This is a genomic window from Mesorhizobium sp. CNPSo 4670, from assembly GCF_057784235.1.
This window is the reverse complement of sequence record NZ_JBWJFQ010000002.1, coordinates 57,672-113,465: the sequence shown is the minus strand read 5'-3', so window position 1 is coordinate 113,465 and position 55,794 is coordinate 57,672. Positions and strand designations below refer to the sequence as shown.

Below are 55,794 nucleotides of genomic sequence, written 5' to 3'. Positions count from 1 at the left end.
GTTGAGGGCATTGCCGAATGCAAACGCCAGATCATGCATCGGATTGTAGCCATCGACAGCGTCCGAGACGATTTGCACGTCCTGCATGTCAGGCAGATCTGCGCGGATTCTCCCCAGCACATCGGCAAAGACGCCACTATCCCTGGCCAACAGCGCTTTATACCAGGTGGCGTCCGGAATATCGCCGAACACCGCGCCTGCTGTTGCGCCGGCAGCTTCCACCAATTCGCGTGAATACCGGGTTCGGGAAGAGTGGCGTCCCCCGGAACCGTCCGTCAAAAGGTAGATTCGCGGTTTCTTGAGCTCAAGCCAGTGATGGATCCTGAGCTCATGCCCCGGATGGGCAAGGATCAGCACATGTTGCAACTTTTCAGGCAAAAAAACGGCTCCAATCCAGGTTTCGGCATACATCCGCCTTTTAGACCGCATCAAAGGCGACCAGGCATCAAAGGGTTTCACACATGAGTTGGCGCCGGCAATCTTTGTGCAACTTGTTTGGCCGATGCCTTCAAACTAAGAACGCTGCCTAGCATCTGTTATCCTCGCCGCCAATGCGGAGGTTGTGAAACAGCTAAGGAGGCGGCATTTGCGGGTTCTCATCACCAATCTGTTCGTGTCGTACAACAGCGGTACCGAAGCCGCTGTTGAATTGCTGGCCGATGGGCTTCGCCGCGGCGGTCATCAAACCATGTTGCTGGCTCCAACGCTTGGCGAGATGGCCGATCGAATGCGCCTGCGCGGACACCATGTGGTGGACCGAATTGCCGAGATCGTCGAAAAGCCCGACATAATTCACGCACAGCATTTGACGCCTTGCCTGACCGCGCTGGCGCGTTTTCCCGATGTACCAGCGGTGTTTTCCTGCCACAGCGCTTTCTTCGAGGTCGAAGCTCCCATGCTTCATCCGCAGATACGCCGCTGGATCGCAGTCGATGAAGCGTGCAAGGCCAAATGCCTGTCGCGCGGTGTGCCGGCGGACAGATTGGACGTCATCTACAATGCAATTGACCTTGAACGCTTCAAACAGCGTCCGCCCCTGCCATCGAAGCCTCTGAAGGGGCTTCTGCTGACCAAGAATTTCGAGCATCAGCAAGCGGTGCGCGAAGCCTGCGCCAGGAGCAATATGCAACTGGATGAGTTGGGACCCGCCACGGGCCGGTTTTCACATCAACTCGAAAAGGATCTGCTGCAATACGATATCGTGTTCGCAACCGCCCGGATGGCCATTGAAGCCGCAGCAGTGGGATGCTCGGTCGTGGTCTGCGACGCGCGTGGTTTCGCCGGTTTGCTCGACACGGCAAATATGGAGGCATGGCGGCGAATGAACCTCGGCGTCGGCCTTCTGACCAGGCCGACCACTGTCGACAACCTGATGGAGGCGTTGTCAAAATTCGACGCCGACGACGCCGCGGAGGTCTGTGCATACTTTCGAAAGGTGGCGGGTGCCGAGCATTTCATCAACGAGCACCTTCGCACCTACAGTCAGGCCATTGAGACGAATGTCCAAACGACGGACGATGAGCGATCGCTCGCCACCGCATCCTGGATCGAGGAGATAGGCGTTTCGCGCGAACGCCGCAGATGGTTCAGTGTCGCCAACGAAATTGGCGGTGCCTGGCGTGATTCTTCAGAACAGGCGACGCTTCTCGATCTGCTCAGGTCGAACACAAGAACCTTGGAGAGTGGTGCCGCAGCACTGACGGACCTTGGCGAACGGGTCAAATCCTTTGGCTCCGATGCGCTCCTCAACGTGGCCCATGATAGCCAGGCCCGACTATATCGGCTTGAAGGGCAGCTTTCCGGCCTTTCAAGCGCTGTCGTTGATAGCGCCGCTTCGCTCCACAACGTGGCCCATGATAGCCAAGCCCGATTGCATCGACTTGAAGGGCAGCTATCCAGCCTTTCAAGCTCTGTCGCTGATGGTTCTGCTTCCCTCAACAGCGCGACCCAGGACAGTCGGGCTGCATTGCATCGAATTGACGGAGAGCTGTCACGCCTTTCAAATTTCGTCAATGAGAGCAAACGGCTCTACAACGGCATGATACCGCTTTTTATAAGAAAAATGTTTCGTCGGGCTCGGGGGCGAGGTTGAAGGTGTCTGGAGGCGTTCGTGGCTATTCAATTTGCACATCGCCAAGGTCCGGCAGCAATTATCTGTGCCAGCATCTCAGCAGCACCGGAATGCTCGGGCATCCGCTCGAGTATTTCAATTGGAGGGGACGCCGATTTTTCGACGATCCAAATTTTCCCGAAGATGTAGCCGGGCAGGTCGAAAAAATTCTCACCATGGGCGCAACCGCCAATCGTATCTATGGTCTGAAAATTTTTGCCCACCAGCATGATTGGATTTCAAGCGAAATAGGCTGGTTCGACGCGCTTCCGAATCTTCGGCTCATCTTTCTATCAAGGCGGGACCTCCTCGGTCAGGCAATTTCCTGGGTCAGGGCCCTCCAAACCGGTCAATACCGCTCTACTCAACCGGTGAGCCAAGAAACGGTTTTCGATGCCGAGCTGATCCAGAGGCAACTCGATGCGCTGGTTCGGGAGAGGGCGCGTTGGGAGATGTTCTTTGCCCGGACCGGGATTGATCCTCTCAGGCTTGAATACGAGTCGATAGTCGCGGATCCCCTGAATGCCATCCGTCAAGTCGCGGACATGATGGGTGTGACGCTCCAACGCAGCCCGGATTTGACCAGCATCGTGATCCAGCAACAGCGAGACTCAATCAGCTTCGATTGGGCCGATCGTTTCAGGCGTGAGCGGGGCAATCGAAATACGCTGGACTTTGTGTAGGGCTGCCTGCATGCGGTGACGAACATCGAACCGGTCGGGGATCGACGCTGCCCTTCAGCGACCTTCGAACACCAGCGAAACATGTCCGCCGGCATGCCGCTCGAGCCGGCCGGCGAGGTCGAGCTCCAGGAGCACCATGAACACCTGGGCCGGATGCAGGCCGGTGTGGCGGATGATCTCGTCGACCGACACCGGCGTCGGGCCGAGTGCCTCGATGACGCGGGCGCGGTCGCTTTCGCCGGGCGGCGGCGTGACTGAGAAGTCGGGCGGGTCTTGAAACGGCGGCATATCCGGCGCCCGCAAACCGGTCAGTGGCGCGATTGCCCTGGAAATGTCCGATGCCTCGGTGACCAGGGTGGCGCCATCCTTGAGTAGTCCGTTGGCGCCGGCGGCGCGCGGATCCAGCGGCGAGCCCGGCACGGCGAAGACCAGCCGGCCCATTTCGCCGGCAAGCCTGGCGCTGATCAGTGATCCAGAGCGCTGCGCTGCCTCGACCACCACCAGCCCAAGGGCCGCGCCCGCGACAAGGCGGTTGCGGCGCGGAAAATCCTGGGCGCGCGGCTGCCAGCCGAACGGCATTTCTGAAATGACGGCGCCGCGCTCGGCAATTTCCTCGCACAAGCCGGCGTTTTCGGGCGGATAGGGCAGGTCGAGCCCTCCGGCCAGCACACCGATCGTGCCGGTCGACAGACTGCCCTGATGTGCTGCCGTGTCGATGCCGCGCGCCAGTCCCGAGACGATGCCGTAGCCGTCGCGGCCAAGCTCGGCGGCCAGCATGCGCGCCATCTTGATGCCGGCCAGCGATGCGTTGCGGGCACCGACGATGGCGACCCCCGGCAGCCGGAACACGGCGGCATTTCCCTTGACCGCCAACAGTGGCGGCGGATGGTCCATGCTGCGCAACAGCGGTGGATAGTCGGGCTCTCCGATGCCGACAAAGCGCGCGCCGGCCTTTCGGGCTGTCTCCAATTCGGCCTCGGCTTCGGCGATCGACGGGATGCGGGCGATGCGGTTGGCGCCGCCCGAAATCATCAATTCCGGAAGGATTTCCAGCGCAACCTCGGCCGAACCGAAGCGGTTGATCAGGTCGCGAAAGGAGGCGGGACCGACATTCTGGGTGCGGATCAGCCGCAGCCAACTCACCCGCTGCCGGTCGCTGAGGCGCGGCCCGGCGGCGGGTTCGCTCACGTCTTGGCTCCGATCTTGCCCTCGGTGCCGGCAAGCACGCGCGAAATGTTTTCCCTGTGTTTGATGAAGACGATGATGCTCATCACCACGAACAGGGCGGCAATCTGCGGCGTGCTCAGGAAATAGAGGGCGATCGGCACGGCGATGGCCGCCGTCAACGCTGCCAGTGAGGAGTATCGGAACAGGAAGGCCATCACCAGCCAGAGGACGGCGAAGATCAGCGCCACCTGCCAGGCAAGGCCGATGAGCACGCCGAGATAGGTCGCGACGCCCTTGCCGCCCCTGAAGCCCAGCCATGCCGGGAAGAGATGGCCGAGAAAGGCGCCGAGACCGGCCCAAATCGCCAATTCAGGGGCGAAATGGCCTGTTATCAACACGGCGACGGTGCCCTTCAGCGCGTCGAGCAGCAGAGTAGCGGCGGCAAGTCCCTTGTTGCCGGTGCGCAGCACATTGGTGGCGCCGATGTTGCCCGAGCCGATCTTGCGCACATCGCCAAGGCCGGCCGCGCGGGTGAGCAGAAGTCCGAAGGGAATCGAGCCCAGGAGATAGCCGAACACCAGCGCCGGGATGAGGCTGTAAGTCATTGTTTCCCCCGCATTTCCCCAAAATGGCCGGATCAGGCGCGGTGCGCGGTGGCCAGCTCAGATTGAGAACACTGTGCGGCCCGCCACCAGCGTTTGCAAGACCTTGCCCTGCAACCGCGCGCCTTCGAAACAGGTGTTTTTCGAACGCGAACGAATGCTGCTCTCGGCGACGATCCAGGGTTCGTCCAGATCGACCAGCGCAAGATCGGCAACCGCCCCCGGCTTCAGCGTGCCGCCGGGCAGGCCGAACAGCCTTGCCGGTGCCGTCGATAGCATCTCGATCAGCCTGAGCAACGGCACGTCACCATTGTGGTAGAGCCGCAATGCCGCGCCCAGCAGGGTTTCGAGGCCAACGGCGCCGGCCGCCGCATCCGCAAAGGGCAGGCGCTTGGTGTCGACATCCTGCGGATCGTGCGAGGAGACGATGATATCGATGGTCCCGTCCCTGACCGCCTCGATCATCGCCAGCCGGTCTTCCTCGGCGCGCAACGGCGGTGTCAGGCGGAAGAAGGTGCGGTATTCGCCGACATCGTTTTCGTTGAGCGACAGATTGTGGATCGCCACGCCCGATGTCACGGTCGCGCCGTCGGCTTTCGCGCGCGTCACAGCGTTTGCCGCCATCGCGGTCGAGATCTTCGCCGCATGATACGAACCGCGTGTCAACCGTGCCAGCGCAAGGTCGCGCTCCAGCGGGATGGATTCGGCTTCGCGCGGGATGCCGGAAAGGCCGAGCCAGCTGGCGTATAGGCCTTCGTTCATGACGCCGGACGTACCGAGGTCGGCGTCCTGCGTTTCATGCACGATGGTGGCGCCGAAGTCGCGCGCATAGGTCAGCGCGCGGCGCATCACCAGGGCGCTTGATATGGTGTGGCGGCCATCGGTGAACGCGACGGCGCCGGCTTCGCGCAGCAGGCCGAACTCGGTCATCTCGCGGCCGTCGAGGCCCTTGGTGATCGCCGCCGCCGGGAAGACGTTGACGCTTGCCGTGTCCTTGGCGGTGCGCAGCACGAACTCGACCAGCGCCACATTGTCGATCACCGGGTCGGTATCGGGCATCATCACGATGGAGGTGACGCCGCCGGCCGCCGCGGCGACACTGGCCGAAGCGATGGTTTCGCGATGCTCGCCGCCCGGCTCGCCGATGAAGACGCGGCCGTCGATCAGGCCTGGAATGATCGCCTTGCCGGCGCAGTCGACGACTGTCGCCCCCCCGGGCGCTCCCTGGTTCAGCGCTGCCTTGCCGGCACCGACGATCTTGCGGCCATCGACGATGACGGTGCCGACCTCGTCGACACCGCGCGATGGGTCGACAATGCGAGCGCGCTCAAAGACCGTTATGCTCATGCGCCGCGGCCCTCTTGATTTCGGCCCTCGTGATTGCGACGCGGGTCGAGCAGCGCTTCCATCACCGCCATGCGCACGGCAACGCCCATCTCGACCTGTTCCTGGATGACACTTTGCGGGCCGTCGGCGATTTCCGAGGCGATCTCGACGCCGCGGTTCATCGGGCCGGGATGCATCACCAGCGCGTCGTCCTTGGCGGCCTTCAGCTTTTCGGCATCGAGGCCGAAATAGCGGAAATATTCGCGCACCGAAGGCACGAAGGCGCCTTCCATGCGCTCGCGCTGCAGGCGCAGCATCATCACCACGTCGGCGCCCTTGAGGCCTTCGGCCATCGAGCGGGTGACGATGACGCCCATTTTCTCGATGCCGACAGGCAACAGGGTCGACGGTGCGACGACCCGCACCTGCGCGCCGAGCGCGTTGAGCAGCATGATGTTGGAGCGCGCCACGCGCGAGTGCAGGATGTCGCCGCAGATCGCCACGATCAGCTTCGACAGCGGACCCTTGGCGCGGCGGATGGTCAGCGCATCGAGCAGAGCCTGTGTCGGGTGTTCATGCGCGCCGTCACCGGCATTGACCACCGAACAGCCGACCTTCTGCGCCAAAAGGGCGGCAGCGCCCGCCGACTGGTGGCGGATGATCAAGATATCGGGCCGCATGGCATTCAGCGTCATCGCCGTATCGATTAGCGTCTCGCCCTTCTTCACCGATGAGCTCGCCACCGACATGTTCATGACATCGGCGCCGAGTCGCTTTCCGGCGAGCTCGAACGACGATTGCGTGCGCGTAGAAGCTTCATAGAAGAGGTTGATCTGGGTGCGGCCGCGCAGCGTCGAGGTCTTCTTCTCGGACTGCCGTGAAATCGCGACCGCCCGATCCGCCCGGTCGAGCAGAAGCTCGATGTCGGCGGGGGAAAGATCGCGGATGCCCAGAAGATGGCGGTGAGGGTAGAGTGGCAGGGACGAAGCGTCGGTCATCTCAAGGCGCTGCTATAGGGTGGAGATTTTGCGGCTGCAAGCGCCAGCTTTGCATTGGAGCCGTTCTCCCCGGTATTTTCATCGCGCGCGTTGTATGGCTTGGCTATATCTAGCCGATGGCCTCGGATTCGTGGTTTTCTGACGATAGGGACCTTTCTCCCGACAAAAGGATTGGGCGTGACCGACGACGTGACGAACCAGCCGCCGCCTCTGACGGGCGGCAACGCCTGGCGGGGCGATCCGTTGCTGATCCAGCTTGCGGAGCGCTTTTCCGATCCAGTGCGCAAGGACCTCGACGGGCTCGGCCGTTTCGTGCTGACGCAGGAGGCGCAGGAACTCGCCCGCCTCGCCAATGTCGAGACGCCGAAGCTCAGGACGCATGACCGCCAGGGACGGCGCATAGATGTGGTCGAGTTCCATCCCGCCTATCATGCCTTGATGCGCCGCTCGGTGGCCAATGGGCTGCATTCGTCGGTGTGGGAAAACGGCGACGCCGAGATTGGCCGCCGCCACCAGGTCCGCGCTGCCCGTTTCTATCTGACGGCGGAGCTCGAGACCGGGCATCTGTGTCCGATCACCATGACCAATGCTTCCCTGGCGGCATTGATGGCCAGCCCAAAACTGTTTCGCGAATGGGCGCCGCGGGTGACGACGCGCAAATACGACCAGGGCCAGAAGCCACCGGTCGAAAAGACCGGGCTGACGCTCGGCATGGGCATGACCGAGAAGCAGGGCGGCACGGATGTGCGCGCCAATGTGACAAGGGCGGAACGCGCCGGTAGCGGGTTCTATCGCCTGACCGGGCACAAATGGTTCATGTCGGCGCCGATGTCGGATGCGTTCCTGGTGCTCGCACAGGCGCCGGAGGGACTGTCCTGCTTCCTCGTGCCACGCGTTCTCGGCGACGGCTCGGGCAACGGTTTCCGCTTCCAGCGGCTGAAGGACAAGCTCGGCAACCGGTCCAATGCCTCTTCCGAGGTGGAATTCGTCAACGCCATCGGCGAGATGGTCGGCGAACCGGGTGCGGGCGTGAAGACGATCATGGACATGGTGACCTTGACCCGGCTCGACTGTGCGGTCGCATCTTCGGCGATCATGCGTGCAGGTCTTGCCGAAGCCGTTCATCATGCCCGCCATCGACAGGTGTTCGGCACCAATCTGATCGAGCAGCCGCTGATGCAGCGCGTGCTGGCCGACATGGCGCTCGATGTCGCCGCCGCAACCGCGCTGTCGTTCCGGCTGGCGCGGTCCTTCGACGAGGCGGCGAGCGATCGCGGCGAGGCGGCATTCGCCCGCGCCATGACGCCGGTCGTCAAATACTGGGTCTGCAAGATCGCGCCGCCTTTACTCTACGAGGCGATGGAATGCCTCGGCGGCAACGGCTATGTCGAGGAGGCGCCGCTCGCCCGCTACTATCGCGAGGCCCCGGTCAATGCGATCTGGGAAGGATCCGGCAATGTCATGGCGCTCGACGTGCTGCGCGTGCTAGGCCGCGCGCCGGGCCTGTTCGAGGATGTGCTGGCCGGTATCGACCGTGACCTTGGCGCCGGCGGGCGCGGCACGATCGGCGTGCTAAAGGCGGCGATGCAGGTCGCAGCAACCGACGACGGCTCGGCCCGGCTGCTTACCGAACAGCTGGCGCTATCGGCGGCGGCGGCGGAATTGCGCCGGCTGGGGGCAGGGCGAATCGCCGACGCGTTCGTCGAGACGCGGCTCGCCGGCCAGTGGCGCAACACCTATGGCATGCTCGATTCGCGTCATGACGCGCGCATGATCATCGACACGCTCTATCCGCCTGTGAATTGAGTTTGCAAGATCGCAAATAACCGGCGCCATCGATCATTTTGAGGCGCCGGCGAGCCTCCACACGCGCGTCACTAATCGCCGTTAACCTTAACAAATGGTTTCCGTTGCGGTGACGAGCGGCAAAGCCCAGTGTCGCGGCGAGAGCAAGGAATGGTTCAAATTGGCCAAATCCCTGCTTTGCGAACCAGGAATGCCGATGCGACATGTACTGACCTCTTTTCTGGCCTTGCACTGGGCGATCGTTTTCGCCCTGCTTGCGTTCATCTGCATCGACGGAAACCGTGGTGTGGCTGCGGCGCTGGGCGTGTTGGGTGCCACCATCGAGGGCACTCGCTTCATCGACCTCGACAACGCCATCGTCGTGGCCCCGCTCGCCACCGCCTTGCTGGTCGTCGCTGTGCTGTTCTTCTGGGCCTTTGTCGAAACCCTGATCAATGACGCGACCAGCCAGGGCGTCGACAGCGTCGCCCGCATCGCATTCATCTCCGCGTCCGGCGTGTTGTCGCTGATCGTCGTCGGCGGCGCCGCGCAAGGCATCAACGGGCTGTTCATGGTTGTGGCGGTGCAGCTGGCGGCACTTCTGGCATCTTATGTTGCCATGCTTGCCGAGCGACGGTCTGTTGCGGCGGTTGCTCAGGGCGATATCGAAATCAGCGTCGCCGCGCACGGCATGGCCGAGGCTGCGGCCCACAATTCGCTGCTTTCGCTCATATCGGGCCGGACAGGCCCGAATCCCAGGGGAGGCCGCTGATGCGTTACATCTTCGCATTGTGGGCGGCCCCGATGGCGTTGTTCTGGGGCTGGTTCTACCTGTCGCTCAACGACATGAACTTCGGTTATGTCATGCTGAGCCGGCGGCTGCACGACTTCGTCTTCCAGCTCTATGGCCAGATGCTCGGTATCGATCCGGCGACCATCCCCGGCATGGTGGCAAAGGCCTGTGTCTTCGATGGGTTTCTGCTGATGGCGCTGTGGGCGTTTCGCCGCCGCCGCGAAATCGCCGGCTGGATCAAGCGGCGTTGGGCGGGTCCGGTTCCGTTCGATCGGATGCGTGGAGCGACTGAAGCCGGTCCAAAACTCCCTGCAGAATAAACGCGGCTGCCGCCGAATCGATCTTGCTGGCGCGTTTGCGGCGCGAGAAATCCATCTCGATCAGCGTCCTTTCGGCCGCGACCGTCGATAGCCTTTCGTCCCAGAGCACGAAGGGCAGGTCGCTCACCTGCGCCATGTTGCGGACGAAGGCGCGCGATTTCTGCGCGCGCGGCCCTTCCGAACCGTCCATGTTGATCGGCAGTCCGATCACAACCGCGCCGGCATTCTCCTTCTGCAGCAAGGCTAACAGCACGACAGCGTCGAGCGAGAATTTCCTTCGCATGATGACCGGGCGCGGATGGGCAAAGGAGAACCTCTGGTCCGAGACGGCGACGCCGATCGTCTTGTCGCCGAGGTCAAGCCCTGCCAACGTTTTGCCGCCGGCAAGCCGCGCCGGCAATTCCTCGATCGTGATAATGCCCAATGGCCGTCCTTCGCCCTTCACCGCCATGTGTTCTCTCAGACACACAACGGACACAGTAACCCTTTGATCTCAGGGCTATCGGCGTTCTATCCTTTGGCAAGGCAAAAATCGAGGAAAGCATTCATGAAATTGACCTGGTACGGCCACTCGGCGTTTCGCATCGAAACCGCTGACGCCAAGATCCTCATCGACCCCTATCTGATCGGCAATCCGTCCTGGACAGGCGGCTGGGAAGGGCCGGCCGAGGGGATCACGCATGTGCTGCTGACGCACGGTCACAGCGACCACATCAGCGGCGCGCTGGAAGTGCTGGGCAAAAGCGGCGCCCAGTTGGTCGCCAATTTCGAAATCTGCATGTACCTGGTGGGCAAGGGCGCCAGCGACAAGAAGATCAACCCGGGCAACATCGGCGGCACCGTCGATTGCGGCGGCTTCACCACCACCTTTGTCCAGGCGCTGCACTCCTCCTCGTTCCCCGGCGATGGCGGCCAGAACACCTATCTCGGCAATCCGGGCGGCCTCGTCCTGCATTTCCCGGAAGACCGGACGCTCTATCACATGGGCGACACCGACATCTTTTCCGACATGGCACTGATCAACGAGTTGCATGAGCCGAAGATTGGCATCGTGCCGATTGGTGACCGCTTCACCATGGGCGGTGCGGTGGCCGCGCTCGCCTGCCGCCGCTTCTTCAAATTCGAAACTGTGGTTCCCTGTCACTTCGGCACGTTTCCGATGATCGATCCGACCGCCGATAAGTTCGAGGCGGGCCTGGAAGGATCCGGCCTGAAGTTGGCATTGCCGAAGGTCGGTGAGACGATTACGATTTAGAAGCAACTAATGCGGAATGAAACCATGGCCTTGAGGCAGTGTCTTTGCGTGTCCGTGTTGGTCGCGGCGTCGCCCGCGTTCGCCGCTGACGATTTCATCGAAGGCGTCTACCTCCAGTCCGAGGACCTCTGCACACAGGCCAGGAAGGCTACGCTGCAGACGCTGATCGACGCTGGCAACATCGTGCTTTCGGCGCACGGCCTGCAAGGTGTCGAATACAATTGCGAGTTCGTACAGATCAGCAAGGCGACAGCCTCGCCAAGCTGGGCGGTGACGGCCATCTGCCAGGAACCGGGTTATGTGTTTCCCGACGTCCTTTCAGTGACCCAAATGAGCTCGACGCAGATCGATCTCGTCTCGGTCCGGCCCGCCGATGACGAAAGCGAGGCGAACGGCAACAGCGGCAGCTACTATCTGTGCGAGGGCGTTGCCCTGCCATAGGCAGCATCTTGTCCGTGGCCCGACGACAGAAGAGCTAGGCCGACGCCTGGTTCTCTCGCACGATGCATGTTGCGCCGCGCGCGCGGCGCCGCTATAGCCCGAACTGGTTTTCCCCGAGGCAAAACATGTCCGTTGACGTCAAGACAGTGAAGCGCGTCGCGCGTCTCGCCCGCATTGCGGTGAGCGAAGAAGATGCCGAACGCATGACCGGCGAGTTGAACGCCATCCTCGGCTTCGTCGAGCAGTTGAACGAGGTCGACGTTTCCGGCGTCGAGCCAATGACCTCGGTGACGCCTATGGACATGAAGAAGCGCCAAGACGTCGTCACCGACGGCAACAAGGCCGCCGATATCGTAGCCAACGCACCGGCGACCGAAGAGAATTTCTTCCTCGTGCCGAAGGTCGTGGAGTAGCGCGCCGATGGCTATCGAGATCGCCGTTGAAACGCCGCTGCAGGACGACGTGCGCGGTCTGGTCAACGAGCTCAACCAAACGCTGCTCGAACTGACGCCGCCGGAGCACTGCTACCACCTGACGGTCGAGCAGATGGCTGGTGAGGATACGACCGTTTTCATCGCCCGCGACAACGGCCTGGCCATCGGTTGCGGTGCGCTGAAGCGTCATGACGGCGCCATCGGCGAGGTCAAGCGCATGTACACGCGGCCTTCGCATCGCGGACGCAAGATCGGCGCCAGCATTGTCGAGCGGGTCGAGGCGCTGGCGCGCAACGAGGGGCTGAAACGGCTGGTGCTGGAGACCGGCGATCGCCATCCAGCCGCGTGGACCGTCTACGAACGCGCCGGGTTTTCGCGCTGCGGCCCGGTGCTGGATTATCCCGATTCCGAGTGGTCGGTGTTTTACGAAAAGAGCCTCTGATGAGCGACCTGACCCAACTGACGATTTCGCAGGCCCGCGCCAAGCTGCGCGGCAAGGAAATCACCGCGACCGAGATCACCGAGGCTTATCTCGCGGCCATCGATCGCGCCAATCCGACGCTCAATGCCTATGTGGCGGTGACCGGCGACAAGGCGCGCGACATGGCGAAGGCGTCCGACGCCAAGCTGGTCAGGGGCGAGGGCGGTGCGCTGGAAGGCATCCCGCTCGGCATCAAGGACCTGTTCGGCACCGAAGGCGTCCATACCCAGGCCTGCAGCCATGTGCTCGACGGGTTCAAGCCGCGCTACGAATCGACCGTTACCACCAATCTGTGGTCCGACGGCGCGGTCATGCTGGGCAAGCTCAACATGGACGAGTTCGCCATGGGCTCGTCCAACGAGACGTCCTACTACGGCCCGGTCATTAACCCGTGGCGGCGCTCGCGCCTCGACACGGTGGTGATGCCGACCACGCATCAGGGCGACGGCGGCTTCGTCTCGGCTGGCGGCACCAGGACCGCGCGCAGCCTGGACAATGCACAACTGGTGCCGGGTGGTTCTTCCGGCGGTTCGGCCACGGCAGTCTCCGCCTTCCTGTGCGCCGGCGCGACGGCGACGGATACGGGCGGCTCGATCCGCCAGCCGGCCGCCTTCACCGGCACCGTCGGCATCAAGCCGACCTATGGACGCTGCTCGCGCTGGGGCATCGTCGCCTTTGCCTCGTCGCTCGACCAGGCCGGACCGATCGCCCGCGACGTGCGCGATGCGGCGATCCTTTTGAAATCGATGGCCTCCGTCGACCCGAAGGACACGACCTCGGTCGACCGGCCGGTGCCGGACTATGAGGCGGCGATCGGCAAGCCGATCAAGGGCATGAAGGTCGGCATCCCCAAGGAGTACCGCGTCGACGGCATGCCCGAAGAGATCGAGGCGTTGTGGCAGAAGGGCATTGCCTGGCTGAAGGACGCCGGCGCCGAGATCGTCGATATTTCCCTGCCGCACACCAAATACGCGCTGCCGGCGTATTACATCGTCGCGCCCGCCGAGGCGTCATCCAACCTCGCGCGCTACGACGGCGTCCGCTACGGGCTGCGCGTGCCGGGCAAGGACATCGTCGACATGTATGAGAAGACCCGCGCCGCCGGTTTCGGCCGCGAGGTCAAGCGCCGCATCATGATCGGCACCTATGTGCTGTCGGCCGGCTATTACGACGCCTACTATCTGCAGGCGCAGAAGGTGCGCAATCTGATCAAGCGCGACTTCGAGAATGTCTTCGCCGCCGGCGTCGATGTCATCCTGACCCCGGCGACACCATCCGCCGCCTTCGGCATCGCTGATGAGGACATGGCGGCCGATCCGGTCAAGATGTATCTGAACGACATCTTCACCGTCACGGTGAACATGGCCGGCCTGCCGGGCATCGCCGTGCCGGCGGGTCTGGACGCCAAGGGCCTGCCGCTTGGCCTGCAGCTGATCGGCCGGCCGTTCGATGAGGAAACCCTGTTCCAGACCGCCGCCGTGATCGAGCAGGCGGCCGGCACATTCCAGCCGGAGAAGTGGTGGTAAGGATGTCGCTCGTCCAACGGGGTTGAGCGATGTTCTTCTATCTTTCCAAAGTCTTCTGGTTCTTCATCCAGCCGCTCAACCTGACGATCTTCCTTCTGCTGGCGGGATTGGTCGCCGCGATGATCGGCCGCCGGCGGCTTGCCGTCACCGGCAGCGTGCTGGCGTTTCTAATCCTTGGGCTGTCGGCCTGGACGTCGCTTGGTGCGATGATGCTCAACCCGCTGGAGGAGCGTTTCGCGCGCCCCCCACTGCCGGAAAAGGTCGACGGCATCGTCGTGCTCGGCGGCGGCTTCGAAGGCGCCATCAACCTGGCGCGCGGCGGCTATGAGCTGAACAGCGGCGGCGACCGGATGGTCGAGACCGCGATTCTCGCCCGGCGCTTTCCAACCGCGAGGGTGGTCGTCTCCGGCGGTACCGGCGAACTGTTCCTCGAAGGCGAGGGCGACGCAGCCACGGCACCCCGATTGCTCACTGCGCTTGGTGTGACGGCCGATCGCCTGATCCTCGAGAACAAGTCCCGCAACACCTATGAGAATGCCGTCTTCACCAAGGAGCTGGTAACACCGAAGCCCGGCGAGACCTGGCTGCTGGTGACCTCGGCCTTCCATATGCCGCGCGCCAAGGCGCTGTTCGACAAGGCCGGTTTTGCAACCATTCCCTGGCCGGTCGACTACCGCACCACGGGGCGGGAAGGCATCGGCCTTTTCCGCGACAATCCGGCCGATTCGCTGCAGGTCACCACAATGGCCATCCGTGAATGGATCGGGCTCTTCGCCTACTGGATATCGGGCCGGATCGATCAGCCTTTTCCCGCGCCCGGCGGCTGACCGATCACCGCGTGTCTGGCTGCCGAGAAGAACTGGCGCCGCACCAGCACGGCCAGGAGCAACAGCGTCGACAGCACGAACACCGTGGGATCGACGAACCAGCCGAGATAGCCGATCGAGAAGAACACGCCGCGCAGGCCGGAATTGAAATGCTTTCCGGCCAGCATGTTCATTTGCGTCGCACGCCAGACCGCTGTTTCGGTGACCGGGTTGCGTGACGCTTCGCCATGATGGATCGGCACGGCACCGATCAGGATCGTGCAATAGTTGAACAGCCGGTAGGCCCAGCCGAATTTGAAGAACGAAAACGCCAGGATCAGCACCAGTCCGAACACCTTTATCTGAAAGGCCGCGCGTGACGGGGCACCGCCCAGGGGCAGGTCGCTCAGCACCTCAAGAACCCGGTCGGATGCGCCGAGCAAGGCAAAGCAACCGCCGATCGCGATCAAGGAGCTGGAGGCGAAGAAGGCGGTTCCCTGTTGCAACCCGCTCATGATGGCGGTGTCGACGATGCGGATCTCGCGCTCGGCCATGGTGCGCATCCAGGCTTGTCGCTGCGCATTCATCGCCGTCGTCAGCGATATGCGGCTGACCAGCTTGCCGTCGGAGGCGAGCGTGTGCAACAGCCACGCGACGAGGAAGAAAGCCAGCGCCGCGAGATCGGCTGTCGAAAGATCAAGGGAATCGCCCATAGTCCGAATTTATCACATTCAGTGCGATCGCTTCGATGTCCGGCAAAGAGCGATCGCACCAATGTCGCGGCCGGAGCAAACAAGGTCGGCAGGCGATGCGCCGCGATTTCCAAAAGAGCGGAAACATCGTGGGAATTCCTATATGTAGTCCTTGACGTGACTCCAGGAGACAACGCCGCGTGTTCCTTTCGGTTTTCGACCTGTTCAAGATCGGCATAGGACCCTCGAGTTCGCACACGATGGGTCCTATGACCGCCGCGGCGCGGTTTCTCGACGAGGTCGCGGGAACTGACTGGCCGCGTCCGGCGGGCGTCAAGGTCGACCGTCTCTCCGCCAGCCTGCATGGCTCGCTCGCCTATACCGGCATTGGTCATGGCTCGGATCGTGCTGTCATACTCGGCCTTGCCGGCCTGACGCCGCAGACTGTCGATCCCGATCAGGCTGATAGCATTGCCAGCCGTATCACCGCGGAGAAGCGCATTTCGCCGCCCGGCCATCCCTCCTATCGTTTCGACCCGGCCACCGATCTGGTGCTGGACCGCAAGACGCCGCTCACCGGCCACGCCAACGGCATGGCGTTCTATGCTTATGATGCCGGTGACCGTCTGCTGCTCAAGCGCATCTACTATTCGATCGGCGGCGGCTTCGTGGTTTCGGAAGAAGAGCTGCAGCGGATGAAGGCCAAGGGGTCGGTGACGACCGAAGGCAAGAAGGTGCCGTATCCCTTCAAGAATGCGGTCGAGATGCTGGCGATGGCCGGCAAAAGCGGCCTTTCCATCGCCGACATGAAGCGCGTCAACGAAGAGACGCAGATGTCGCGCGAGGAGCTCGACGCCGGCCTCGACGGCATCTGGAGCGCCATGAAGGGCTGCATCGACCGTGGCCTGTCGCAGGACGGCATCATGCCGGGCGGACTGAAGGTGCGCCGGCGCGCGCGCATGCTGCATGACAAGCTGCAGGAGCAGTGGCAGCAGAACAGACCCAATCCCTTGCTCGCCAACGACTGGCTGTCGATCTACGCCATGGCGGTCAACGAGGAGAATGCCGCCGGCGGCCGCGTCGTCACCGCGCCCACCAATGGTGCTGCCGGCACGCTGCCGGCGGTGCTGCGCTACTGGCTGCATTTCCATCCCGAGGCCGATCAGCCGAGCATCCGTGACTTCCTGCTGACGGCCGCCGCCGTTGGCGGCATCATCAAGACCAATGCCTCGATCTCCGGCGCCGAGGTCGGCTGCCAGGGCGAGGTCGGGTCGGCATCCGCGATGGCCGCGGCCGGGCTGTGCGCCGTGATGGGCGGCACGCCAGAACAGGTCGAGAATGCCGCCGAGATCGCGCTCGAACACCACCTCGGCATGACCTGCGATCCGGTCGGCGGGTTGGTCCAGGTGCCTTGCATCGAGCGCAATGCGCTGGGTGCGGTCAAGGCGGTGACGGCTGCGTCGCTGGCGATCAAGGGCGATGGCATCCATTTCGTGCCGCTCGACGCGGCGATCGAGACGATGCGCCAGACCGGCCTCGACATGAACGAGAAATACAAGGAAACCAGCCTTGGCGGGCTGGCCGTCAATGTCGTGGAGTGCTGAGAGGCCGTTTGGAAATCCTACTCCGGGGGCCATCTGGCGGCGTTTTCTGCGCTTCCGGTGCTTACGGACCCAAATGTCCGCTGCGCTCCGGTTCTCGAAGCCACCACCATATGACTCGCCGGAGCGAATTTCGAAACGGCCTCTAAGTGTGGATTGGCACTGTGGAGAAGTCGATCAGGCCGTTGACGCATCCGCGCGCCGGACTAAACCTTAGGCGATGTCTCTCAATCTCATAAAACTCTGTGTCGGCTGCGACAGCGTCGAGGATCTCGAAGAGTGGATCGCCTTTCGCCTCGACGAGCGGCGGCGCGCCGGTGAGCCGGTCGAGCAGTATCACACGACGCGCATGGTGCCGACGCGCGGCGCCGAGATCACCGACGGCGGTTCGCTCTACTGGGTGATCAAGGGCAATGTGCAGTGCCGGCAGCTGATCACCGAGATCCGGCCGTTCACCGACGGTGAAGGCATAGGCCGCTGTCATCTCATTCTCGATCCGCACGTCGTGCGCACTGACTGGCAGCCGCGCCGGGCCTTTCAGGGCTGGCGCTATCTGAAACCGTCGGACGCGCCGGCCGATCTCGGCAAGGGCAAGGCCGGGCTGATCGAGATGCCGCCGAAGCTCAGGCGCGAGCTTGCCGATCTCGGCCTGCTGTAGGCCGTTTGTCTGCTTCAATTGCGGCTGGTTTGCTGGCCCGCAAACTTGCCTCGCACTGGACTTGCAAGCGGCGCGACAACGCCACATCTTGTTCTGATGAGCGACAAAAAGCAGCCGGTGCCCGCAAGGGCCAATCCTGCCCCGGTCAAACCTCAATCCAATGCCGGCGAGATCGAAGCGTTTCTTCGCCAGGCAAGGACGCTGGCTGCGTCGGCGATGGGTTCGGGCAGGCTGATCCTTTCGCTCGACGCAACGATGAGCCGCCAGCCGACCTGGGATCTGGCTTGCGAGCTGCAGGGCCAGATGTTCGATGCCGTCGGCAAGGCCGGATCCCTCAGCGTCCAACTGGTCTATTTTCGCGGCTTGGGTGAGTGCCGTTCGTCCGCATTCGTAGCCGACACCAATGCCTTGAAGCAGTTGATGACGCGAATCGAATGCCGCAGCGGCAACACCCAGATCGGAAAGGTGCTGGCGCATGCGCTGAAACAGACAGCCACGGCCAAGGTCAATGCGCTGGTCTATATCGGCGATGCGATGGAAGAGAACATCGACGATCTGGCTGAAAAGGCCGGCAGCCTCGGCCTGCATGGCGTTCCTGTCTTCGTCTTCCAGGAAGGTCATGATTCCGGCGCAGAAAAGGCGTTTAAGGAAATCGCGCGGTTGTCCAAAGGGGCTTGGTTCCGATTTGATCGGCGAGCTGCCGCGACTCTGGCAGGACTGCTTTCGGCGGTTGCGGTGTTTGCAACCGGCGGGTTGAAAGCGCTCGAAGCCAGGGGCAGGCCGGAAGACCGGCTTATGATTGAGCATCTGCGGGGTGGCGGGAACTGATGGGCGCAATCATCGCATTGGTGGCATTGCTTTTGGTGCTTTTCGGCGTGGCCTCGATCTTCCTTCGCGCCGACCCAGCGAAATTGGCCAGCGGCATGAAGACACTCGGGCCGGTCCTTCTGGGGCTGGTCGGCGTCGCTTTGGTTGCGGTCGGGCGCGAAGGCATTGGAGGCATAATTCTGTCGGCGGCAATCGCTTGGTATGGTTCCATGCGGATGAAGCAGCCGACGACAAAGCTAGCGCCCGGAAAGCGTTCGACGGTGCGCACCGCAGCACTCGAAATGGAGCTTGATCACGATACTGGCGGCCTCGAAGGACTGGTCCTGGCCGGCCGCCACGAAGGCAAGATGCTTGGCGCGATGGGGCTGGCTGAGTTGCAGCATCTCTACCGCGAACTCTCCGGCGATCCGGAGAGCCGGCAACTGCTAGAGACGTATCTTGACGGCAGATTTCCCATCTGGCGCAAAAACGCTGAGACGAACGGTGGCGAAGGGCTGGGTGTTACGCCAGGTTCGGGCGCCATGACTAAGGAGGAGGCCTACAAGGTCCTTGGTCTTGAAGCGGGGGCCGCCGCGGCGGATGTCCGCAAGGCGCACCGCCGCCTGATGCAGCGCCTGCACCCCGATATCGGCGGCACGTCTTTCCTGGCGGCGCGGATCAATGAAGCCAAGGACGTCTTGCTCTCCAATCACAACTAGTTCTCCTTCGACGCAGAATTTTTCCGGGAGATTGCTTCCACGCCGTCCTACTGCTGGACGGCGTAGCACTCGATGTTCTTCTTCTTCAAAGCGGTGCATGCCTTCCAGGCAGCGGTCTTGGAACCAAAGCCACCGAAGCGGGCGCGGTAATAGGTGACGCCGTCCTTGGCGAAGGCGACGGTGAAGCCGGAAGCGTCGGCCAGCACCTTGGGTGCCTGCTTGGTGGTCTTGTCGAGGAAGGCCTGGGCTTCGGACTGCTTGGGCGACGAGGCAACCTGGATGGCCCAGCCCGACGGCACAGACGCGGTGTTGACCGGGTCGACAGTGGGCGTCGGCGCCGGTGTTGGTTCGGCATAGGCCGCCACGACCTGAGCCGTGGCCACCTGCGGCGCCGATACGATGACAGTCTTGACCTTTTTCGCCTTGACGACAGGGGCGGTCTCTTCGGTAGCCTCTTCGCTCTGCTCGTTCTGCGCGGTGCTGTCTTCTGCCACAGTGGCGTCCTCGGCGCCGGTCGCATCATCCTGGGTCGCGTCATCCTGCGCCACCACCGGCTTGTCGTCCGGCGTCGGCGCGTCGTGCTTGGGCAGCAACACCTTGGCAAGGGCGGTGATCGGGTTGCTGTCGCCGGCCTTGGCGACCAGATCGCCGCCACCGCGGGTCGATGCCCGCGGCATATAGGTGTTGATCAACGCAGCCATCTGGTTGTCGCGGCTGCCGCCCGACGTGCCACCCATGACGACGCCGACGATGCGGCGATTGCCGTCGGAAACCGACGAGACGAGATTGAAGCCGGAGGCACGGGTGTAGCCGGTCTTGATGCCGTCGACGCCCTTGATGCGCCCAAGCAGGCGGTTGTGACCATTGATGCGCTGACGCCCATAGAGAAAGGAACGCTGCGAGAAATAGCCGTAGTACTGGGGGAAATGCTCCCGCAGGGCGATGCCGAGTGTCGCCATGTCGCGCGCGGTGGTGAATTGGCCGGGATTGGGCAGGCCGTTGGCGTTGCGAAACACGGTGCCGTTCATGCCTAGCGCACGCGCCTTGGCGGTCATCATGCGGGCGAAATTGGTTTCATTGCCACCGAGCATTTCGCCGAGCGCGGTCGCCGAGTCGTTCGCCGATTTGGTGACCATCGACAGGATCGCGGTCTCGACCGTGACCGAGCCGCCCGGCTTCACGCCAAGCTTCGTCGGCGGCTCAGCGGCGGCGTTGGCCGAAAACACGACTTGCGAGTTCCTGCTGATCTTGCCCTTCGCCAGCGCCTCGAAGGTCAGATAGAGCGTCATCATCTTGGTGAGCGAGGCCGGATAGCGCCTGCCATCGGCATCCGCCGAATAGAGCACCTTGCCGGTCTTGGCGTCGATGACGATTGCCGCGGACCTCGCCGCCAGCGACGAGGCAACGTCGCCGCAGACGACTGTCATCGCCAGGGCGAAGATCATCATCGTTTTGAGAGGGGAGGTGGATTTGGAAACGATGCCCAACAACGCCTGACGCACTGGTATTTCCCTTGGATTCTTCGTTGCGCTGGAGGCGGCAAAGGGTCCTGCCTCACTTCCAGCCAAAGCTACTGGGGCAGCGTTACCAATCCGTTTATGGTAACCGCCGCGTTCACCATTTTCTTCGGGCTTGAAGCTCTCTTTATTCGATTTTTAGCCATTGACTGCGCAGGCGGCGTCGGGACGCCGGCGAAATGTTGACTTTTGTGCGGCGCACAATATATTAGTGTGCATTGCACAAGAGCGCCCCGAAGAAGGACGCTTCAACCCAAGGGAATGCGTGAAATGACCCAGACCTATGAGGACTTCAGCAAATACGGCAAAGAGTTTGCCGATACCGGATTGAAGAGCTTCGCTTCGCTCTCCAAGGGCGCCCAGGCGATCGCCACCGAAGCTGGCGAATACACCAAGAAGAGCTTCGAAGCAGGCAGCGCCGCCGTCGAGAAGATGTTTTCGGCCAAGTCGCTGGAAAAGGCGATCGAGATCCAGTCCGACTATGCCAAGCAATCGTATGAGGCGTTCGTAGCCGAGGCCACCAAGATTGGCGACCTCTATGCCGAACTCGCCAAGGAAGCCTACAAGCCGTTCGAATCGATCGTTGCCAAGGCGAAGTAATTTCGCCTGACGTGAGCAAGATCCGGCCCTTTGGGCGGGGGACAAAACCCGGTCGCGGAAGCGTGGCCGGGTTTTTTCATGTCAATTTCCGCTCCAAGGCCTCGCGCCCCTTCACGATTGCGAAAATCGGCCAAGTTTGGTCACCTAGCCATATTGTCAGCTAAACAGAAGGGCTTAAAATCGTCCATCGAACACCTACATGTCGAACTCGCATGGGGATTCGAAAGAGGCAGGAATACGTGACGATCGATTTGACTGCCACGAGACGCGTGGCGCGGATGCAAAACGGCGGCGGCGACGGCAATGAGGCCGGCCGCGGGACGGCCGTTATCACGCGCACCAAAACCAAGACCAAGAAGCCCAGCCTTTACCGGGTCCTCATCCTCAACGACGACTACACGCCCATGGAGTTCGTGGTTCACGTGCTGGAGCGTTTTTTCCAGAAGGACCGCGAAGCCGCCACACGCATCATGCTTCATGTTCACAATCATGGAGTGGGCGAGTGCGGGGTCTATACATTCGAGGTGGCCGAGACCAAAGTGTCTCAGGTCATGGATTTCGCCCGACAGAATCAGCATCCGCTGCAATGCGTGATGGAGAAGAAGTGAGGTAACATGCCGGCTTTCTCCCAAGGCCTGGAAAAGGCGCTTCACCAGGCGCTGACGCTCGCCAATGAGCGGCACCATGAATATGCAACCCTTGAACATTTGCTGCTCGCGCTCATCGACGACACCGAGGCGGCCGCCGTCATGCGCGCCTGCAATGTCGATCTCGACGAGCTGAAGCACACGGTTCTCACCTATATCGACACCGAGCTCGACAATCTGGTCACCGGCTACGACGAGGACTCCAAGCCGACAGCCGGGTTCCAGCGCGTCATCCAGCGCGCGGTGATCCACGTGCAGTCGTCGGGCCGCGAGGAAGTGTCGGGCGCCAACGTGCTCGTCGCCATCTTCGCCGAGCGCGAGAGCCATGCCGCTTATTTCCTGCAGGAACAGCAGATGACCCGCTACGACGCGGTCAACTACATCTCGCACGGCATAGCCAAGCGTCCGGGCGCGTCGGAAACGCGTTCGCCGCGCGGCGCCGATGACGAGCAGGGCGGCCAGAACGGTGCCGAGCCGCAGGAGGAAGGCGGCAAGAAGAAGCAGCAGCAGGACGCGCTGACCGCTTATTGCGTCAACCTCAACAACAAGGCCAAGGCCGGCAAGATCGACCCTCTGATCGGCCGCGAGTCGGAGATCAACCGCACCATCCAGGTGCTGTGCCGCCGCTCCAAGAACAATCCGCTCTATGTCGGTGATCCCGGCGTCGGCAAGACGGCGATCGCGGAAGGCCTCGCCAAGCGCATCGTCGAAGGCGACGTTCCCGAAGTGCTGCACAATGCCACCATCTTCGCGCTCGACATGGGCACGCTGCTCGCCGGCACGCGCTATCGCGGCGATTTCGAGGAGCGGCTGAAGCAGGTCGTCAAGGAACTCGAGGACTATCCAGGCGCGGTGCTGTTCATCGACGAGATCCACACGGTCATCGGGGCAGGGGCCACGTCAGGCGGCGCTATGGACGCGTCGAACCTGTTGAAGCCGGCCCTGTCGTCGGGTGCGATCCGCTGCATCGGCTCGACCACCTACAAGGAATTCCGCCAGTTCTTCGAGAAGGACCGAGCCTTGGTGCGGCGCTTCCAGAAGATCGACGTCAACGAGCCGACCATCGAGGACGCCATCGAGATCATGAAGGGCCTCAAGCCCTATTATGAGGAGTTCCACAAGGTGAAGTTCACCAACGAGGCGATCAAGGCCTCGGTGGAGCTGTCGGCGCGCTACATCAACGACCGCAAGCTGCCGGACAAGGCGATCGACGTGATCGACGAGACCGGCGCCTCGCAGATGCTGGTGCCGGAAGCCAAGCGCAAGAAGACGATCGGTATCAAGGAGATCGAAGCGACGATCGCCACCATGGCCCGCATCCCGCCGAAGACGGTTTCGGCCGACGACGAGAAGGTGCTGCAGGGTCTCGATATCGAGCTGAAGCGCGTCGTCTACGGCCAGGATACCGCGATCACCGCGCTGACCTCGGCGATCAAGCTGGCGCGTGCCGGCCTGCGCGAACCGGAGAAGCCGATCGGCTCTTACCTGTTCTCCGGCCCGACCGGTGTCGGCAAGACTGAAGTCGCCAAGCAATTGGCTGCATCGCTCGGCGTCGAGCTGATCCGCTTCGACATGTCGGAATATATGGAACGCCACACCGTATCGCGGCTGATCGGTGCGCCTCCCGGCTATGTCGGCTTTGATCAGGGCGGTCTGTTGACCGATGGCGTCGACCAGCATCCGCACTGCGTGCTGTTGCTGGACGAAGTCGAGAAGGCGCATCCGGACCTGTTCAACATCCTGTTGCAGGTGATGGACCACGGCAAGCTGACCGACCATAACGGCAAGCAGATCGACTTCCGCAATGTGATCCTGATCATGACCACCAATGCGGGCGCGTCGGATGCGCAGCGTGCGGCGATCGGCTTCGGTTCGACCAAGCGCGAAGGCGACGACGTCGAGGCGATCAACCGGCTGTTCACGCCGGAATTCCGCAACCGTCTCGATGCGATCATCCCGTTCGGCTCGCTGCCGGTGCCGGTGATCCATCAGGTGGTGCAGAAGTTCGTCATGCAGCTCGAGGCCCAGCTTTCCGAGCGCGGCGTCACCTTCGATCTGTCGCCCGATGCCATCGCCTGGCTCGCCGACAAGGGTTATGACGAGCGCATGGGTGCGCGGCCGCTCGGCCGTGTCATCCAGGAGCACATCAAGAAGCCGTTGGCCGACGAGGTGCTGTTCGGCAAGCTCAAGAAGGGCGGCACGGTGCGTGTCACCGTCGAGAAGAAGGAAACCGGCGAGACCGGCCTGAAGCTGGAATCGCTCGCCGACGAGGCGCCGGTGAAGCCTAAGAAGGAAGAGCCGGAAGAGACGCCGAAGGCCACAAAGGCCGTGGCGAAAAAGCCCGCGGCCAAGAAGCTGGTGGCGCAGAAGCCCGAAGCCAAGGGCAAGGACGGCGGCAAGCGCAGCCTGGTGCCGCAATTGCCCAGAAAGAACTGACCCTGACAAAAGTCGAAAAAGCCCCGGCGACGGGGCTTTTTTCATTGGAGCAATGAGGGACGCATGGCCGGGCAGATCGTCATCCTGAACGGTGCGCCGCGATCGGGAAAATCAGGCATCGTCCAGGCCGTCGCAAAGTGACGTGCTACGTCAGCTTCGCAGCGCCGCCCGTATCTTTTCGGCGTTCTGCGCCAGCACTTCTGGCTTCTCCATCCCGCCGCCCGTGTGCGGCTTCAGGGGAATGCCGTCAAAGCGTGGTATGACATGCACATGCAGATGATAGACGGTCTGCCCCGAGGCGGGCTCGTTGAACTGCATGACGGTGACGCCGTCGGCGCCAAACCCTTGTTTGACGGCCCGCGCCACCTTCTGGACGACCGCGAAAAGCGGGCCGAACGTTGACGGAGCGGCGTCGAGCAGGTTGCGTGACGGCGCCTTCGGCACCACCAGCGTATGGCCCGGCCCCTGTGGCATCACATCCATGAAGGCGACGATCGTTTCGTCCTCGTAGACGCGGTGCGAGGGAATTTCACCGCGCAGGATCTTTGCGAAGATGTTGTCGGTGTCATAGGCGGCCTCAGCCATGGCGAACGCTCCGGATTGTTCCTTTTCGTGTAGCGAAGCCGTCGAAAATCGGCAAGACGATCGGCTAAAGTCGCCCCGCCGATCGGGGCAGGCCCGTCGCTACTCCTCCAGATCCTTGCGGAATGGGGTGTGCCCTTCCAGATATTCGCTCATCCGCTCCACCTCGTGCCGTTCGCGCCTGAGATAGTCGGATACGGCGTTGCGGAGGCCGGGGTGGGCTATGTAGTGCGCGGAATGCATGGTCACCGGCCTGTAGCCGCGCGCCAGCTTGTGCTCTCCTTGCGCTCCTGCCTCGACAACCCTGAGCTTGCGCTCGATGGCGAAGTCGATCGCCTGATGGTAGCAGACCTCGAAATGCAGGAAGGGATGGTCCTCGATGCAGCCCCAGTTGCGGCCGTAGAGTGCGTCGGAGCCGATGAAATTGATGGCGCCGGCAATGTAGCGCCCGTTGCGCTTGGCCATTACCAGCAGGATGTCGTCGGCCATGCGTTCGCCGATCAGCGAGAAAAACTGGCGGCTGAGATAGGGCCGGCCCCATTTGCGGCTGCCGGTGTCCATGTAGAAGGCGAAGAAGTCGTCCCAGGCCTTTTCGGTGAGATCCTTGCCGGTCAGCCAGTCGATCGAGATGCCGTTGGCCAGCGCCTCGCGCCTCTCCTTCTTCATCGCCTTGCGCTTGCGCGAGGCAAGGGTGGCGAGGAAGTCGTCATAGGTTGAAAAGCCTTCGTTGAAGAAATGGAACTGCTGGTCGGTGCGATGCAGGAACCCTGCCGCTTCCAGCACCTCGACGTCGCTTTCCTGGGCGAAGGTCACATGCGCTGAAGAGACGCCGAGTTTTTGCGTGACCGCCTTCAGGCCCGCTGCCAGTCCGGCTTTGACGGCGCCGACATCCTCGCCCTTGGTGACCATTAGGCGAGGGCCGGTGACCGGTGTGAACGGCACCGCGCATTGCAGTTTTGGATAGTAGCGGCCGCCGGCGCGTTCGAAGGCATCCGACCAGCCATGATCGAACACATATTCGCCCTGGCTGTGCGATTTGAGATAGCACGGGACCGCCCCGAGCAGCTTGCCCTGCGCGGTCTCCAATCGCAAATGATGACCTTGCCACCCTGTGCGCCGCACGGCGCAGCCTGACTCTTCGAGCGCGCTCAGAAAAGCGAATGAAACGAGTGGGTTGTAGCCGTTTTCTACGTCGCCTCGCGTGGTTCCGCTGAGGCTGTTCCACTCATCTGGGGTGAAAGCGCCGATGCCAGCGGCGATGCGGATCAAATAGTCCGCATTCGCTGTCTGGTCATCGCCGTCGTCGCCTTGATCCATGGGGCTTATTTAAGCTCCGTCCGGCTGGGTACAAGTCACGTTTCAGACACCGACTTCAGGCGACTTTGACCAGGTCGGGGTCGAACCCCTCGAATGTCATCTGGTCGGCATATCTATAGGTCAGGTCGACCGCCGGCTGGTCCTGCACCGTCCAGGTGATGACCGGCATTTTCAGCTTTTCACGGACGAAGCTGACGAACCGGTTGGGCAGATCGCCGGCGGCATAGGAGGTGAAGTCGATCTCATGCGCCAGCATTGCGAAATGCGCCTCGATCAGCTTGACGTCCTTGCCGTACGCGGTCAGTCCGGCCGGAATGCCCGGTGCGTGTTTCGGAAAATCGCGGATCAGCCAGTGGTCGAACGACATGATCGCCGACTTGCCCTTGTAGCGCTTGAGCATCTTGCCGACGATCGCCACGAGACCCTCGTCGCGGCCCGGGATGCCTTTCAGCTCAACGACCATCGGCACGCGGCCATCGACCAGGTCGAGCGCTTCCTGCAGGGTCGGTACATGATCCGAGGTGCCGCCGACCTTGAGCGCCGTGAGTTCCGCCGCGGTGCGTTGCCAGACGAAACCGTCTTGACCGGTCAGCCTCTGCAGATCGTCGTCATGAATGATGACGGGAACGCCGTCCAGCGACAGGTGCACGTCGCATTCGATGGCGTAGCCGCGCTCGGCCGCGGCCGCGAAGGCGGAGAGCGTGTTTTCCCAGCGCGTCTTGTTCATGTCGTGGAAACCGCGATGGGCGACAGGCCGGGCTGTCAACCAGGATAGGTCGGTCATGGTCGTCTCCTGGCTCACTCGACTTCGAAGATCGCTTCGATTTCGACTGCGGCATTAAGTGGCAGCGAGGCGGTGCCGACAGCGGAGCGGGCATGCTTGCCGCGCTCGGCAAGTGCCGCAACCAGGAAATCGGAGGCACCGTTGGCAACCAGATGCTGTTCGACAAAATCCGGCGTCGAGGCGACGAAAACTGTGATCTTCACCAGGCGGTGGATTTTCTCGAGGTCGCCGAGTGCGGCCTTGGCCTGCGCCAGGATGTTGATCGCGCAGTACTTTGCCGCGTCCTTGCCGGCCGCGGTGTCGACGTCGCGACCGAGCAGGCCGCTCGCTTGCAGCTTGCCGTCCTTGAGCGGCAACTGCCCGGCGGTGAACAAGAGGTTGCCGGACCTGCAATAGGGCACATAGTTGGCAGCGGGCGCGGCGGCGACAGGAAGCGTCACGCCCAGATCGCTTAGCCGCTTTTCGATTGTTTCACTCATGGTATTTCCCTATTGCTTGGGTGACGCCGCGCTGGCCGGGCCGAAATTGCTATTTTTGCCTCGCTTCCGCCACGACTTTTTTTAAGCTGGACCATCTTTCCCTGCGGCCTGCCATCAGCCGCGACGATCGGAGTACCACATGCGCGCAACGCGCCTTGCATTCCATGCCGTCCTGTTGTCGGCGGTGTTCTCGATAGGCCCTGCTTTCGCCGTGCCGGCGCTGCAAGCCCACCGCGCTGTTTACGATCTCACCCTCAACAAGGCATCCGATCAATCCGGCATAACGGGCATATCCGGCCGCATGGTCTATGAGTTCAACGGCTCGGCCTGTGAAGGCTATACGGTGAAATTCCGTTTCGTCACCCAGATCGTCACCAACGAGAACACCAAGCTGACCGACCAGCAGACGACCACTTTCGAGGACGCCGAAGGCAAGACCTTTTCATTCGTGACGAAGTCCTTCGTCGACCAGAACCTCGACAAGGAGGTCAAGGGCATCGCCACGAAAGAGACCAAGGGGTTGAAGGTCGATATCGACAAACCCGAAAAGAACAGCCTCGAGCTGGCTATGACCCAATTTCCGACCCAGCATCTAGTCGAACTGATCGGCAAGGCAGAAAAGGGCGAGAATTTTTACGAAACCAACCTTTTCGACGGTTCCGAAGACGCCAACAAAGTGATGACCACCACTGTCGTCGTCGGCAAGAAGACCGATGCCGACAAGGCCGACCCGGAGGCTCCGGCATTGGCGAAGCTCGCCACCGACAAATACTGGCCGGTCGACATCGCCTACTTCGACGACACCGACAAGACAGGCGAAGAGGTGCCGGAATACCGGATCAGCTTCAAGCTGCACGACAACGGCATCACCCGCGACCTCGTCATGGACTACGGCGACTTCTCGATGACCGGCAAGCTGGTCAATCTTTCGCTGTTCGACCAGTCGAAAACCTGCCCGACCAAATAGTGCTTCAGCTGGCCAGTTGATTCACCACGACACGGCGTTGTCGTGGTGAACGACTTGAACGCGCCGCAATCGCCTCCCAACTTCCTCCCTAGCGTCGAGGCGCAAAGGGGGGAGCAGCTTGAGCAGGATCGATGTCTTCGTGGCGCCGAGGCCAAACCCGGCGCTGATCAGGGCCATGACATCAGTCAACCGGATCGTCATGCTGCGGGGGATACCGGGTTTTCGCGATATCTTGCCGTTCAACCGCCTGGCCGGGCTGCGTGGCGTCGCCAATGTCCGCAATATCGACTTTCCGCACGCCGACCTCGAGCGGCTGAAGGCCAGTTGCGGGGCGGGGAAGGCGACCTTCATCACGCCCAATCATCCGGAGTTCTTCACCGACTGGATGATCGACAAGGAGATCGTGTCGCAGGTCAGCCCGTTTGCCGCCTCCTGGGCGACGAACGGCGTCGTCAACGGCCTTGGCCGGCTGATGCAGAAATTCTGGCTGGCCAACAACCTGATCGCCCAGATTCCCGGCAACAGCGGGGCAGCCAAGGAACACTCCGTCGCCTGGGCATTGAAAGGTCATGGCGTGCTGCTGCATCCCGAAGGCGGCGTCGGCTGGCATGCCAACATCGTGGCGCCGTTGCTGCCGGGCGCCGTCGAGATGGGGCTTGAGGCACTCAAACGGGGGAGAGCCACGGATCCAGATTCCAAGGTCTGGATCGCGCCGGTCGTCTGGAAACTGGCCTTCACCAGGAATGTCGAAGCGGCGCTGGCGAAGGAATGCACCTATGTCGAGAAAAACCTGAAAATAGAACGTCAAGCGACCGACACGCTGCCGCAGCGCATCCACCATATCTATTCGACGCTGCTGGCCCGCGACGAAGCCGCGTGGAGCCTGTCATCCGAAGAGGGCGCGAGCTATGCCGAGCGCCAGGAGGCTTTGGTCGCCGAACTCAGCCGTCGGCTTGGCCGGGACATTTCTCCCGACACCGCCGTCCCCGACACCACCGAGCTTCTGAGGCTGGCGCGTCGTTGGCAGCGCGAAAATACCGGCGATGCGGGCGAGCAAAAGAAGGTCCGCGCGCTCGCCGACACGATTCAGAGGCTGCAACGCGTCGGGTCGTGGGCCTCGGCCAATCCGCGTATCACACAGGAGGAGATCGCCGAGCACCTGAAGAGGATCCGCAACGACTATTGCCGGAGCGGACTGCGCGACACGATCAACCGGCTCATTCCGCAACCGGCCGGGCCGCGGTGCGCCCACATCCGGGTGCCCGATCCACTCGGCCTGCATGAGCATGCCGGCTCGGTCGACGATGCGGTTGCCGAGTTGCACCGTCGCATGCAGGCCACAGTCGCCAGCACGGTGGCCGAGCTTGCGGCCAGCGGCAGCTTCATTTTCTATCCGAATCCATTCTATCGTCACTGACATCCAGACAGGCCATGTGGCTGATCGTCATTCAGTTGCGAAGGAATGGCAGCTGCGAAGAATGGAAGGCAGGCAGCAAGCTTCATGGCAGTCTATGTCGACGCGGCGATCTGGAACTGGGCTGGCCATCGCTGGTGCCATCTGATGGCTGACGACACCGATGAGTTGCATCGCTTCGCCGCGCAGCTCGGCGTTAAGCGCTCATCCTATCAGGGGCCGCCCAAGACATCGGCGCCGCACTATGACATAACCGGCTTCGAGCGCGACCGTGCGGTGCGGCTCGGCGCTTTCGAATGCAGCCGCGAGGAGATCGTCGCGATCTTCCGGCGGGTGCGGGTGCCCAATGGAAAGGCTCGGCGATGACACCAACGGCATTTCTGGCTTATTGCGCCGCAATCACGCTTGCGGCCGCAACGCCCGGGCCGGCGATGTTCGCAGTCATCACCAACGGTGTGTCGCGCGGGTTTCTTCGTGCGTTCGTGGCCGGGGTTGGCGTCGCCGCAGGCGATGCGGTGCTGGTCACCCTGGCGTTGCTCGGACTGGTGGCGTTGGCCCAGACTTTCGAATGGGTTTTCCTCCTGCTGAAATACGCGGGCGCTACCTACCTGGTTTTTCTCGGCATCAGGATGTGGCGAGCCGCGGGCACGCAATCGGATGAACCGCAGGCGTCGCAGGCGAGATTGTCACGGTCGTTTTTCCTCGGTGCATCCATTGCGCTGGGCAATCCGAAGGCGATCCTGTTCCATGCCTCGATCATGCCGCTGATCCTGAACCTCAACACCATGACCCTTGCGGACGGACTGCTGGTGGTCGCGGTCGTCATCAGCGTCAACATCCTCACCATGGGTATTTATGCTGCACTCGCCGGGCGGGCTTCGGGCTGGTTCAGGACGCCGAGACGCATGCGGCTGATGAACAGGTTTGCCGGCAGCGCAATGATCGGCACTGGAGCGCTGATTGCCGCACGCTGAGTGGTGAAACGCCACACGGCTTGCGTTTGTCGCGCATCCCCTCTATATGCGCGCTCATTCCACACACGGACTTTGGTGTCTGCCCGGGAGAAATCCGGCTGAAACCTCCGGTGGCGTTCGAGGACAAAGTCCAAAAATGCCTGTGTCCGTGGAGGCTAACCGGAAAGGAACTAAGAATGGCTCTGCCTGATTTCAGCATGCGCCAGCTTTTGGAAGCTGGCATTCACTTCGGCCACCAGACCCACCGCTGGAACCCGAAAATGGCGCCTTATATCTACGGCGCCCGTAACAACATCCACATCATCGACCTCTCGCAGACGGTGCCTTTGCTGCACCAGGCGCTGAAGCAGGTTTCCGACACTGTCGCCAAGGGCGGCCGCGTACTGTTCGTCGGCACCAAGCGCCAGGCGTCCGACATCGTCGCCGATGCGGCACAGCGTTCGGCCCAGTACTATGTCAATTCGCGTTGGCTCGGCGGCATGCTGACCAACTGGAAGACGATCTCGAACTCGATCCAGCGCCTGCGCAAGCTCGACGAGATGCTGGCCGGCGAGGCTCAGGGCCTGACCAAGAAGGAGCGCCTCAACCTCGACCGCGAGCGCGAGAAGCTCGACAAGGCGCTGGGCGGCATCAAGGACATGGGCTCGACGCCCGACCTGATGTTCGTCATCGACACCAACAAGGAAGCGATCGCCATCCTCGAGGCCAAGCGCCTCGGCATCCCGGTCGTCGCCATCATCGATTCGAACTGCGACCCGGACAAGATCGACTTCCCGATCCCCGGCAATGACGACGCTGCCCGCGCTATCCAGCTCTATTGCGATCTGATCGCCAAGGCTGCGATCGACGGCATCGCCCGCCAGCAGGGTGCACTCGGCGTCGACATCGGCGCTTCGGTCGAAGCTCCGGTCGAACCGGCACTCGATCCGGCTCCGGCATCGGAAGCCCCCGAAGCTTAACAATCGAAGGCCGGTTGCGGCCTTCATCTTTCTCATATTTGGCACGGTAAACAGACGCATCATCGAGGTTCGATGGTGCGTCGGTGCATTTAAAACAAAGAGGCGACAATGAGCATTTCGGCTGCACAGGTCAAAGAACTCCGCGACTTGACCGGCGCGGGCATGATGGATTGCAAGGCGGCGTTGAACGAAACTAACGGCAACATGGAAGAGGCCATCGACTGGCTGCGCAAGAAGGGCATTTCCAAGGCCGACAAGAAGGCCGGCCGCACTGCGGCTGAGGGCCTGATCGGCGTCGATTCCGGCCCGCGCGAAGCAGCCGTCGTCGAAGTCAATTCCGAGACCGACTTTGTTGCTCGTAACGCTGCGTTCCAGGAGATCGTTGCCAATGTGGCCAAGGTCGCGCTCGCCTATGGCGGCAAGACCGACGCGGTTGCAGCGGCCAAGTATCCAGGTTCGGACAAGTCGGTCACCGACACCATCAAGGATGCTGTCGGCACCATCGGTGAGAACCTGGGCTTCCGCCGTTCGGCCAAGCTGACCGTTCCGCATGGCGCCGTCGCCACCTACGTCCACAACGCGGTTGCCGATGGCCTTGGCAAGCTCGGCGTGCTGGTCGCGATCGAGACCACGGGCAACGAGCATGCCGCCAACGCCTTTGCGCGCCAGGTTGCCATGCATGTCGCCGCCACCAGCCCGATGGCGCTGACCACCGAAGAACTCGATCCGGCGGCAATCGAGCGCGAGAAGGCGATCTTCTCCGATCAGGCGCGCCAGTCCGGCAAGCCGGAAGCGATCATCGAGAAGATGGTCGAGGGCCGTCTGCGCAAGTTCTATGAGGAAGTCGTCCTTCTGAAGCAGGCCTTCGTGCTCAATCCCGACATCACCGTCGAGAAGGCGCTGAAGGATGCCGAGAAGGACATCGGCGCCCCGGCCAAGATCACCGCCTATCTGCGCTTTGCGCTGGGCGAAGGCATCGAGAAGGAAGAGACCGATTTCGCGGCGGAAGTCGCTGCGGCGGTCAAGAAGTAAGCGGCCGCGGCAGCTATCCTTCCGACGAGATTTATCGGCCGGGTGTCCGCAGGGATGCCCGGCCGATTTCTTGTGCGGTGTCGATGAAGGCCCTGAGCTTCGGCGCCATCGACGCCCGGCGGGGAAAATAGAGGAACAGCCCCGGCTCGTCGATCGCGGCTTCGCGCAGCACCTCGACCAGCCGGCCGGCCTGGATATCGGCTCGCACCAGCGGCTCGAACAGGTAGGCCAGCCCGATGCCGGCCAGCGCCATGTCGCGCGCCGACAGCGGATCGGTGACGACGACGCTGCCACGCGTTTCGACGCCGATATCCTTGCCCTGGTCGGACAGATCCCAGCGGTAGAGCGCTCGCGATCGCAACAGCCGATAGCCGATGCAATTGTGGCTGGAGAGATCAGCCAGCGTTCGCGGCTTTCCGTGTCGGCCAACATAGGCGGGGGAGGCGACGATAACCGTTCGGAACGGCTCGGTCAGCCGCACCGTCACCATATCCTCGGCAATCATCTCGCCCAGCCTTATGCCGGCGTCGAAGCCTTCGCCGACAATGTCGCTCAGGCGCTCATCGGTGAACACTTCCACCGTCACTTCGGGATACCGCTCGGCCATTGCCGCCAGGATGGGCATCAAGGCGAGTGGCAGCGCCAGGCGCGGCACATTGATCTTGAGCAGACCGCTCGCCCTTCCTTTCACCGAGCGAATGCGCTCGATCCTGTCAGTGATGTCTTCCAATGCCGGTTCTGCAGCCGCGACAAGCGCTTCGCCAGCTTCGGTAAGCGCGACACTGCGCGTGGTGCGGGCAAACAGCGGCTGGCCGATCCGCTCTTCGACAAGGCGTACCGCGTGGCTGACCGCCGAGGGGCTCATGCCAAGCTCTGCGGCGGCCGAAGCAAAGCCGCCGCGCCGCGCCACGGCGACGATGACAGGAAGATGGCTGAGCAGGTCGCGATCCATTCATGCATGATATCGCATAGTCTATACTGATAATGCAATCTTCTCGACGCCGGCGCGCTGGCTCACATTGTCGCCAACACATCGGCGGCGGGCCGATGCGCAAAGGAGAAGAGATATGAATGCATTGAAGTACGCTACCTTTGCGGCGGGTATTGCGCTGGCGCCTGTCGATGCCGGCGGCGCCGAACCATCCCGCGAAATGACGCTCGCCGATGAGCGCGCCGTTATCCGCATCGCCGATGCCATCGATCGCGCCGTCGATGCCCAGGATTGGCGGCTGGCCCGCAGCTACTTCGCCGACCGCGTCACCGTCGACTTCAGCAGCCTGAGCGGACAGCCGTCGGCCACCATCGCCTCGGACGACCTGATCGGGACCTGGGCAGCGAACCTCAGGGGCAGCAAGACCAGCCTGCATCTGCGCACCAACCACCAGGTCGCCATCGACGCCAACGCCGCGACCGTCTCCTCCAACGGCTATGCCTGGAATCGGATGGAGGGCAATGGCGATCCGCTCTGGGAAGTCTGGGGCACCTACGAACACCACCTGACTCGTTCGGGCGCCGGCTGGATAGTGGACGGCTTCACATTCCGCATGACGCATGAACGCGGCAATCCGTGGGTCAAGACGACCCCCGGACAGGATCGGCATTGAACAGGATCGGAACGACATCATGACCATGTCCTACTACACCCTTGGCAACAGCGGGCTGCGAGTCACCCGGCTGGCACTTGGGACCATGACCTTCGGCACCGAATGGGGCTGGGGTGCCGACAAGGAGACGGCTCGCGCCCTGGTCGATGCCTATGTCGAGGCAGGTGGGAATTTCTTCGACACCGCCGACGCCTATACCGGCGGCACCTCCGAGACTTGGCTAGGCGAATTCATCGCCGAGCGCGGCCTGCGCGACAAGGCGGTGATCAGCACCAAATTCAGCATGAATCTGGAGCAGGGCAATCCGAATGCCGGCGGTAATGGCCGCAAGAACATCATTCGCGCCGTCGAAAGCTCGCTGAAGCGGCTCGGTACCGACTACATCGATCTCTATATCCTGCATGCCTGGGACAGGCTGACGTCGCCGGAAGAGGTGATGCGCACGCTTGACGATCTGGTGCGCGCCGGAAAGATCCGCCACGTCGGCCTCTCCGACGTCCCCGCCTGGTACGCAAGCAGGGCGCAATCCGTCGCCGAGCAACGCGGCTATGAACCGGTTTCGGCGCTGCAGCTCGAATATTCGCTGGCCGAGCGCAACATCGAGCTTGAATTCGTCCCGTTCGGCACGCGCTACGGCGCCGGCATCATGGTCTGGAGCCCGCTGGCAAGCGGCCTGCTGAGTGGCAAATATCGTTCGGATACAATCAATAAGGCCGGCGGCAGGCTGGAGACGATGCGCGGTTCGAGCAATCCGGGCTTCCAGAAATTCACCGACCGCAACTGGGCAATCGTTGCCGAACTGGAAAAGGTTGCCGGCGAACTTGGCCGCGGAATGGCCCAAATCGCCTTGAACTGGGCGGCGACAAGGCCCGGTGTCGCCTCGGTGATCATCGGTGCGACCAGGCTGGATCAGCTCAAGGACAATCTCGGCGCGCTCGATTTCGAGATTCCGCGGGAGCTTATGGCACGGCTCGACGAGGTCAGTCGGCCAGTCACGCCATTCCCATATTCGTTCTTCGGGCCGGAAATCCAGGGTGGCCTCACCGGAGGCCAGGCGGTCGGCAACAAGCCGGTGGGCTACTTCCCCGATCTGCTCATGGAAGGCGCTTTTGCCGGCGTCAGCTAGTGATTGGCAGAGCCTCTCGATCTCGAATATCCGGCTCGGGCGCCGCGTGACATCGCGGCGCCCTTCGTGTATCGGAACACGGCATCGCGCCATGTTTTGGGGCGGCGCCTGCGCGAGGGTGGCCACCCAAAACGCGTCACATGCAAATTGACGAGGACCAGATGACGGTGAAGCCCCTCTACCGACGTGTCTTGTTGAAAGCGTCGGGCGAAGCGTTGATGGGCGAACAGCATTTCGGCATCGACGTTTCGGTGGTGGACCGCATCGCCGCCGACATCGCCGAAGCCCGCGCGCTGGGTATCGAGGTTGGCGTGGTCATCGGCGGCGGCAACATCTTTCGCGGCGTGGCCGTTGCCTCCAAGGGCGGTGACCGCGTCACCGGCGACCACATGGGCATGCTTGCCACGGTCATCAATTCGCTGGCGCTGCGCACGTCATTGAACAAGATCGGTGTCGACGCCGTGGTGCTCTCCGCGATCGCCATGCCCGAACTCTGCGAGAGTTTTTCACAGCGCCAGGCAACCGCCTACATGAATCAGGGCAAGGTGGTGATCTTTGCCGGCGGCACCGGCAATCCGTTCTTCACCACTGATTCGGCGGCTGCACTTCGCGCGGCTGAAATCGGTGCCGACGCGCTGTTCAAGGGCACTCAGGTCGACGGTGTCTACTCGGCCGACCCGAAGAAGGACCCGGATGCGACGCGTTTCGAGCGCATCAGCCATGGCGAAGTCATAAAACGCGGCCTCTCCATCATGGATACGGCTGCGATTGCACTTGCGCGCGAAAACAACATTCCGATAATCGTCTATTCGATCCACGAAAAAGGTGGGTTTGGCGATATTCTAAGGGGCGGCGGCCGCTGCACGGTCGTCGCGGACGATTGATCCGGGGCCTGGTCCCGAAAAAGGGGATGCCGGTTTTCGAGAATCAGGCTCGAACACAGGGCCTCGCCCCGAAGCAGTGAACCCGCGCTAGACGGGTCGAGGAGATTAAGATGAGTGGTGAGTACGACGATCTCAAACGGCGCATGGACGGGGCTATCGCCGCGTTCAAACATGACCTGGCTTCGCTGCGGACGGGTCGCGCCTCCAGCAATCTGCTCGACGCGATCCAGGTGCATGCCTATGGCACGACCATGCCGATCAACCAGGTCGCCAACGTCTCGGTGCCGGAGCCGCGCATGATTTCGGTGTCGGTCTGGGACAAGTCGATGGTCGGCGCGGTCGACCGCGCCATCCGCGAATCCAATCTGGGTTTCAACCCGATCGTCGACGGCACCAATCTCAGGATTCCGCTGCCCGAGCTCAACGAACAGCGCCGCAAGGAACTGGTCAAGATCTCTCATGGCTACGCCGAAAACGCCCGCGTCGCCGCCCGCCACGTGCGCCGCGATGGCATGGACTTCCTGAAGAAGGCGGAAAAGGACGGCGAGATCAGCGAGGACGACCAGCGCAAGCGTTCCGACCAGGTCCAGAAACTTACCGACGAAACGATCAGCACCATCGACCACCTGCTTTCCGATAAGGAAGCTGAAATCATGCAGGTTTAGGGTTTTGGCCATCGGCTGACCCGAAAGCGAGAACATGGCAACGCCCGCGCATGTCGCGATCATCATGGACGGAAACGGACGCTGGGCCAAGGCGCGCGGGCTGCCTCGTCTTGCTGGCCATCGTGCCGGCGTCGAGGCGCTGCGCAAGACGGTGCGCGCTGCACCCGGGCTCGGCATCTCGTTCCTGACTGTCTATGCCTTCTCGTCGGAGAACTGGTCGCGGCCGAAGTCCGAGGTCAGCGACCTGATGGGCCTGCTGAAACTGTTCATCCGCCGTGACCTCGCCGATCTACACCAAAGTGGTGTGCGGGTCAGAATCATCGGCGACAGGGCAGGGCTGCAATCCGACATCAGGGGGCTGCTCGACGAGGCCGAATCGCTGACCGCCGCAAATGAAGCGCTGACGCTGGTCATCGCCTTCAATTATGGCGGACGCGACGAGATCGTGCGCACGGCGCGCAACCTTGCCGCAGCCGTGGCGCGTGGCGAACTCGACAGCGAGGCAATCACCGCCGAAAGCTTTGCCGGCGCTCTCGACACGCAAGGCATTCCAGACCCGGAACTGGTCATCCGCACCAGTGGTGAACTGCGGCTGTCGAACTTCCTCCTGTGGCAGGCTGCCTATAGCGAGCTCGTCTTCCTGCCTTGCTACTGGCCCGACTTCAGCCGCGAGCATCTTGCCGAGGCCTTGCGCGAATTTGCCAGCCGCGAACGCCGTTTCGGCGGACTTGGCGCGCAGGACGTTGCCTCGCGACCGGCCGCAGGATGAGCAATCTCCAGCTTCGAGTCATTTCGGCAGTCGTGCTTGCCATCATCACCCTTATCTTGACCTGGTTTGGGGGGCTGCCGTTCCGGTTGTTGTGTGCGGTGATGGCGGCGGTGATCTTCTATGAATGGACACGCATGTCGCGCCCAGCGGAGGCCACGGGCCTGGGTTTCCTGCCGGAAGCGCTGCTGGTTGTTTTGATTGGCGCCCTGATTGCCGGCCTTGCTGCATCGTGGCTGCTGGCGCTTGTTGTGGTCGTGGTTGCCGCAGCGGCGATTGCCGCCTCGGTTCGCAAGACCGGGCAATGGGACGCGGCCGGTCTTGCCTATGCCAGCGTTTCCGGCCTGTCGCTTGCGCTGTTGCGCGATGGTGATCGTTCAGGCCTCGTCGCCATCCTGTTCCTATTCGCGGTCGTCTGGGCCACCGATATCTTTGCCTATTTCGTTGGCCGCACGGTCGGCGGCCCAAAACTGGCGCCGTCGATCTCTCCCGGCAAGACACGCAGCGGCGCGCTCGGCGGCGCTGTCGGCGGTGTTGTGGCCGGGCTCATCCTGGCCGCAGTTGCCGGCGTCGGCAATCTGGCGTTGCTCGGCCTGGTGGCGCTCGTGCTGTCTATTGTCGCCCAGGCTGGCGACCTGTTTGAATCCTGGATCAAGCGCCGCCACGGTTGCAAGGATTCGGGTGCGCTCATCCCCGGCCACGGCGGCGTCATGGACCGTGTCGACGGGCTTGTCGCGGCGGCTTTCGCCCTATACGTCATCGGCTGGATTTCGGCGACCGCCGATCATCCGGCGCAAGGGCTGTTTCCGGTTTGAGTGGGGTCATTTCAGGGTCCGATGCGCGCCGCGCCTTGGATTCGCCTGGATTGATGCCACAGTCACGGCGCTATCCGCGCCGCGGAAGAATTTGAGGGTTTATCTTGAACGAGATTCTTCACGCGCTTTTCAGCACACAAGGCTTCGTCCTTGGCACACTCGTGCCGTTCCTCTTTGTGCTGACCGTGGTCGTGTTCGTCCATGAAATGGGCCACTACCTCATCGGGCGCTGGTGTGGCATCGGAGTCAAGGCCTTCTCGATCGGCTTCGGCCCGGAGCTTTTCGGCTTCAGCGACAGCCACGGCACGCGCTGGAAACTGTGCGCGATACCGCTTGGCGGCTATGTCAAATTCGTCGGCGACATGAACGCCACATCGAGTCAGCCGACTTCGGAAGAGATCGAGACGCTGACCGAGGAGGAACGCAAGGTCGCTTTTCACACGCAGCCGATCTGGAAGCGCGCGGCGACGGTCGTCGCCGGGCCGCTGTTCAATTTCCTGCTGACGATCGTCGTCTTTACCGTGTTGTTTTCCGCCTATGGCCGCTATGTCGCCGAGCCGATGGTCGCCGAGGTGACGGCTGACAGCCCGGCGGCGAAAGCCGGCATCCTGCCCGGTGACCGATTCGTCAGCGTCGACGGCAGCAAGGTCGAAACCTTTGGTGACGTCCAGCGCCTGGTTTCCGGCCGTGCCGGCGACGCCATCACCTTCGTCATGCTGCGCGACGGCAAGGAGGTCACGGTGACCGCGGCGCCGCGGCTGATGGAACAGGAAGACGCGCTCGGCAACAAGGTCAAGGTTGCCGTGATCGGCGTCGTCAACAACAAGGAACTCGGCCAGCCCCGCCTCGTCACCTACACGCCCGTCGGGGCGGTTGCAGCGGCAGTCGAGGAGACTGGGCATGTCATTCAGCGCACCGGTCAGTTCCTGCAGCGTTTCGTTGTCGGGCGTGAGGATAAATGTCAACTGGGCGGCCCGGTGAAGATCGCCGACATGGCCGGCAAGGCAGCGAAACTTGGGTTCGAATGGCTCGTGCAACTGATTGCACTGCTGTCTGTCGGCATCGGGTTTCTGAACCTTTTGCCGATTCCCCCCCTCGACGGCGGCCATCTCTTGTTCTACGGGGTGGAGGCCGTCATTCGCCGTCCGGTGTCGGATCGGATGATGGAAATGGCCTATCGGGCCGGGTTGCTTCTGGTGCTGTGCTTCATGGGTTTCGTTTTCTGGAACGATCTGTTTGGATGCTGAAATCATGAAGAAATTTGGCTTTGGCATGGACGTTGTTGAGACGCCGTTTACCATGCCCGGGAATATGAGTGACGCGAAAGCCACGCCGCAAGGTTAAGTAAATTCAAATTAACCAGAAGCCTTGCGTGTAGGGAAAATCCGGTTAATACGGTAGGAGAAATTACCGCACGTCCGGTTTTCTCGCCGTGGGGACTACGAGAAAAGGTTATTAAGCCCGATGAAGGCAGCATCCAAGTTTCTGAGCGCCGCGTCCGCGGTGACCCTGTCTGCGGCCCTTGTGGTGCCAGGCGCGCTCGCAGTGCAGTTCGTTGCCACATCGGCGGCCGAAGCCGCTGTCGTCAGCAGAGTAGAAGTGAGCGGCAACCAGCGTATCGACGCTGAAACCATCCGCAACTACATCACCATCAAGCCGGGCAAAGCTTTCTCCAGCTCCGATATCGACAGCGCGGTCAAGGCACTGTTCGGCACCGGTCTGTTCTCGGATGTGCAGATCAATCAGGTCGGCTCGACACTGGTGGTCAAGGTTGCCGAATACCAGGTCGTGAACCAGGTGCTGTTCCAGAACAACAAGAAGCTCAAGGACAACGCGCTTGAGATGGCGGTGCAGTTGAAGCCGCGCGGAACGTTTTCGCAGGCGACGCTCGACTCCGACGTCGAAGCGGTCAAGGCTGCCTACAGGCGCATCGGTCGCGACGATGTGACCGTGACCACGCAGGTCATGCAGCTTGGCGACAACCGCGTGAACGTCGTCTTCAACATCAGTGAAGGCGATCGCACTCAGATTGCGGCGATCAATTTCGTCGGCAACAGCGCCTATTCCAGCCGCCGCCTGTCGGATGTGATCAACACCAAGCGTTCGTCCTGGGTTTCCTTCATCCTGCGCGACGACGTCTATGACGACGACAAGCTGCGCGCCGACCAGGAGCTGCTGCGCCGCTTCTACTACAATCACGGCTATGCCGATTTCCAGGTCGTGTCCGCCGTCGGCGAACTCGACAGTGCGACGAACAAGTACACAGTCACCATCACCGTCCAAGAAGGCGACCGCTACACGTTCGGCGATGTCAGCGTCGAAAGCACGATCCCGGAAGTCGACTCGAAGTCGCTGGAATCGGTGGTCGAGACCCGCAAGGGCGACGTCTACAATGCCAAGGACGTCGAGGACACCATCATCGCGCTGACCGAGAAGGTAGCCGGTTCCGGCTATGCCTTCGCGCAGGTGACGCCGCGCGGCGACCGCAATTTCGAGAACCACACCATTTCGGTGGTCTACACCATCGACCAGGGCACCAAAGCCTATATCGAACGCATCGAGATCCGCGGCAACGACCGCACGCGTGATTATGTCATTCGGCGCGAGTTCGATGTCAGCGAAGGTGACGCCTTCAATCAAGTTCTCATCCAGCGCGCGAAGAAGCGCCTGGAAAACCTTAATTACTTTGAAAAAGTCGATATCTCGACCGTTCCAGGTTCGCAGCCCGACCAAGTCGTGCTGGTGGTTGACGTTGTCGAAAAATCGACCGGCGAATTCTCGGTCGGCGCCGGCTACTCGACCGGTGGCGACACGGCGGGTCCGTCCGTCGAAGGATCGATCACCGAGCGCAACTTCCTTGGCCGCGGCCAGTTCATCAAGCTGTCGGCAGGCGGCGGCAAGAATTCGCGCGACTACAGCCTGTCCTTCACCGAACCCTATTTCCTCGGACGGCGCATCGCCGCCGGCTTCGATATCTTCCAACAGACCCGGAATTACGATCACTACGATAGCGAGACCACGGGTGCGACGGTGCGCTTCGGCCTGCCGATCACCAACAGCATCTCGACGCAGTTGGCGTACAACATCGCCCGGGAAAAGTACGAGTACGACGACGGTTGCGATGACAATGGAGACGGCGTGCTGGGCGACTGCGATGTTTCGCAGGCGATCGTTCAAGGTATCGAGGAAAGCCCCTGGATCAAGTCGTCGGTCAGCCTGGGGCTGGTCTACAACACCATCGACGACATGAAGAACCCGCACGAAGGCATCTATGCCACCACGACGGCCGAATTTGCCGGCCTCGGCGGCGATGCCAAGTATGTGAAGCTGACTGGGCGCGGCAGCATCTATCAGACGCTTTCAGAGCAGTTCGATCTGGTTGGTCTCCTCTCGGCTGGCGCAGGTCATGTCGAGGGTTACGGCGGCGACGGCGGTTTGCGTATCTTCGATCAGTTCCAGAGCACCGACCGCATGATCCGTGGTTTCGAATATGGCGGCATTGGCCCTGTGGACAGTGTTACGGGTGACCATCTCGGCGGCACGACTTATTTCAATGCCTCGGCCGAAGCCCAGTTCCCGCTGCCAGTCATTCCGGAGAGCTTCGGGCTGCGCGGCGCGGTGTTCGCGGACGCAGCAACGCTCTATGGCACCAAGATCGAGAATGCGGCTGTCACCCAGACGTCGACTGATCTGAAGCTGCGCGCCTCGGTCGGCCTCGGCTTGATGTGGGCATCGCCGTTCGGTCCGATCCGTATCGACTATGCGATCCCGGTCAAGAAGGAAGCGACCGACAACGTGCAGGAATTCAATTTCGGCATATCGACCCGCTTCTGATCGACGGCCAACGATGCTCCCGGATTTTTCAGGTCCGGGAGAGATGTTCCGACCTAGCTGGATATAGCTTCTGGAATGACCGATCCGGTGTTCTTCGCGCCATCACGCCGGTATACGGCGGGCGAAGTCGCGAATCTGACCGGCTCGGTGCTTGTCGATTCCGGCCAATCCCAAATCTCGATCGAAGCGCTCGCGCCGGCCAATGAGGGCGGCGAGAATGCGCTCGTTTTCGTCGATGGCAAACGCAATTCCGCGCTGATGCTGTCGCTGCGGGCGGCCGCGGTCCTCTGTCCGGCGGAATTCGCCAGCAAGGCGCCGGCCGGCATCGCGGTACTCGTTCATCCGCGTCCGCAACAGGCCTTCGCGCTGGTCGGCCGTCTGCTGTTCCCGACGGCCGCGACACCGGGACCAATGACCAGTGAAACCGGTGTCTCGCCGCATGCTCATATCGATCCGACCGCGCATGTCGAGGCAGGTGCTGTCATCGAGGCAGGTGCCGTCATCGGGCCGGGTGCTTCGATCGGCGGCGGTACGGTCATCGCGCCCAACGCGGTCATCGGACAATCCTGCCAGATCGGCCGCGACGGCTATGTCGGTCCAGGCGCCAGCATCCAGTATGCCTTGATCGGCAACCGCGTCATCATCCATGGCGGCGCCAGGATCGGCCAAGATGGTTTTGGCTTCGTCGGCGGCGCCAAGGGACCCGAACGCGTGCCGCAGGTCGGCCGTGTCGTTATCCAGGACGATGTCGAGATCGGCTCCAACACCACCGTCGATCGGGGCGCCATGTCCGATACGATCATCGGCCAGGGCACCAAGATCGACAATCTCGTACAGATCGCCCATAACGTCCGCATCGGCCGCAATTGCATAATAGCCGGGCTTTCGGGTATCTCGGGTTCCGTGATCGTGGGTGACAATGTCACCATGGGCGGCGGCGTCGGGCTTGCGGATCACCTGACCATCGGGTCTGGGGCCAAGCTCGCGGCCAGAAGTGGATTTATGAGCAATGTCCCTGCAGGCGAGATCTGGGGTGGTTATCCGGCACAGCCGATGGCGGAAGCCATGCGGGAGATAGCCATGCTGCGCAAGCTCGCCAGGACCCGCAAACAGGGCGAGGGAGGCAATGGCTGACATGATCGCTTCGACGACGCTGGAAGCGGTCGACATTATGGGGCTCATGAAGCTCCTGCCGCACCGCTATCCGTTCCTGATGATCGATCGCATCGTCGACATCGATGGCGATGAGTCCGCCGTCGGCATCAAGAACGTGACCATAAACGAGCCGCATTTTCAGGGCCATTTCCCCGAGCAGCCGGTGATGCCGGGAGTGCTCATCGTAGAGGCGATGGCGCAAACGGCCGGCGCCATCTGCATCCGCAGCCTGCGCACTGAAAAGCCGTCATTGGTCTATTTCCTGACCATCGACAATGCCAAATTCCGCAAACCGGTCGTTCCCGGCGACCAGTTGAGGATCCATGTCAAGAAAATCAAGAAACGCGGCAACCTGCTGAAATTCGCTTGTGAAGCCATGGTCGACGGCGCCAAGGCGGCCGAGGCCGAGATTTCAGCCATGATGGTCACCAGCGACTGACGATCGAATGCTTATGAAAATCAAGACATCCATTCATGCTTCCGCTGTCGTGGAGGAGGGCGCCCAAATCGGCCAAGGCGTGCGCATTGGGCCGTTTTGTCATGTCGGCGCCGATGCGGTGATCGGCGACGGCGTCGAACTGGTCAGCCATGTCTCGGTGATGGGCGCGACCACCATCGGTGCCTCAACCAAGGTCTACCCGATGGCGATACTGGGCGGGCCGCCGCAGAACACCAAGCACAAGGGCGGCCGCACCACTTTGGTCATCGGCACGAACTGCACGATCCGCGAAGGCGTGACCATGCATCTCGGCACCGATTCCAGCCGCGGCGAGACGACGATCGGCGACAATGGCAATTTCCTTGCCTACGCCCACATCGCCCATGATTGCGTCGTCGGCGACAATGCGACGTTCGCCAACGGAGCGACGCTGGGCGGGCACTGCGAGGTCGGCAACAACGTCTATATTGGCGGCCTGACGGCGGTTCATCAGTTTGTCCGTGTCGGCGACAATGCCTTTCTGGGCGGCTGCTCAGCGATCGTGGGCGATGTCATTCCCTATGCCATCGCGGTTGGTAACCGCGCCAGTCTGCGCGGCCTCAACATCATTGGCCTGAAGCGTTCCGGCCTGCCGAGGTCCGAAATCCATGTGCTGCGCAAGGCTTACAAGATGATCTTCGATCGCTCTCGCACCGTTGGCGAGAACATCGAATTCGCCAAGGCCGAATTCGCGTCGTCGCCGACCGCCATGAAGATCGTCGATTTCATCACCAGTCGCGGCAAGCGGCATTATGCGGTGCCGTCGCTCAAGGGCGGCGATGGCGACGATGTCGATGACGAAGGCTGAGACCGCGGCAGCCGGTCTTGATCTCCCATCGGGCGCCAGGGTCGGCATCATCGCCGGCGGCGGCAGCCTGCCGGTCGAAGTGGCGGCCGGTTCGGCGCAACGAGGCCATCCTCCCTTTGTCATCCTGATTGAAGGCGAGGTGGACCGCATGGCGGAGCTCTCCCGGTATGAGCATGAAAGCCTCGCTCTGGAAGGTATCGGCTCGCTGATACCCTTGCTGAGGCGGCACCGGATTACCCATCTGGTGCTTGCGGGCGAGATCAAGCGCAGGCCACGATTGCTTGCGCTGCGCCCCAGTCTCAGCCTGCTCGCGGTGATCCCGCTGGTGGTCATGGCGCTGGCGCGTGGCGACGATGGCTTGCTGAAGGTGGTGGCACGAGGTCTCGAAGCACGAGGCATAAAGATCGTCGGCGCCCACGAAATCGTGCCGGACCTCGTCGCCGCCGAGGGCGTCCTGACCAAGGCCTCGCCACGCAAATCGGACTGGCTCGACATCGAGGCAGGCCTTGCAGCGGCAAAGGCGATAGGGGCGCTGGATATTGGCCAGGCGGCGATCGCGGTCGGTGGCCGCACCATTGCGCTCGAAGGCATCGAGGGAACAGCCGGACTGCTCGATCGCGCGAAGCTGTTGCGTGGCCACGGCCGTATCGCGGGCAAGACCCGCGGCGTGCTGGTCAAATGCGCCAAGCCTGGCCAGGAACTGCGTGCGGATCTTCCTTCCATCGGTCCGCAGACGATCGAGGCGGTGCATGCGGCCGGGCTTGCCGGCATTGCCGTCGAGGCGGGACGTTCGCTGGTTCTCGAAGGTCCTGAAACAGTCGCGCGCGCCAACGCCCTCGGCCTGTTCGTCATCGGCCTGCCTGCCGCTACGGAGCCGCATCATGCCTGACAGGGCATTGAGGATTGCGATTGTTGCCGGCGAAGAGTCGGGCGATCTGCTTGGCGGCGACATCGTGCGTTCGCTCAAGCAGGCTACCGGGCGCGAGGTGCAGATCGTCGGTCTCGGCGGCCGCCATTTGCAGGCGCTGGGACTGGTGTCGCCATTCGATGCCGGCGAGATCGCCCTGATGGGTTTCAGCGCCATCCTGCGCGACCTGCCACGCCTGATGCGGCGGATCAACCTCCTGGCCAAAACCGTTGTGGACGAGAAGCCCGATTGCCTCGTCACCATCGACAGTCCTGACTTTTCGTTGCGCGTCGCCAGGAAGGTGCGTGCGGCCAATCCGTCGATCCCGATCATCCACTATGTCTGCCCAAGCGTGTGGGCATGGCGGCCGGGCAGGGCGGTGGCCATGAAGCCCTATGTCGACCATATTCTCTGCATCCTGCCGTTCGAGGTGAAGGAGCTCGAACGGCTGGGCGGCCCGCCCGGAACCTATGTCGGCCATCGCCTCACACATGATGCGGGCGTGCTCAGCGCCGCGAAGGCGCAGGAGTTGCCGCGAGACCTTGCTTCTTCCGACCGCGTCAAGACGCTGCTCGTCCTGCCCGGTTCGCGGCGCGGGGAGGTGCGACGGCTGCTGGAGCCGTTCGGCGAGACGGTGTCGATGCTGCATGCGCGCGGGCATCGCCTGCGGCTGCTGCTGCCGACCGTCCCGCATGTCGCCGACCTCGTCAGGGCCTCGGTCACACGGTGGGATGAGAAACCCGAGATCATCCTTGATCCCCTACGCAAATGGCAGGCCTTCGGCAAGGCCGATGCGGCGCTGATCGCGTCGGGGACGGTATCGCTGGAGCTGGCGCTGGCCGGTGTACCGATGGTCTCCTGCTACAGGCTCGATCCCGTCGCGCGCGTCGTGGCGCCTTACCTGTTGTCCGTCTGGTCGGCGCTGTTGCCCAACCTGATCGCGGATCGGGCGCTGGTCCCGGAATTCTATAATGAGTACGTCAAGCCGAACAATCTGACCCGGCAATTGGAAGCGCTGTTCGCCGACAGCGGCATGCGCGCCTGGCAGAAGCAAGGCTTTGCCGAGATCACCCGGCGCATGGCGACCGACAAGCCGTCCGGCGAGATCGCGGCGGGCGTCGTGCTTCGTCACATAAAAAAAGCGCCCTGACGGGCGCCTTTCTCAATCCGGAAAGCCTCGATCAGCGCTTGGCGATCGGCACGTAGTCACGCTCCGGCGCACCGGTATAGAGCTGGCGCGGACGACCGATCTTCTGGCGCGGGTCCTCGATCATCTCCTTCCACTGCGCGATCCAGCCGACGGTGCGGGCGACCGCGAACAGCACGGTGAACATCGTGGTGGGGAAGCCCAGCGCCTTCAGCGTGATGCCGGAATAGAAGTCGACATTCGGGTAGAGTTTCTTCTCAATGAAATAGGGATCGGTCAGCGCGATCTTTTCCAGCTCCATGGCGATATCGAGCAGCGGATCGTCCTTGATGCCGAGCTCGCCCAGCACCTCATGCGCCGTCTTCTGCATGATCTTGGCGCGCGGATCGTAGTTCTTGTAGACACGGTGGCCAAAGCCCATCAGCCGGAACGGGTCGTTCTTGTCCTTGGCGCGAGCGATGAATTCCGGGATGTGGTCGACATGGCCGATCTCGCCCAGCATGTTGAGCGCCGCTTCATTGGCGCCGCCATGGGCCGGGCCCCACAGGCAAGCGATGCCGGCGGCGATGCAGGCGAACGGGTTGGCACCCGATGAACCAGCAAGACGCACGGTCGAGGTCGAGGCGTTCTGCTCGTGATCGGCATGCAGGATGAAGATGCGCTCCATGGCGCGCGCCAACACCGGATTGATCTTGTACTCCTCGCACGGCACGGCGAAGCACATGTGCAGGAAGTTGGCGGCGAAGTTCAGCTCGTTCTTCGGGTAAATGAAGGGCTGGCCGATATGGTATTTGTAGGCCATCGCCGCGATCGTCGGCATCTTGGCGATCAGCCGCATGGAGGCAACCATGCGCTGGTAGGGGTCGGAGATGTCGGTGGAGTCGTGGTAGAAGGCCGACAGCGCGCCAACGACGCCGCACATTACTGCCATCGGATGCGCGTCGCGGCGGAAGCCGGTGAAGAAGCGCGACATCTGCTCGTGCACCATGGTGTGGCGCGTCACGCGGTAATCGAAATCGTCCTTCTGCGCCTTGGTCGGCAATTCGCCATAGAGCAGGAGATAGCATACCTCGAGGAAGTCGCCGTGTTCGGCCAACTGGTCGATCGGATAGCCGCGGTGCAAGAGGATGCCGGCGTCGCCGTCGATGAAGGTGATCTCGGACTCGCAGCTTGCGGTCGAGGTGAAGCCGGGATCGTAGGTGAAAGCGCCGGTTGTGCTGTAGAGCGAGGCGATGTCGATGACATCAGGCCCGACAGAGCCGCTTCGTACCTTGAATTCGTGAGTCTTGCCGGCGAATTCAAGCGTTGCCGTGGCCTCGTGGGTGTTGCCGCCCAAATCCAGTTTTTTCGCAGCTTCGGTCATTGCAAACTCCTTCTTGTTTCCTCATGCCGGCAAAGGCAAAATTCCGCAGAGCGACACGTCGAAATCACCGCAATGCGCGTATTCGCCACCGCATTCTAGGAGGTGCGTGCCAGATTGGGCCAAGGCCTAATGTTGCACTGCGAAACGCGCCTTTCAATGCCAATCTTCTTGGGCCAGTTCGCTCCTAATCGATTTGATCCGCTATGCGCGCCAGGCTTTCCTCGCGCCCGAGCACGCCAAGCACGTCGAACACACCCGGCGAGGTGCTTTTGCCAGTCAGGGCGGCGCGCAAAGGCTGGGCCACGGCGCCAAGCTTATGGCCGCCGGCCTGCGCATAGTCGCGCACCGCCGTCTCCGCCGCAGTGGCCGTCCAGTCACCTGACAGGGCGTTCAACGCTTCGTGAGCGCCGCGCAGGATCATGCGCGCGTCTTCGTTGAGCAGCAGTGCCGCCTTGTCGTCGATCGGCAGCGGCCGGGTGGCAAACAGGAAGGCGGCGCCGTCGACAAGCTCGACCAGTGTCTTGGCGCGCTCCTTCAGTCCGGGCAGCGCGGCCAACAGCTGCGCCTTGTGCGTGTCGTCGAGGCGCGCAGCAATAGCCGGACCGCCCTCGAGATAGGGCAGAGTGGCGATGAAGATGTCGAACAGCTCGGCATCGCTCATGCGGCGCATATGGACGCCGTTCAGCGCCTCCAGTTTGGCGAAGTCGAAGCGGGCGGCGCCCTTGTTGACGTCGCCGATGTCAAACCAGGAGATCATGTCCTTGACCGACATGATCTCGTCGTCGCCATGGCTCCAGCCGAGCCGCGCCAGGTAGTTGAGCAGCGCCTCCGGCAGGTAGCCCATGGCGCGATAGGCCTCAACGCCGAGCGCGCCGTGCCGCTTCGACAGCTTGGCGCCATCGGCGCCGTGGATCAGCGGGATATGCGACATAGACGGCACCTCCCAGCCCATGGCGTCGTAGATCACCGTCTGGCGGGCGGCGTTGGTCAAATGGTCGTCGCCACGAATGATGTGGGTGACGCCCATGTCGTGGTCGTCGACGACGACGGCATGCATATAGGTCGGGTTGCCGTCCGAACGCAGGATGATGAAGTCGTCGAGATCCTTGTTGGGGAAGCGCACCTCGCCCTGGACACGGTCGTGCACCACCGTCTCGCCCGCGGTCGGCGCCTTGATGCGGATGGCGCCCTTGGCGCCTGCGGGGGCCTCGGAGGGGTCCCGGTCACGCCAGCGGCCATCATAGCGGGGCGGCAGCCCCTTGGCGCGTGCTGCCTCGCGCATCGCCTCCAGCTCGGCCGGCGTCTCGTAGCTGTAGTAGGCCTTGCCCAAGCGCACGAGCTCCTCGGCCACCTCGCGATGACGCGGCGCGCGCTCGAACTGCGAGACGGCCTCGCCATCCCAGGAGAGGCCGAGCCAGGAAAGCCCGTCGAGAATGGCTGCGGTCGCGGCATCGTTGGAGCGCTCGCGATCGGTGTCCTCGATGCGCAGCAGCATCGTGCCGTCAGTGTGCTTTGCGTACAGCCAGTTGAACAGCGCCGTGCGCGCGCCGCCTATGTGCAGGTAACCGGTGGGCGAGGGGGCAAAACGGGTGACGACCTTGTCGGACATGAAACTCTCGGAAACCATCTGAAGCGGGGTGTGGTTGCGCGGACTTTCGCGCATTGCGCGTTCATGTAGCATAGGGTGTCGAGGGCGCAAGGGGCAGACCCGATGGCTGGACGGGGCTGGGGCTCGGATCAGGGCGAGGACGCCGCTATTGGCGTCAGCGAACGGTCCCTGTTTGCGATGCCGCTGCCGACTACGTCGCCACCGCCATCACCCATCTTGCCGGACCGCGGCAACCCGCCGTTGCAAGCGGATGTCTCCGCCCCCGTCCCTGTTGCCGAAGCCGGCAGGATCGTGCGCGTGCGCCGGCAAATCGGCCGGATATCACTGCCTCGGCTGCGCCACAGCGTGGCCACGGCAGGAAGCCTGGAGCTTGACCGAGGCGTAGCCTTCCTGCTGGTGCCGGTCTGTCTGGCGATCGGAGCGATCGGCTATTTTTCGCTGACGGTGGAACCAGATTTTGCAAAGCCTGTTGCGGTCGTCGTTCTGACGGGGCTCTGCGCGTTCGTCTCGCGTTCCTGGCCGAAAACCCATCTGTGTTTCATGGCTGTGCTGCTGTGCACGCTCGGCCTGCTCGCCGGCAAGGTCGAGACATGGCGGGCTGGAACGCAGATGCTGGGTTCGGAAATCTCGACCCAAGTGACCGGCCGCGTCGTCTCGCTTGACCAAATGGAGACCGGCCGCATCCGGTTGACCATCGACGTGACGTCGACCGCGAGGCCGAAATTGCGCTATGCGCCGGAGCGGGTTCGGCTTTCGGCACGAAAGATCCCGGCGGAGATCACCGCCGGCTCCCTGGTCACCGGCTACGCCAAGCTGTTGCCGCCCACCGGCCCGGTGAGGCCGGACAGCTACGACTTCTCCTTCGACAGCTATTTCGCCGGCATCGGCGGCAGCGGGTTCTTTCTCGGCAATCCAAAGCTTATCGCCGGCAATGACAACGACATGCCGCTGTCGGCCCGGATTGCCTCGGGGATAGAAAATGCCCGTGAAGCCATCGCCGACCATATCAGGGGCAGTGTCGGTGGGGCCGAAGGCGAGATCGCTGCGGCGCTGATCGTTGGTGTGCGCGCCGGCATTCCCGATGAGATCAACGAAGCGATGCGGCGCACCGGCATCTACCACGTCATCTCCATTTCGGGGCTGCACATGGCGTTGGTCGCTGGCACCATCATGATGCTGATGCGCAGCGCCTTCGCCCTGTTTCCGGACTTTTCCGCGCGGCGGCCGGTCAAGAAATACGCGGCCGCCGCCGCGCTTGTCTCGATCGCCGCCTATCTCGTCATCTCAGGCATCGTCGTTGCCGCCGAGCGCAGCTTCATCATGCTGGCGGTGATGCTGATTGCGGTGCTGTTCGATCGGGCGGCGCTGACCATGCGCAACCTGGCGATCTCGGCGATCGCGGTCATTGTGGTGTCGCCGCATGAAGTGGTCGGCCCAAGTTTCCAGATGTCATTCGCGGCGACCGCGGCGCTGGTCGGTGCCTATGCCGGCTGGTCTGATCATCGCGCGGGGAAAACGAGACCGCCGCCGCCACGGCGATCTCTGCCTGGCTTTCTCACGCGAAAATTCCTGTTGGCGATGGGTGGCCTTGCCATGACCTCCATCATTGCCGGCTCTGCCACGGCGCTTTTTGCCATCTGGCATTTTCAGCGGGTGTCGCCGCTCAGCCTGTTCGCCAATCTCGCCATCATGCCAATCGTCTCGCTGATTGTGATGCCTTTCGCCGTCCTCAGTGCGCTGGCGATGCCTTTTGGCGCCGATGGTCCCTTTCTTTACGTAATGGGCAAAGGCCTGACGGCGATGATCGCCATGTCCGGATGGATTTCCGAGCGCTCGCCGGTCGACGCGGTCGGGTTGATTTCGCAACAGTCCGTCCTGCTGGTGGCGATTGCCTTGGTCATCGCGACGATGGCGACGACATGGCTGCGGCTCGCAGCCCTTCCGTTCGCGCTTGCCGGCCTGTTGACCGTCTCGGACACGCGTGCCCCGGACGTGCTGATCTCGGAGGACGCCAGGCTGGTTGCGCTGCCGATCGGGGGTGGCGAACTCGCCGTCAGCCGGGCACGCCCGAACGAATTCACGGTCGACAACTGGAAACGCGCGCTGACATCCGAAACCATCGTCATGCCGGAGGTGTTCAGCAAAGGAGACGGGCAATTCGAGATAGCCGATGCCGCCGAGTTGCCGTCGGGCGCGCCTTTCTATTGCACATCGGGCGTTTGTCTCGCCAAGCATCCGTCCGGCGCGATCATCGCGCATGTCGAAGACCGAAAAGACGCCTGGATGGCCTGCGGCTTCGCCGACCTGATCGTCATCGATGACGCCACGGCCTATGACCCCTGTCACAATCCGCTGGTGCTCGTCATCACCAAGCGACAACTGGCCCGCAAGGGTAGCGCGGCCGTCTTCTTCGATCGCCAATCGGCGACCACGCCTGCGACGATGAGCTTCGCGGTGGACGGGTCATACCGGCCCTGGCACACGCAGCGCAAGTTTTCGCGCGAGGCGAGGGGCCTGCCACCCTACCGCAAACCCGAAAAGTCGGTCGCAAGCCCTGCTCAGTAGCGCCTGATCAGCCCGACGAGCTTGCCTTGCACCTTGACCCTGTCCGGTCCGAAAATGCGGGTTTCATAGGCCGGGTTGGCGGCTTCGAGAGCAATCGAGGCACCCTTGCGGCGGAACCGCTTCAGCGTCGCTTCCTCTTCATCCACCAGCGCCACGATGATCTCACCCGGGCTGGCTGTATCGGCATTGCGGATGATGACAGTATCGCCGTCGAAGATGCCGGCCTCGATCATCGAGTCGCCCTTGACCTCAAGGGCATAGTGTTCGCCGCCCATGATCATGTCCGGCGGCACCGAGATCGAATGCGTCTGGTGCTGGATGGCGTCGATCGGCACACCGGCCGCGATGCGTCCCATGACCGGGATCGACACGGCGGAGACCACGTCGTCGTCATTGCCGGCCGAAGGCATCCGTGAAGACGCAGGCTTGAGTTGCCGGCCAAGGCCGCCTTGACCGAGGCTGCCCTGGATGACGCTTGGCGAGAACTTCTTTGCCGCATTGAGGCCTGGCGCGATCGAATCCGGCAGCCGCAGCACTTCCAACGCGCGCGCCCGATTGGGCAGGCGACGAATGAAGCCGCGCTCCTCCAGCGCCGTGATCAGCCGGTGTATGCCGGATTTGGAGGCAAGGTCGAGTGCTTCCTTCATCTCGTCGAAGGATGGCGGAATGCCGCTTTCCTTGAGCCGTTCATGAATGAACATCAGGAGTTCGTGTTGTTTGCGCGTCAGCATGGCAGCCCCCAGGTTACCCAAAACCAGAATCGGAAAAACAAACCCAGAACAAACACTATCTGTTCCAGTTGTGTTCCGCAACCGTTTAAAGTTTAATGAACTTGTTAAGGTGGCTGAAATTATTTGGCGCCCCGGCGGTGGGTCGCGATCGACGCTTGCCTGCCAACGCCGAGTGCTTGGTTGGATTGAAATTGCTATGGTTAATGGCCTGTGGCCCACCCTGTGTCGGGCTTGGCCTCGGCCAACGCTGGAAGCTCGACAAGAGGGCTTGGTTCACTTCACCGGTCGTGGCTCCCGTGAACGAAAGGGAGCCAAAAAGCCAACTTTGGCGGAGGAATTGGCCATATCGGCCTTGCCTTGTTCCTCGTTGCATTACCGTTTGTTTGAGCTGCCATCGCCGGCGTGGACATAGACATGCAGCGTGTAGCCGATGTGGGCAACCATCAGGGTTTTCGCGCGCTCGATGTTGCGATCCAGCGCCGCTTCCATGAGCGCGGTATGATCTTTGATCGCGACGGCCTGGCGCAGCGCCTCCATGGCCTCTTCGTAGCCATGCTGGAGACCGGCGGCCGCACGCAAGGTTGGCGCCAGGCCAAGAAAGCGGTGATGGCGACGCAACTGATCCGCGATCGTGGAGTGGAAGGTCAGCAGCCAGGGGGATGTTGCCGCGCTGAGCAATGCCGCGTGGAAAGCCTCGTGCTTTTCATCCCATTCGTCGACCACGTTGTCGGACGGGTCGTCGACCGCGGTCCTGCTGCGCGACAGCCGATAGTGGGCAGCGACGACGGTGTCCTCCCATTCACGGCCGCCTTTCTCGATCGATTCGTGGAGCAGAGGCAGTTCAACCACCAATCTGGCGCGTGACAGATCTTCCAGCTCGTTGCGCGAGACCGGAGCGACGGCAAAGCCGCGATTGCTGATGGCGGTCACCAGGCGCTCGGCCTCCAATCGCGAGAGCGCCTCGCGCAGCGGTGTCCAGCCGATGCCGTAGCTGTTGCGCAACGCGCTAAGCTTGAGCGGTGCGCCGGGCTTCAGACGGGCGGTGAGGATATCGCGGCGCAGCAGCTTGTAGGCTGCTTCTGTCTTCGAGAAGTGCTCGTCGTCCAGCATTGCCGACCATCCGTACCAATTGGCCGGGTGATTATATATGAAATCCTTCCATTGCGTAAATTATATATAATGTTTGACAACACCCAAGGGACTGCCCATGATCGCGAACGGTTTCACCTGATATGTTCATCTGAGCACGCCCATGCGCGGGGATAGTCGACCATGAATGCAACTCCCGATCTCTCTGCAATCGAGGTGATGGACGCCGCGGACCCGCTACGCGCCATGCGCGATCGTTTCGTCTTGCCGCAAGGGGTGATCTACCTCGACGGCAATTCGCTTGGTGCGGCTTCACCCACCGTCTTCGACGAACTGAACAAGGCCGCGACACAGGAATGGGCGCAGGACCTCATCCGTGCCTGGAACACCGCCGGCTGGTTCGACATGCCGGTCGAGCTCGGCGACCAACTCGGACGCCTGATCGGCGCCGCGGCTGGCCAGACTGTGGTCTGCGATACGACGTCGATCAACATCTACAAGGTGCTACATGCGGCGCTCGCAATGCGGCCGGATCGGTCGCTCATCGTGGCCGAGGGCGACAGCTTCCCAACCGATCTCTATATGGCCGAGGGCGTAGCTTCGACGCGGCCCGGTACGATCCTGCGGCTCGAGGGCGTCGATGCGCCTGATATCGAGGACCTGATCGACGAGCGCGTCGCCGTTATCCTGGTCAACCACGTCAACTACAAATCCGGCCAGTTGCGCGACATGGCGGCGCTGACGCGCAGGGCCCATCAGGCCGGTGCGCTGATCGTCTGGGATCTCTGCCACACCGCCGGTGCGCTGCCAGTCGAACTCGACGGCGCCAATGCCGATTTCGCCATCGGCTGCACCTACAAGTACCTCAATGGCGGCCCGGGTTCGCCAGCCTTCATCTATGCCGCAGAGCGGCACCACGGTGATGTCTATCAGCCGCTCAGCGGCTGGTGGGGGCATGCGCGGCCGTTCGCCTTCGAACAGGGCTATGCCGCCGGCATCGGCATCCGCCGGTTCTTGTGCGGCACGCAGCCGGTGTTGTCGATGCGGGCGCTCAAGGGCGCCCTGGACCTCTGGAACGACGTCGACATGGCGGCGGTGCGCCAAAAGAGCATCGCGCTGACCGATCTGTTCATCCAGATGGTCGAAGCAAGGTGTGGCGCCTACGGGCTCGAGCTTGAAAGTCCGCGCAACGGCAACGAGCGCGGCAGTCAGGTGTCATTCATCCACCCCAGCGGCTACCAGGTGATGCGGGCCTTGATCGAGCGCGGCGTGATCGGCGATTTCCGCGCGCCTTCGACCATCCGCTTCGGTTTCACGCCGCTCTATGTCGGCTACA

57 protein-coding genes (2 of these 57 running past the window's edge) are annotated in these 55,794 nt (G+C 62.4%); 40 read left to right on the top strand and 17 right to left on the bottom strand.

Features of this window, described 5'->3' with window-relative positions:
* On the bottom strand, positions 1 to 411 hold the 5' portion of the coding sequence (locus AC0ZT5_RS03965; protein WP_488495365.1) for a hypothetical protein. 405 nt of this gene lie to the left of the window's left edge; the window shows 411 of its 816 coding nt (coding positions 1–411); it begins with the start codon at positions 409 to 411; its stop codon lies beyond the left edge, outside the window.
* Between the two features lie 175 nt (positions 412 to 586).
* On the opposite strand from AC0ZT5_RS03965, the gene AC0ZT5_RS03960 reads away from it, so the two are divergent.
* Positions 587 to 2,092 (top strand): glycosyltransferase, encoded by a 1,506-nt coding sequence (locus tag AC0ZT5_RS03960; protein ID WP_488495364.1) that lies wholly within the window; start codon positions 587 to 589, stop codon positions 2,090 to 2,092.
* A gap of 2 nt (positions 2,093 to 2,094) precedes the next feature.
* Positions 2,095 to 2,793 carry a Stf0 family sulfotransferase gene (locus tag AC0ZT5_RS03955; protein ID WP_488495363.1) on the top strand — a complete coding sequence of 233 codons (699 nt, stop codon included), beginning with the start codon at positions 2,095 to 2,097 and terminating at the stop codon, positions 2,791 to 2,793.
* Between the two features lie 54 nt (positions 2,794 to 2,847).
* On the opposite strand, the gene dprA is transcribed toward AC0ZT5_RS03955, so the two are convergent.
* From dprA to AC0ZT5_RS03935, 4 genes are read right to left on the bottom strand one after another with little or no spacing between them, the layout of a single operon-like run.
* The gene (dprA, locus tag AC0ZT5_RS03950; protein WP_488495362.1) at positions 2,848 to 3,981 is read right to left on the bottom strand and encodes a DNA-processing protein DprA; all 1,134 of its coding nucleotides are present in this window, start codon (positions 3,979 to 3,981) and stop codon (positions 2,848 to 2,850) included.
* A complete protein-coding gene (gene plsY, locus AC0ZT5_RS03945) occupies positions 3,978 to 4,565 on the bottom strand; it encodes a glycerol-3-phosphate 1-O-acyltransferase PlsY (RefSeq protein WP_488495361.1) in 588 nt (195 codons plus the stop codon). Before plsY ends, dprA begins: the two co-directional genes overlap by 4 nt.
* Positions 4,566 to 4,622: 57 nt before the next feature.
* Entirely contained in the window at positions 4,623 to 5,909 is a 1,287-nt protein-coding gene (locus tag AC0ZT5_RS03940) for a dihydroorotase (protein ID WP_488495360.1), read from the bottom strand.
* Positions 5,906 to 6,886 carry an aspartate carbamoyltransferase catalytic subunit gene (locus tag AC0ZT5_RS03935; protein ID WP_488495359.1) on the bottom strand — a complete coding sequence of 327 codons (981 nt, stop codon included), beginning with the start codon at positions 6,884 to 6,886 and terminating at the stop codon, positions 5,906 to 5,908. The genes AC0ZT5_RS03940 and AC0ZT5_RS03935 overlap by 4 nt, the downstream gene beginning before the upstream one ends.
* 177 nt (positions 6,887 to 7,063) lie before the next feature.
* Between AC0ZT5_RS03935 and AC0ZT5_RS03930 the strand changes: the two genes are divergently transcribed.
* The 3 genes from AC0ZT5_RS03930 to AC0ZT5_RS03920 all read left to right on the top strand — a co-directional run bounded on the left by AC0ZT5_RS03930 (position 7,064) and on the right by AC0ZT5_RS03920 (position 9,784).
* Positions 7,064 to 8,692 (top strand): acyl-CoA dehydrogenase family protein, encoded by a 1,629-nt coding sequence (locus AC0ZT5_RS03930; protein ID WP_184874128.1) that lies wholly within the window; start codon positions 7,064 to 7,066, stop codon positions 8,690 to 8,692.
* 196 nt (positions 8,693 to 8,888) lie between these two features.
* Positions 8,889 to 9,443 (top strand): hypothetical protein, encoded by a 555-nt coding sequence (locus tag AC0ZT5_RS03925; RefSeq protein ID WP_488495358.1) that lies wholly within the window; start codon positions 8,889 to 8,891, stop codon positions 9,441 to 9,443.
* Positions 9,443 to 9,784 carry a DUF6105 family protein gene (locus tag AC0ZT5_RS03920; protein ID WP_477288773.1) on the top strand — a complete coding sequence of 114 codons (342 nt, stop codon included), beginning with the start codon at positions 9,443 to 9,445 and terminating at the stop codon, positions 9,782 to 9,784. The genes AC0ZT5_RS03925 and AC0ZT5_RS03920 overlap by 1 nt, the downstream gene beginning before the upstream one ends.
* Here AC0ZT5_RS03920 and ruvX read toward each other — a convergent pair.
* Positions 9,702 to 10,208: a Holliday junction resolvase RuvX gene (ruvX, locus tag AC0ZT5_RS03915; protein ID WP_488495357.1), complete on the bottom strand. Its 507-nt coding sequence runs from the start codon at positions 10,206 to 10,208 to the stop codon at positions 9,702 to 9,704. The two genes, AC0ZT5_RS03920 and ruvX, sit on opposite strands and share 83 nt — an antisense overlap.
* Before the next feature lie 123 nt (positions 10,209 to 10,331).
* Between ruvX and AC0ZT5_RS03910 the strand changes: the two genes are divergently transcribed.
* From AC0ZT5_RS03910 to AC0ZT5_RS03885, 6 genes are all read left to right on the top strand, one after another.
* A complete protein-coding gene (locus tag AC0ZT5_RS03910; RefSeq protein WP_488495356.1) occupies positions 10,332 to 11,039 on the top strand; it encodes a metal-dependent hydrolase in 708 nt (235 codons plus the stop codon).
* A 24-nt stretch (positions 11,040 to 11,063) separates the two neighbouring features.
* Entirely contained in the window at positions 11,064 to 11,480 is a 417-nt protein-coding gene (locus tag AC0ZT5_RS03905) for a hypothetical protein (protein WP_488495355.1), read from the top strand.
* Between the two features lie 125 nt (positions 11,481 to 11,605).
* Positions 11,606 to 11,893 carry an Asp-tRNA(Asn)/Glu-tRNA(Gln) amidotransferase subunit GatC gene (gene gatC, locus AC0ZT5_RS03900; protein ID WP_095091833.1) on the top strand — a complete coding sequence of 96 codons (288 nt, stop codon included), beginning with the start codon at positions 11,606 to 11,608 and terminating at the stop codon, positions 11,891 to 11,893.
* Positions 11,894 to 11,900: 7 nt separating this feature from the next.
* Complete coding sequence (locus AC0ZT5_RS03895) at positions 11,901 to 12,356, top strand: GNAT family N-acetyltransferase (protein WP_488495354.1); 456 nt, start codon at positions 11,901 to 11,903, stop codon at positions 12,354 to 12,356.
* Entirely contained in the window at positions 12,356 to 13,921 is a 1,566-nt protein-coding gene (locus tag AC0ZT5_RS03890; RefSeq protein ID WP_488495353.1) for an amidase, read from the top strand. The genes AC0ZT5_RS03895 and AC0ZT5_RS03890 overlap by 1 nt, the downstream gene beginning before the upstream one ends.
* Positions 13,922 to 13,950: 29 nt before the next feature.
* On the top strand, positions 13,951 to 14,748 hold the full coding sequence (locus AC0ZT5_RS03885) for a YdcF family protein (RefSeq protein ID WP_488495352.1): 798 nt from the start codon (positions 13,951 to 13,953) through the stop codon (positions 14,746 to 14,748).
* Here AC0ZT5_RS03885 and AC0ZT5_RS03880 read toward each other — a convergent pair.
* A complete protein-coding gene (locus AC0ZT5_RS03880) occupies positions 14,721 to 15,440 on the bottom strand; it encodes a DUF599 domain-containing protein (RefSeq protein ID WP_488495351.1) in 720 nt (239 codons plus the stop codon). The two genes, AC0ZT5_RS03885 and AC0ZT5_RS03880, sit on opposite strands and share 28 nt — an antisense overlap.
* A 179-nt stretch (positions 15,441 to 15,619) precedes the next feature.
* On the opposite strand from AC0ZT5_RS03880, the gene AC0ZT5_RS03875 reads away from it, so the two are divergent.
* The 4 genes from AC0ZT5_RS03875 (at position 15,620) to AC0ZT5_RS03860 (ending at position 19,204) form a co-directional block, all read left to right on the top strand.
* Positions 15,620 to 17,023, top strand: a complete 1,404-nt coding sequence (locus AC0ZT5_RS03875; RefSeq protein WP_488495350.1) for an L-serine ammonia-lyase — start codon at positions 15,620 to 15,622, stop codon at positions 17,021 to 17,023.
* Positions 17,024 to 17,240: 217 nt separating this feature from the next.
* The gene (locus AC0ZT5_RS03870; protein WP_477288757.1) at positions 17,241 to 17,678 is read left to right on the top strand and encodes a DUF1489 family protein; all 438 of its coding nucleotides are present in this window, start codon (positions 17,241 to 17,243) and stop codon (positions 17,676 to 17,678) included.
* 96 nt (positions 17,679 to 17,774) lie between these two features.
* Positions 17,775 to 18,506, top strand: a complete 732-nt coding sequence (locus tag AC0ZT5_RS03865) for a vWA domain-containing protein (protein ID WP_488495349.1) — start codon at positions 17,775 to 17,777, stop codon at positions 18,504 to 18,506.
* Positions 18,506 to 19,204 (top strand): DnaJ domain-containing protein, encoded by a 699-nt coding sequence (locus tag AC0ZT5_RS03860; RefSeq protein ID WP_488495348.1) that lies wholly within the window; start codon positions 18,506 to 18,508, stop codon positions 19,202 to 19,204. The genes AC0ZT5_RS03865 and AC0ZT5_RS03860 overlap by 1 nt, the downstream gene beginning before the upstream one ends.
* Positions 19,205 to 19,251: 47 nt before the next feature.
* Here the strand turns inward: AC0ZT5_RS03860 and AC0ZT5_RS03855 are convergent, their stop codons facing one another.
* Positions 19,252 to 20,706: an SPOR domain-containing protein gene (locus tag AC0ZT5_RS03855; protein WP_488495347.1), complete on the bottom strand. Its 1,455-nt coding sequence runs from the start codon at positions 20,704 to 20,706 to the stop codon at positions 19,252 to 19,254.
* Between the two features lie 285 nt (positions 20,707 to 20,991).
* Here AC0ZT5_RS03855 and AC0ZT5_RS03850 point away from each other — a divergent pair, with 285 nt between their 5' ends.
* The 4 genes from AC0ZT5_RS03850 (at position 20,992) to AC0ZT5_RS03835 (ending at position 24,545) form a co-directional block, all read left to right on the top strand.
* On the top strand, positions 20,992 to 21,321 hold the full coding sequence (locus AC0ZT5_RS03850) for a phasin family protein (protein ID WP_184874143.1): 330 nt from the start codon (positions 20,992 to 20,994) through the stop codon (positions 21,319 to 21,321).
* A gap of 278 nt (positions 21,322 to 21,599) precedes the next feature.
* Entirely contained in the window at positions 21,600 to 21,929 is a 330-nt protein-coding gene (gene clpS / locus AC0ZT5_RS03845) for an ATP-dependent Clp protease adapter ClpS (RefSeq protein WP_010909565.1), read from the top strand.
* Between the two features lie 6 nt (positions 21,930 to 21,935).
* On the top strand, positions 21,936 to 24,404 hold the full coding sequence (gene clpA, locus AC0ZT5_RS03840) for an ATP-dependent Clp protease ATP-binding subunit ClpA (protein ID WP_184874144.1): 2,469 nt from the start codon (positions 21,936 to 21,938) through the stop codon (positions 24,402 to 24,404).
* Positions 24,405 to 24,467: 63 nt separating this feature from the next.
* On the top strand, positions 24,468 to 24,545 hold the full coding sequence (locus AC0ZT5_RS03835; RefSeq protein ID WP_488495695.1) for a phosphotransferase-like protein: 78 nt from the start codon (positions 24,468 to 24,470) through the stop codon (positions 24,543 to 24,545).
* A gap of 9 nt (positions 24,546 to 24,554) precedes the next feature.
* Here AC0ZT5_RS03835 and AC0ZT5_RS03830 read toward each other — a convergent pair whose 3' ends face one another.
* From AC0ZT5_RS03830 to AC0ZT5_RS03815, 4 genes are all read right to left on the bottom strand, one after another.
* Positions 24,555 to 24,989 (bottom strand): HIT family protein, encoded by a 435-nt coding sequence (locus AC0ZT5_RS03830; protein WP_488495346.1) that lies wholly within the window; start codon positions 24,987 to 24,989, stop codon positions 24,555 to 24,557.
* 99 nt (positions 24,990 to 25,088) lie between these two features.
* The gene (locus tag AC0ZT5_RS03825) at positions 25,089 to 26,303 is read right to left on the bottom strand and encodes a GNAT family N-acetyltransferase (RefSeq protein ID WP_488495345.1); all 1,215 of its coding nucleotides are present in this window, start codon (positions 26,301 to 26,303) and stop codon (positions 25,089 to 25,091) included.
* A gap of 55 nt (positions 26,304 to 26,358) precedes the next feature.
* Complete coding sequence (locus AC0ZT5_RS03820; protein ID WP_488495344.1) at positions 26,359 to 27,087, bottom strand: glycerophosphodiester phosphodiesterase; 729 nt, start codon at positions 27,085 to 27,087, stop codon at positions 26,359 to 26,361.
* Between the two features lie 14 nt (positions 27,088 to 27,101).
* Entirely contained in the window at positions 27,102 to 27,566 is a 465-nt protein-coding gene (locus AC0ZT5_RS03815; protein ID WP_488495343.1) for a RidA family protein, read from the bottom strand.
* A gap of 139 nt (positions 27,567 to 27,705) precedes the next feature.
* Between AC0ZT5_RS03815 and AC0ZT5_RS03810 the strand changes: the two genes are divergently transcribed.
* From AC0ZT5_RS03810 to tsf, 6 genes are all read left to right on the top strand, one after another.
* Positions 27,706 to 28,533, top strand: a complete 828-nt coding sequence (locus tag AC0ZT5_RS03810; protein WP_488495342.1) for a cell envelope integrity EipB family protein — start codon at positions 27,706 to 27,708, stop codon at positions 28,531 to 28,533.
* A 118-nt stretch (positions 28,534 to 28,651) separates the two neighbouring features.
* The gene (locus tag AC0ZT5_RS03805) at positions 28,652 to 29,950 is read left to right on the top strand and encodes a lysophospholipid acyltransferase family protein (RefSeq protein ID WP_488495341.1); all 1,299 of its coding nucleotides are present in this window, start codon (positions 28,652 to 28,654) and stop codon (positions 29,948 to 29,950) included.
* 84 nt (positions 29,951 to 30,034) lie between these two features.
* Positions 30,035 to 30,313, top strand: coding sequence for a DUF4031 domain-containing protein (locus tag AC0ZT5_RS03800; RefSeq protein WP_488495340.1), 279 nt, complete (start codon positions 30,035 to 30,037; stop codon positions 30,311 to 30,313).
* Positions 30,310 to 30,921: a LysE family translocator gene (locus AC0ZT5_RS03795; RefSeq protein WP_477288736.1), complete on the top strand. Its 612-nt coding sequence runs from the start codon at positions 30,310 to 30,312 to the stop codon at positions 30,919 to 30,921. The genes AC0ZT5_RS03800 and AC0ZT5_RS03795 overlap by 4 nt, the downstream gene beginning before the upstream one ends.
* 176 nt (positions 30,922 to 31,097) lie before the next feature.
* On the top strand, positions 31,098 to 31,880 hold the full coding sequence (gene rpsB, locus AC0ZT5_RS03790; RefSeq protein ID WP_023777441.1) for a 30S ribosomal protein S2: 783 nt from the start codon (positions 31,098 to 31,100) through the stop codon (positions 31,878 to 31,880).
* Positions 31,881 to 31,988: 108 nt separating this feature from the next.
* The gene (gene tsf, locus AC0ZT5_RS03785; protein ID WP_457152196.1) at positions 31,989 to 32,912 is read left to right on the top strand and encodes a translation elongation factor Ts; all 924 of its coding nucleotides are present in this window, start codon (positions 31,989 to 31,991) and stop codon (positions 32,910 to 32,912) included.
* Between the two features lie 31 nt (positions 32,913 to 32,943).
* Here the strand turns inward: tsf and AC0ZT5_RS03780 are convergent, their stop codons facing one another.
* The gene (locus AC0ZT5_RS03780; protein WP_488495339.1) at positions 32,944 to 33,864 is read right to left on the bottom strand and encodes a LysR family transcriptional regulator; all 921 of its coding nucleotides are present in this window, start codon (positions 33,862 to 33,864) and stop codon (positions 32,944 to 32,946) included.
* Between the two features lie 115 nt (positions 33,865 to 33,979).
* On the opposite strand from AC0ZT5_RS03780, the gene AC0ZT5_RS03775 reads away from it, so the two are divergent.
* The 13 genes from AC0ZT5_RS03775 (at position 33,980) to lpxB (ending at position 47,104) form a co-directional block, all read left to right on the top strand.
* A complete protein-coding gene (locus AC0ZT5_RS03775) occupies positions 33,980 to 34,516 on the top strand; it encodes a nuclear transport factor 2 family protein (protein WP_488495338.1) in 537 nt (178 codons plus the stop codon).
* A 19-nt stretch (positions 34,517 to 34,535) separates the two neighbouring features.
* On the top strand, positions 34,536 to 35,642 hold the full coding sequence (locus tag AC0ZT5_RS03770) for an aldo/keto reductase (protein WP_488495337.1): 1,107 nt from the start codon (positions 34,536 to 34,538) through the stop codon (positions 35,640 to 35,642).
* A gap of 161 nt (positions 35,643 to 35,803) precedes the next feature.
* Complete coding sequence (pyrH, locus tag AC0ZT5_RS03765) at positions 35,804 to 36,526, top strand: UMP kinase (RefSeq protein WP_013895365.1); 723 nt, start codon at positions 35,804 to 35,806, stop codon at positions 36,524 to 36,526.
* A 110-nt stretch (positions 36,527 to 36,636) separates the two neighbouring features.
* A complete protein-coding gene (gene frr / locus AC0ZT5_RS03760; protein ID WP_488495336.1) occupies positions 36,637 to 37,191 on the top strand; it encodes a ribosome recycling factor in 555 nt (184 codons plus the stop codon).
* A gap of 34 nt (positions 37,192 to 37,225) precedes the next feature.
* Positions 37,226 to 37,960 carry an isoprenyl transferase gene (locus AC0ZT5_RS03755; protein WP_488495335.1) on the top strand — a complete coding sequence of 245 codons (735 nt, stop codon included), beginning with the start codon at positions 37,226 to 37,228 and terminating at the stop codon, positions 37,958 to 37,960.
* Positions 37,957 to 38,772, top strand: coding sequence for a phosphatidate cytidylyltransferase (locus AC0ZT5_RS03750; protein ID WP_488495334.1), 816 nt, complete (start codon positions 37,957 to 37,959; stop codon positions 38,770 to 38,772). The genes AC0ZT5_RS03755 and AC0ZT5_RS03750 overlap by 4 nt, the downstream gene beginning before the upstream one ends.
* A gap of 104 nt (positions 38,773 to 38,876) precedes the next feature.
* Positions 38,877 to 40,019, top strand: a complete 1,143-nt coding sequence (rseP, locus tag AC0ZT5_RS03745) for an RIP metalloprotease RseP (protein WP_477227264.1) — start codon at positions 38,877 to 38,879, stop codon at positions 40,017 to 40,019.
* 217 nt (positions 40,020 to 40,236) lie between these two features.
* Positions 40,237 to 42,606: an outer membrane protein assembly factor BamA gene (bamA, locus tag AC0ZT5_RS03740; RefSeq protein ID WP_488495333.1), complete on the top strand. Its 2,370-nt coding sequence runs from the start codon at positions 40,237 to 40,239 to the stop codon at positions 42,604 to 42,606.
* Positions 42,607 to 42,681: 75 nt separating this feature from the next.
* A complete protein-coding gene (gene lpxD, locus AC0ZT5_RS03735) occupies positions 42,682 to 43,740 on the top strand; it encodes a UDP-3-O-(3-hydroxymyristoyl)glucosamine N-acyltransferase (RefSeq protein ID WP_488495332.1) in 1,059 nt (352 codons plus the stop codon).
* Complete coding sequence (fabZ, locus tag AC0ZT5_RS03730) at positions 43,733 to 44,200, top strand: 3-hydroxyacyl-ACP dehydratase FabZ (protein ID WP_095081436.1); 468 nt, start codon at positions 43,733 to 43,735, stop codon at positions 44,198 to 44,200. The genes lpxD and fabZ overlap by 8 nt, the downstream gene beginning before the upstream one ends.
* Positions 44,201 to 44,213: 13 nt before the next feature.
* On the top strand, positions 44,214 to 45,047 hold the full coding sequence (gene lpxA / locus AC0ZT5_RS03725; protein ID WP_457152564.1) for an acyl-ACP--UDP-N-acetylglucosamine O-acyltransferase: 834 nt from the start codon (positions 44,214 to 44,216) through the stop codon (positions 45,045 to 45,047).
* Positions 45,034 to 45,936, top strand: a complete 903-nt coding sequence (locus AC0ZT5_RS03720) for an LpxI family protein (RefSeq protein ID WP_488495331.1) — start codon at positions 45,034 to 45,036, stop codon at positions 45,934 to 45,936. Before lpxA ends, AC0ZT5_RS03720 begins: the two co-directional genes overlap by 14 nt.
* A complete protein-coding gene (gene lpxB, locus AC0ZT5_RS03715; protein WP_488495330.1) occupies positions 45,929 to 47,104 on the top strand; it encodes a lipid-A-disaccharide synthase in 1,176 nt (391 codons plus the stop codon). Before AC0ZT5_RS03720 ends, lpxB begins: the two co-directional genes overlap by 8 nt.
* A 31-nt stretch (positions 47,105 to 47,135) precedes the next feature.
* Here lpxB and gltA read toward each other — a convergent pair whose 3' ends face one another.
* Both gltA and gltX read right to left on the bottom strand, forming a co-directional pair.
* Positions 47,136 to 48,464, bottom strand: coding sequence for a citrate synthase (gltA, locus tag AC0ZT5_RS03710; RefSeq protein WP_095081430.1), 1,329 nt, complete (start codon positions 48,462 to 48,464; stop codon positions 47,136 to 47,138).
* Positions 48,465 to 48,648: 184 nt separating this feature from the next.
* Positions 48,649 to 50,073, bottom strand: coding sequence for a glutamate--tRNA ligase (gltX, locus tag AC0ZT5_RS03705; RefSeq protein WP_488495329.1), 1,425 nt, complete (start codon positions 50,071 to 50,073; stop codon positions 48,649 to 48,651).
* Between the two features lie 102 nt (positions 50,074 to 50,175).
* Between gltX and AC0ZT5_RS03700 the strand changes: the two genes are divergently transcribed.
* A complete protein-coding gene (locus AC0ZT5_RS03700) occupies positions 50,176 to 52,638 on the top strand; it encodes a ComEC/Rec2 family competence protein (RefSeq protein WP_488495328.1) in 2,463 nt (820 codons plus the stop codon).
* On the opposite strand, the gene lexA is transcribed toward AC0ZT5_RS03700, so the two are convergent.
* Positions 52,632 to 53,369, bottom strand: a complete 738-nt coding sequence (lexA, locus tag AC0ZT5_RS03695; RefSeq protein WP_095081425.1) for a transcriptional repressor LexA — start codon at positions 53,367 to 53,369, stop codon at positions 52,632 to 52,634. The two genes, AC0ZT5_RS03700 and lexA, sit on opposite strands and share 7 nt — an antisense overlap.
* A gap of 372 nt (positions 53,370 to 53,741) precedes the next feature.
* Positions 53,742 to 54,479, bottom strand: coding sequence for a GntR family transcriptional regulator (locus AC0ZT5_RS03690; protein ID WP_488495327.1), 738 nt, complete (start codon positions 54,477 to 54,479; stop codon positions 53,742 to 53,744).
* 162 nt (positions 54,480 to 54,641) lie between these two features.
* Between AC0ZT5_RS03690 and kynU the strand changes: the two genes are divergently transcribed.
* Positions 54,642 to 55,794: the 5' portion of a kynureninase gene (gene kynU / locus AC0ZT5_RS03685; protein WP_488495326.1), read on the top strand. The gene runs 95 nt beyond the window's last position; 1,153 of the gene's 1,248 nt are visible here — the first part of the coding sequence; the start codon lies at positions 54,642 to 54,644; its stop codon lies beyond the right edge, outside the window.

Bases quoted from the DNA above. Each gene is read 5' to 3' on its own strand.
- plsY (WP_488495361.1), bottom strand. From the start codon at position 4,565: ATGACTTACAGCCTCATCCCGGCGCTGGTGTTCGGCTATCTCCTGGGC.
- AC0ZT5_RS03940 (WP_488495360.1), bottom strand. From the start codon at position 5,909: ATGAGCATAACGGTCTTTGAGCGCGCTCGCATTGTCGACCCATCGCGC.
- AC0ZT5_RS03935 (WP_488495359.1), bottom strand. From the start codon at position 6,886: ATGACCGACGCTTCGTCCCTGCCACTCTACCCTCACCGCCATCTTCTG.
- AC0ZT5_RS03925 (WP_488495358.1), top strand. From the start codon at position 8,889: ATGCGACATGTACTGACCTCTTTTCTGGCCTTGCACTGGGCGATCGTT.
- AC0ZT5_RS03920 (WP_477288773.1), top strand. From the start codon at position 9,443: ATGCGTTACATCTTCGCATTGTGGGCGGCCCCGATGGCGTTGTTCTGG.
- AC0ZT5_RS03910 (WP_488495356.1), top strand. From the start codon at position 10,332: ATGAAATTGACCTGGTACGGCCACTCGGCGTTTCGCATCGAAACCGCT.
- AC0ZT5_RS03905 (WP_488495355.1), top strand. From the start codon at position 11,064: ATGGCCTTGAGGCAGTGTCTTTGCGTGTCCGTGTTGGTCGCGGCGTCG.
- gatC (WP_095091833.1), top strand. From the start codon at position 11,606: ATGTCCGTTGACGTCAAGACAGTGAAGCGCGTCGCGCGTCTCGCCCGC.
- AC0ZT5_RS03895 (WP_488495354.1), top strand. From the start codon at position 11,901: ATGGCTATCGAGATCGCCGTTGAAACGCCGCTGCAGGACGACGTGCGC.
- AC0ZT5_RS03890 (WP_488495353.1), top strand. From the start codon at position 12,356: ATGAGCGACCTGACCCAACTGACGATTTCGCAGGCCCGCGCCAAGCTG.
- AC0ZT5_RS03885 (WP_488495352.1), top strand. From the start codon at position 13,951: ATGTTCTTCTATCTTTCCAAAGTCTTCTGGTTCTTCATCCAGCCGCTC.
- AC0ZT5_RS03880 (WP_488495351.1), bottom strand. From the start codon at position 15,440: ATGGGCGATTCCCTTGATCTTTCGACAGCCGATCTCGCGGCGCTGGCT.
- AC0ZT5_RS03870 (WP_477288757.1), top strand. From the start codon at position 17,241: ATGTCTCTCAATCTCATAAAACTCTGTGTCGGCTGCGACAGCGTCGAG.
- AC0ZT5_RS03865 (WP_488495349.1), top strand. From the start codon at position 17,775: ATGAGCGACAAAAAGCAGCCGGTGCCCGCAAGGGCCAATCCTGCCCCG.
- AC0ZT5_RS03860 (WP_488495348.1), top strand. From the start codon at position 18,506: ATGGGCGCAATCATCGCATTGGTGGCATTGCTTTTGGTGCTTTTCGGC.
- AC0ZT5_RS03850 (WP_184874143.1), top strand. From the start codon at position 20,992: ATGACCCAGACCTATGAGGACTTCAGCAAATACGGCAAAGAGTTTGCC.
- clpS (WP_010909565.1), top strand. From the start codon at position 21,600: ATGCAAAACGGCGGCGGCGACGGCAATGAGGCCGGCCGCGGGACGGCC.
- clpA (WP_184874144.1), top strand. From the start codon at position 21,936: ATGCCGGCTTTCTCCCAAGGCCTGGAAAAGGCGCTTCACCAGGCGCTG.
- AC0ZT5_RS03835 (WP_488495695.1), top strand. From the start codon at position 24,468: ATGGCCGGGCAGATCGTCATCCTGAACGGTGCGCCGCGATCGGGAAAA.
- AC0ZT5_RS03830 (WP_488495346.1), bottom strand. From the start codon at position 24,989: ATGGCTGAGGCCGCCTATGACACCGACAACATCTTCGCAAAGATCCTG.
- AC0ZT5_RS03825 (WP_488495345.1), bottom strand. From the start codon at position 26,303: ATGGATCAAGGCGACGACGGCGATGACCAGACAGCGAATGCGGACTAT.
- AC0ZT5_RS03820 (WP_488495344.1), bottom strand. From the start codon at position 27,087: ATGACCGACCTATCCTGGTTGACAGCCCGGCCTGTCGCCCATCGCGGT.
- AC0ZT5_RS03815 (WP_488495343.1), bottom strand. From the start codon at position 27,566: ATGAGTGAAACAATCGAAAAGCGGCTAAGCGATCTGGGCGTGACGCTT.
- AC0ZT5_RS03810 (WP_488495342.1), top strand. From the start codon at position 27,706: ATGCGCGCAACGCGCCTTGCATTCCATGCCGTCCTGTTGTCGGCGGTG.
- AC0ZT5_RS03800 (WP_488495340.1), top strand. From the start codon at position 30,035: ATGGCAGTCTATGTCGACGCGGCGATCTGGAACTGGGCTGGCCATCGC.
- AC0ZT5_RS03795 (WP_477288736.1), top strand. From the start codon at position 30,310: ATGACACCAACGGCATTTCTGGCTTATTGCGCCGCAATCACGCTTGCG.
- rpsB (WP_023777441.1), top strand. From the start codon at position 31,098: ATGGCTCTGCCTGATTTCAGCATGCGCCAGCTTTTGGAAGCTGGCATT.
- tsf (WP_457152196.1), top strand. From the start codon at position 31,989: ATGAGCATTTCGGCTGCACAGGTCAAAGAACTCCGCGACTTGACCGGC.
- AC0ZT5_RS03780 (WP_488495339.1), bottom strand. From the start codon at position 33,864: ATGGATCGCGACCTGCTCAGCCATCTTCCTGTCATCGTCGCCGTGGCG.
- AC0ZT5_RS03775 (WP_488495338.1), top strand. From the start codon at position 33,980: ATGAATGCATTGAAGTACGCTACCTTTGCGGCGGGTATTGCGCTGGCG.
- AC0ZT5_RS03770 (WP_488495337.1), top strand. From the start codon at position 34,536: ATGACCATGTCCTACTACACCCTTGGCAACAGCGGGCTGCGAGTCACC.
- pyrH (WP_013895365.1), top strand. From the start codon at position 35,804: ATGACGGTGAAGCCCCTCTACCGACGTGTCTTGTTGAAAGCGTCGGGC.
- frr (WP_488495336.1), top strand. From the start codon at position 36,637: ATGAGTGGTGAGTACGACGATCTCAAACGGCGCATGGACGGGGCTATC.
- AC0ZT5_RS03755 (WP_488495335.1), top strand. From the start codon at position 37,226: ATGGCAACGCCCGCGCATGTCGCGATCATCATGGACGGAAACGGACGC.
- AC0ZT5_RS03750 (WP_488495334.1), top strand. From the start codon at position 37,957: ATGAGCAATCTCCAGCTTCGAGTCATTTCGGCAGTCGTGCTTGCCATC.
- bamA (WP_488495333.1), top strand. From the start codon at position 40,237: ATGAAGGCAGCATCCAAGTTTCTGAGCGCCGCGTCCGCGGTGACCCTG.
- lpxD (WP_488495332.1), top strand. From the start codon at position 42,682: ATGACCGATCCGGTGTTCTTCGCGCCATCACGCCGGTATACGGCGGGC.
- fabZ (WP_095081436.1), top strand. From the start codon at position 43,733: ATGGCTGACATGATCGCTTCGACGACGCTGGAAGCGGTCGACATTATG.
- lpxA (WP_457152564.1), top strand. From the start codon at position 44,214: ATGAAAATCAAGACATCCATTCATGCTTCCGCTGTCGTGGAGGAGGGC.
- AC0ZT5_RS03720 (WP_488495331.1), top strand. From the start codon at position 45,034: ATGACGAAGGCTGAGACCGCGGCAGCCGGTCTTGATCTCCCATCGGGC.
- lpxB (WP_488495330.1), top strand. From the start codon at position 45,929: ATGCCTGACAGGGCATTGAGGATTGCGATTGTTGCCGGCGAAGAGTCG.
- gltA (WP_095081430.1), bottom strand. From the start codon at position 48,464: ATGACCGAAGCTGCGAAAAAACTGGATTTGGGCGGCAACACCCACGAG.
- gltX (WP_488495329.1), bottom strand. From the start codon at position 50,073: ATGTCCGACAAGGTCGTCACCCGTTTTGCCCCCTCGCCCACCGGTTAC.
- AC0ZT5_RS03700 (WP_488495328.1), top strand. From the start codon at position 50,176: ATGGCTGGACGGGGCTGGGGCTCGGATCAGGGCGAGGACGCCGCTATT.
- lexA (WP_095081425.1), bottom strand. From the start codon at position 53,369: ATGCTGACGCGCAAACAACACGAACTCCTGATGTTCATTCATGAACGG.
- AC0ZT5_RS03690 (WP_488495327.1), bottom strand. From the start codon at position 54,479: ATGCTGGACGACGAGCACTTCTCGAAGACAGAAGCAGCCTACAAGCTG.